The 57,671-nt window shown below is 54.1% G+C and carries 51 protein-coding genes (2 of these 51 cut by a window edge); 17 read left to right on the forward strand and 34 right to left on the reverse strand.

Annotated features, from left to right (window positions below; genetic code table 11):
- The 6 genes from LF95_RS04915 to LF95_RS23045 all read left to right on the forward strand — a co-directional run.
- Positions 1-417, forward strand: partial view of a histone deacetylase family protein gene (locus tag LF95_RS04915; protein ID WP_073953930.1) — the 3' portion only. It extends 513 nt beyond the left edge of the window; only the last 417 of its 930 coding nucleotides appear in the window; its start codon lies off the left edge, out of view; its stop codon occupies positions 415-417.
- Positions 418-540: 123 nt separating this feature from the next.
- Entirely contained in the window at positions 541-798 is a 258-nt protein-coding gene (locus LF95_RS04920; RefSeq protein WP_073953931.1) for an exodeoxyribonuclease VII small subunit, read from the forward strand.
- Between the two features lie 77 nt (positions 799-875).
- A complete protein-coding gene (locus tag LF95_RS04925) occupies positions 876-1,715 on the forward strand; it encodes a polyprenyl synthetase family protein (RefSeq protein ID WP_083607596.1) in 840 nt (279 codons plus the stop codon).
- A gap of 26 nt (positions 1,716-1,741) precedes the next feature.
- Positions 1,742-2,704 carry an alpha/beta hydrolase family protein gene (locus tag LF95_RS04930; protein ID WP_252509660.1) on the forward strand — a complete coding sequence of 321 codons (963 nt, stop codon included), beginning with the start codon at positions 1,742-1,744 and terminating at the stop codon, positions 2,702-2,704.
- Between the two features lie 131 nt (positions 2,705-2,835).
- The gene (gene dxs / locus LF95_RS04935) at positions 2,836-4,752 is read left to right on the forward strand and encodes a 1-deoxy-D-xylulose-5-phosphate synthase (protein ID WP_073953932.1); all 1,917 of its coding nucleotides are present in this window, start codon (positions 2,836-2,838) and stop codon (positions 4,750-4,752) included.
- A gap of 550 nt (positions 4,753-5,302) precedes the next feature.
- The gene (locus tag LF95_RS23045; RefSeq protein WP_073953933.1) at positions 5,303-5,647 is read left to right on the forward strand and encodes a hypothetical protein; all 345 of its coding nucleotides are present in this window, start codon (positions 5,303-5,305) and stop codon (positions 5,645-5,647) included.
- Positions 5,648-5,859: 212 nt separating this feature from the next.
- On the opposite strand, the gene LF95_RS04945 is transcribed toward LF95_RS23045, so the two are convergent.
- From LF95_RS04945 to dctP, 9 genes are all read right to left on the reverse strand, one after another.
- Positions 5,860-8,064, reverse strand: a complete 2,205-nt coding sequence (locus LF95_RS04945; RefSeq protein ID WP_073953934.1) for a TonB-dependent receptor — start codon at positions 8,062-8,064, stop codon at positions 5,860-5,862.
- A 320-nt stretch (positions 8,065-8,384) separates the two neighbouring features.
- A complete protein-coding gene (locus LF95_RS04950) occupies positions 8,385-9,167 on the reverse strand; it encodes a glucose 1-dehydrogenase (protein ID WP_143181941.1) in 783 nt (260 codons plus the stop codon).
- A gap of 41 nt (positions 9,168-9,208) precedes the next feature.
- On the reverse strand, positions 9,209-10,159 hold the full coding sequence (locus tag LF95_RS04955; protein ID WP_073953935.1) for a zinc-dependent alcohol dehydrogenase family protein: 951 nt from the start codon (positions 10,157-10,159) through the stop codon (positions 9,209-9,211).
- A gap of 127 nt (positions 10,160-10,286) precedes the next feature.
- Positions 10,287-11,273, reverse strand: coding sequence for a quinone oxidoreductase family protein (locus LF95_RS04960; RefSeq protein WP_073953936.1), 987 nt, complete (start codon positions 11,271-11,273; stop codon positions 10,287-10,289).
- Between the two features lie 164 nt (positions 11,274-11,437).
- Positions 11,438-12,964, reverse strand: coding sequence for a malonate--CoA ligase (locus LF95_RS04965; protein WP_073953937.1), 1,527 nt, complete (start codon positions 12,962-12,964; stop codon positions 11,438-11,440).
- A gap of 6 nt (positions 12,965-12,970) precedes the next feature.
- The gene (locus tag LF95_RS04970) at positions 12,971-14,293 is read right to left on the reverse strand and encodes a malonyl-CoA decarboxylase (protein ID WP_073953938.1); all 1,323 of its coding nucleotides are present in this window, start codon (positions 14,291-14,293) and stop codon (positions 12,971-12,973) included.
- Positions 14,293-15,612 (reverse strand): TRAP transporter large permease, encoded by a 1,320-nt coding sequence (locus LF95_RS04975; RefSeq protein WP_073953939.1) that lies wholly within the window; start codon positions 15,610-15,612, stop codon positions 14,293-14,295. The genes LF95_RS04970 and LF95_RS04975 overlap by 1 nt, the downstream gene beginning before the upstream one ends.
- Before the next feature lie 12 nt (positions 15,613-15,624).
- Complete coding sequence (locus LF95_RS04980) at positions 15,625-16,323, reverse strand: TRAP transporter small permease (protein WP_143181942.1); 699 nt, start codon at positions 16,321-16,323, stop codon at positions 15,625-15,627.
- 70 nt (positions 16,324-16,393) lie between these two features.
- Positions 16,394-17,404, reverse strand: a complete 1,011-nt coding sequence (gene dctP, locus LF95_RS04985; protein WP_252509661.1) for a TRAP transporter substrate-binding protein DctP — start codon at positions 17,402-17,404, stop codon at positions 16,394-16,396.
- A 312-nt stretch (positions 17,405-17,716) separates the two neighbouring features.
- Between dctP and LF95_RS04990 the strand changes: the two genes are divergently transcribed.
- From LF95_RS04990 to LF95_RS05005, 4 genes are read left to right on the forward strand one after another with little or no spacing between them, the layout of a single operon-like run.
- Positions 17,717-18,394: a GntR family transcriptional regulator gene (locus LF95_RS04990; RefSeq protein ID WP_073953940.1), complete on the forward strand. Its 678-nt coding sequence runs from the start codon at positions 17,717-17,719 to the stop codon at positions 18,392-18,394.
- A gap of 58 nt (positions 18,395-18,452) precedes the next feature.
- Positions 18,453-19,205, forward strand: coding sequence for a TlyA family RNA methyltransferase (locus LF95_RS04995; RefSeq protein WP_073953941.1), 753 nt, complete (start codon positions 18,453-18,455; stop codon positions 19,203-19,205).
- Between the two features lie 57 nt (positions 19,206-19,262).
- Positions 19,263-19,727 carry a thiol-disulfide oxidoreductase DCC family protein gene (locus LF95_RS05000; protein WP_073953942.1) on the forward strand — a complete coding sequence of 155 codons (465 nt, stop codon included), beginning with the start codon at positions 19,263-19,265 and terminating at the stop codon, positions 19,725-19,727.
- Complete coding sequence (locus LF95_RS05005) at positions 19,724-21,382, forward strand: SDR family oxidoreductase (protein WP_073953943.1); 1,659 nt, start codon at positions 19,724-19,726, stop codon at positions 21,380-21,382. Before LF95_RS05000 ends, LF95_RS05005 begins: the two co-directional genes overlap by 4 nt.
- A 106-nt stretch (positions 21,383-21,488) precedes the next feature.
- Here the strand turns inward: LF95_RS05005 and LF95_RS05010 are convergent, their stop codons facing one another.
- The 5 genes from LF95_RS05010 to LF95_RS05030 all read right to left on the reverse strand — a co-directional run bounded on the left by LF95_RS05010 (position 21,489) and on the right by LF95_RS05030 (position 31,812).
- Positions 21,489-26,201 carry an autotransporter domain-containing protein gene (locus tag LF95_RS05010; protein ID WP_073953944.1) on the reverse strand — a complete coding sequence of 1,571 codons (4,713 nt, stop codon included), beginning with the start codon at positions 26,199-26,201 and terminating at the stop codon, positions 21,489-21,491.
- A gap of 865 nt (positions 26,202-27,066) precedes the next feature.
- A complete protein-coding gene (locus tag LF95_RS05015) occupies positions 27,067-27,879 on the reverse strand; it encodes a hypothetical protein (RefSeq protein WP_143181943.1) in 813 nt (270 codons plus the stop codon).
- A gap of 1 nt (position 27,880) precedes the next feature.
- Positions 27,881-28,978, reverse strand: coding sequence for a hypothetical protein (locus LF95_RS05020; RefSeq protein ID WP_073953946.1), 1,098 nt, complete (start codon positions 28,976-28,978; stop codon positions 27,881-27,883).
- A complete protein-coding gene (locus LF95_RS05025) occupies positions 28,969-30,657 on the reverse strand; it encodes a DUF4123 domain-containing protein (RefSeq protein ID WP_073953947.1) in 1,689 nt (562 codons plus the stop codon). The genes LF95_RS05020 and LF95_RS05025 overlap by 10 nt, the downstream gene beginning before the upstream one ends.
- A 294-nt stretch (positions 30,658-30,951) precedes the next feature.
- Complete coding sequence (locus tag LF95_RS05030) at positions 30,952-31,812, reverse strand: LysR family transcriptional regulator (protein ID WP_073953948.1); 861 nt, start codon at positions 31,810-31,812, stop codon at positions 30,952-30,954.
- Positions 31,813-31,955: 143 nt separating this feature from the next.
- Here LF95_RS05030 and LF95_RS05035 point away from each other — a divergent pair, with 143 nt between their 5' ends.
- Positions 31,956-33,005, forward strand: coding sequence for a DMT family transporter (locus LF95_RS05035; protein ID WP_168173659.1), 1,050 nt, complete (start codon positions 31,956-31,958; stop codon positions 33,003-33,005).
- Between the two features lie 18 nt (positions 33,006-33,023).
- On the opposite strand, the gene LF95_RS05040 is transcribed toward LF95_RS05035, so the two are convergent.
- From LF95_RS05040 to fabI, 4 genes are all read right to left on the reverse strand, one after another.
- Complete coding sequence (locus tag LF95_RS05040; protein WP_073953950.1) at positions 33,024-33,491, reverse strand: DUF2269 family protein; 468 nt, start codon at positions 33,489-33,491, stop codon at positions 33,024-33,026.
- Between the two features lie 107 nt (positions 33,492-33,598).
- Positions 33,599-34,219, reverse strand: coding sequence for a TetR/AcrR family transcriptional regulator (locus LF95_RS05045; RefSeq protein WP_073953951.1), 621 nt, complete (start codon positions 34,217-34,219; stop codon positions 33,599-33,601).
- 260 nt (positions 34,220-34,479) lie between these two features.
- Positions 34,480-35,568, reverse strand: coding sequence for a chorismate synthase (aroC, locus tag LF95_RS05050; RefSeq protein WP_073953952.1), 1,089 nt, complete (start codon positions 35,566-35,568; stop codon positions 34,480-34,482).
- Between the two features lie 87 nt (positions 35,569-35,655).
- Positions 35,656-36,486 carry an enoyl-ACP reductase FabI gene (gene fabI / locus LF95_RS05055; RefSeq protein WP_073953953.1) on the reverse strand — a complete coding sequence of 277 codons (831 nt, stop codon included), beginning with the start codon at positions 36,484-36,486 and terminating at the stop codon, positions 35,656-35,658.
- A gap of 204 nt (positions 36,487-36,690) precedes the next feature.
- Here fabI and LF95_RS05060 point away from each other — a divergent pair, with 204 nt between their 5' ends.
- Positions 36,691-38,055, forward strand: coding sequence for a YihY family inner membrane protein (locus tag LF95_RS05060; protein ID WP_073953954.1), 1,365 nt, complete (start codon positions 36,691-36,693; stop codon positions 38,053-38,055).
- 33 nt (positions 38,056-38,088) lie between these two features.
- Here the strand turns inward: LF95_RS05060 and LF95_RS05065 are convergent, their stop codons facing one another.
- The 6 genes from LF95_RS05065 to LF95_RS05090 all read right to left on the reverse strand — a co-directional run bounded on the left by LF95_RS05065 (position 38,089) and on the right by LF95_RS05090 (position 44,176).
- Positions 38,089-38,526, reverse strand: a complete 438-nt coding sequence (locus tag LF95_RS05065) for a universal stress protein (RefSeq protein ID WP_073953955.1) — start codon at positions 38,524-38,526, stop codon at positions 38,089-38,091.
- 96 nt (positions 38,527-38,622) lie between these two features.
- Entirely contained in the window at positions 38,623-39,999 is a 1,377-nt protein-coding gene (locus LF95_RS05070) for a mechanosensitive ion channel family protein (protein WP_073953956.1), read from the reverse strand.
- A 207-nt stretch (positions 40,000-40,206) separates the two neighbouring features.
- Positions 40,207-41,697, reverse strand: a complete 1,491-nt coding sequence (locus LF95_RS05075) for an acetyl-CoA hydrolase/transferase family protein (RefSeq protein WP_073953957.1) — start codon at positions 41,695-41,697, stop codon at positions 40,207-40,209.
- Positions 41,698-41,865: 168 nt separating this feature from the next.
- On the reverse strand, positions 41,866-42,492 hold the full coding sequence (locus LF95_RS05080; protein WP_073953958.1) for an alpha/beta family hydrolase: 627 nt from the start codon (positions 42,490-42,492) through the stop codon (positions 41,866-41,868).
- A 114-nt stretch (positions 42,493-42,606) separates the two neighbouring features.
- Positions 42,607-43,524: a DnaJ C-terminal domain-containing protein gene (locus LF95_RS05085; RefSeq protein WP_073953959.1), complete on the reverse strand. Its 918-nt coding sequence runs from the start codon at positions 43,522-43,524 to the stop codon at positions 42,607-42,609.
- Positions 43,525-43,696: 172 nt separating this feature from the next.
- Complete coding sequence (locus tag LF95_RS05090; protein WP_073953960.1) at positions 43,697-44,176, reverse strand: RT0821/Lpp0805 family surface protein; 480 nt, start codon at positions 44,174-44,176, stop codon at positions 43,697-43,699.
- Positions 44,177-44,313: 137 nt separating this feature from the next.
- On the opposite strand from LF95_RS05090, the gene pdxH reads away from it, so the two are divergent.
- Positions 44,314-44,934 (forward strand): pyridoxamine 5'-phosphate oxidase, encoded by a 621-nt coding sequence (gene pdxH / locus LF95_RS05095; RefSeq protein ID WP_073953961.1) that lies wholly within the window; start codon positions 44,314-44,316, stop codon positions 44,932-44,934.
- A 62-nt stretch (positions 44,935-44,996) separates the two neighbouring features.
- Here the strand turns inward: pdxH and LF95_RS05100 are convergent, their stop codons facing one another.
- Positions 44,997-45,302, reverse strand: coding sequence for an ArsR/SmtB family transcription factor (locus LF95_RS05100; protein WP_073953962.1), 306 nt, complete (start codon positions 45,300-45,302; stop codon positions 44,997-44,999).
- A 440-nt stretch (positions 45,303-45,742) separates the two neighbouring features.
- Between LF95_RS05100 and LF95_RS05105 the strand changes: the two genes are divergently transcribed.
- The 3 genes from LF95_RS05105 to LF95_RS05110 all read left to right on the forward strand — a co-directional run bounded on the left by LF95_RS05105 (position 45,743) and on the right by LF95_RS05110 (position 48,162).
- Positions 45,743-46,600 (forward strand): universal stress protein, encoded by an 858-nt coding sequence (locus tag LF95_RS05105; protein ID WP_073954857.1) that lies wholly within the window; start codon positions 45,743-45,745, stop codon positions 46,598-46,600.
- 206 nt (positions 46,601-46,806) lie between these two features.
- The gene (locus tag LF95_RS22925) at positions 46,807-46,974 is read left to right on the forward strand and encodes a hypothetical protein (RefSeq protein WP_168173660.1); all 168 of its coding nucleotides are present in this window, start codon (positions 46,807-46,809) and stop codon (positions 46,972-46,974) included.
- A 441-nt stretch (positions 46,975-47,415) separates the two neighbouring features.
- Positions 47,416-48,162, forward strand: a complete 747-nt coding sequence (locus LF95_RS05110) for an SDR family NAD(P)-dependent oxidoreductase (RefSeq protein ID WP_073953963.1) — start codon at positions 47,416-47,418, stop codon at positions 48,160-48,162.
- A gap of 92 nt (positions 48,163-48,254) precedes the next feature.
- Here the strand turns inward: LF95_RS05110 and LF95_RS05115 are convergent, their stop codons facing one another.
- From LF95_RS05115 to hemA, 4 genes are all read right to left on the reverse strand, one after another.
- Positions 48,255-49,091 (reverse strand): ornithine lipid ester-linked acyl 2-hydroxylase OlsC, encoded by an 837-nt coding sequence (locus LF95_RS05115; protein ID WP_073953964.1) that lies wholly within the window; start codon positions 49,089-49,091, stop codon positions 48,255-48,257.
- Between the two features lie 275 nt (positions 49,092-49,366).
- Complete coding sequence (locus LF95_RS05120; protein ID WP_073953965.1) at positions 49,367-49,888, reverse strand: GNAT family N-acetyltransferase; 522 nt, start codon at positions 49,886-49,888, stop codon at positions 49,367-49,369.
- Positions 49,875-50,417 carry a hypothetical protein gene (locus LF95_RS05125; protein ID WP_073953966.1) on the reverse strand — a complete coding sequence of 181 codons (543 nt, stop codon included), beginning with the start codon at positions 50,415-50,417 and terminating at the stop codon, positions 49,875-49,877. Before LF95_RS05125 ends, LF95_RS05120 begins: the two co-directional genes overlap by 14 nt.
- Before the next feature lie 245 nt (positions 50,418-50,662).
- Positions 50,663-51,880, reverse strand: coding sequence for a 5-aminolevulinate synthase (gene hemA / locus LF95_RS05130; protein ID WP_073953967.1), 1,218 nt, complete (start codon positions 51,878-51,880; stop codon positions 50,663-50,665).
- Positions 51,881-51,882: 2 nt separating this feature from the next.
- Here hemA and LF95_RS05135 point away from each other — a divergent pair, with 2 nt between their 5' ends.
- Complete coding sequence (locus LF95_RS05135) at positions 51,883-52,263, forward strand: hypothetical protein (protein ID WP_073953968.1); 381 nt, start codon at positions 51,883-51,885, stop codon at positions 52,261-52,263.
- A 220-nt stretch (positions 52,264-52,483) separates the two neighbouring features.
- On the opposite strand, the gene LF95_RS05140 is transcribed toward LF95_RS05135, so the two are convergent.
- From LF95_RS05140 to LF95_RS05160, 5 genes are all read right to left on the reverse strand, one after another.
- Positions 52,484-53,875, reverse strand: coding sequence for an aspartate aminotransferase family protein (locus LF95_RS05140; RefSeq protein ID WP_073953969.1), 1,392 nt, complete (start codon positions 53,873-53,875; stop codon positions 52,484-52,486).
- Between the two features lie 206 nt (positions 53,876-54,081).
- Positions 54,082-54,924 (reverse strand): universal stress protein, encoded by an 843-nt coding sequence (locus tag LF95_RS05145; RefSeq protein WP_073953970.1) that lies wholly within the window; start codon positions 54,922-54,924, stop codon positions 54,082-54,084.
- A 210-nt stretch (positions 54,925-55,134) separates the two neighbouring features.
- Positions 55,135-55,761, reverse strand: coding sequence for a hypothetical protein (locus tag LF95_RS05150; protein WP_073953971.1), 627 nt, complete (start codon positions 55,759-55,761; stop codon positions 55,135-55,137).
- Positions 55,762-55,851: 90 nt separating this feature from the next.
- Positions 55,852-56,838 carry an ABC transporter permease gene (locus LF95_RS05155; RefSeq protein ID WP_073953972.1) on the reverse strand — a complete coding sequence of 329 codons (987 nt, stop codon included), beginning with the start codon at positions 56,836-56,838 and terminating at the stop codon, positions 55,852-55,854.
- A protein-coding gene (locus tag LF95_RS05160; RefSeq protein WP_073953973.1) for an ABC transporter permease crosses the window boundary here: on the reverse strand, positions 56,835-57,671 show its 3' portion. Its footprint extends 117 nt past the window's final position; only the last 837 of its 954 coding nucleotides appear in the window; its start codon lies beyond the right edge, outside the window — the gene reads right to left on this strand; the stop codon is at positions 56,835-56,837. Before LF95_RS05160 ends, LF95_RS05155 begins: the two co-directional genes overlap by 4 nt.

Below are 57,671 nucleotides of genomic sequence, written 5' to 3' on the forward strand. Positions count from 1 at the left end.
CTTTTTTATCATGATCCTGATCTGTTTTATTGCTCTACCCATCAATGGCCGCTTTATCCCGGCACAGGCGACCCGATGGATCGGGGATGTGCCAATAATATCCTGAATGTTGGGCTGACGGCAGGTGCGGGCACGGCAGAAATCCAAAAGGCGTTTCATGACTATGTGGTTCCCGGTCTGATCGATTTTGCCCCGGAATTGTTGATTGTTTCTGCCGGGTTTGATGCGCATCGTAATGACCCGCTGGCAGGCCTGGCCCTGGTGGAAAGTGATTTTACCTGGATGACCGAGCAGCTTTTGGCCGTCGCCGGGCAATGTTGCGAGAACCGTTTGGTATCGATTCTGGAAGGCGGATATGATCTGCCGTCGCTGGCATCCTCGGTATTGGCGCATGTGCGGGCCTTGATGACGGGGTGATCCAACCGTCAATCGCAATCTGACGGAGAAATTGCGTGATATGGGCAAAGTCGGGCCGGGCTTTGTATTGCCCTGCTGGGGCCTTGCGCGTAAACTCCGCCCAGCCAATAAAAAGGAGCAAACATGTCGGACGCAAATCCTGTAATTCCCGAAGATATCGCCAAACTGAGCTTCGAGGAGGCTTTGGGCCAGCTTGAAAATCTGGTGCGGCAGCTTGAACAGGGGCAGGTGGGCCTTGATGACGCGATTGCATCCTATGAACGCGGGGCCGCATTGAAACGCCATTGCGCAGACAAATTGCGGGCGGCCGAAGAACGCATCGAAAAAATTACGCTGGGGGCGGATGGCAAACCCGGCGCAACAGCCACCGAAATCGAATAACCACATTCAAGGCGGAGTCCCGGGTGAGCTATGACCTGATTTCTGCGCTGGGAGAGGCATCGGCCGATCTTGGCGACATGCTTGACAAAATTCTGCCGCGTCCTGACGGGCAGATTGAAGAACGCCTGTTTGAGGCGATGCGGTATTCGACAATGGGCGAAGGCAAACGCCTGCGACCGTTTTTGGTCATGGCGTCTTCCGCGCTTTTCAAGGTATCACGGACATCGGCGCTTCGTGTGGCCGCCGCGATTGAAATGGTGCATACCTATTCGCTGATCCATGACGATTTGCCCGCCATGGATAACGATGATCTGCGGCGCGGCAAACCGAGCTGCCATAAGCAGTTTGACGAGGCAACCGCCATTCTGGCGGGTGATGCCCTGTTGACCCAGGCCTTTGAAGTGCTGGCCGATGAAGAAACCCACCCCGACCCCCGTGTCTGCACCCAGCTTGTGCGCGCGATGGCGCGGGCGGCAGGCCCCTATGGCATGGTCGGTGGGCAAATGATTGATCTGACCGGCGAGGGCAAAAGCCTGAGCGAAACGCAGGTGACGCAATTGCACTTGCTTAAAACCGGGCGGATATTCGCCTTTGCCTGTGAAGCCGGGGCAATTTTGGGCAAGGCCCCCAATACAATGCGTGTGGGACTGCGGGCCTATGCCCATGACATGGGGCTGGCCTTCCAGATCAAGGATGACCTTCTGGATGTAGAAGCCAGCAGTAATGATCTGGGCAAAACGGCAGGCAAGGACCAGGAGCAGGAAAAATCCACTTATGTGAAGCTGCTGGGCCTGGAGCGGGCCCGCGAGCAGGCACAGATGCTGTGTGATCAGGCCATTCATCATCTTGACGCGTTTGATGACGAGGCAGAGCCCTTGCGGGCGGTTGCGCGATTTGTGATTGATCGCAAACGCTGACCCATAGGGCAAAACAGAGCTGCCTTATGCCGGAGATGCAGGAAAAACCCGCCTATCATGCAGGCTTTCGGGACCGGGTGTTTGACAAGGACCCGTTCCCGTTGGCCCTGTGGTACCCGTCAGAGGGCACAGAAACGCCAGTACGCCATATGGGCGTTGCCAGCATGGCGGTCCGCAATGGTGATTTCGCGCCGGGCGGGCCGTTTCCACTGGTACTGATTTCGCATGGCTCGGAAGGGCACCGTTTTGTGCATTTCTGGCTGGCGGAATATCTGGCCCGGCGCGGCTATATTGTCGCGGCGTTGCAGCATAATGGCGATAATTACCTTGATGCCGCGGATGCGCGGTCATTGGCGATTATTGAACGGCGCCCGCTGGAAATGAAACAGGCGCTGGACCTTCTGTTGGCGCAGGATGATATTGCCCCGCATATTGATGCCACCCGCATTTGCGCCCTGGGGCATTCGGCGGGCGGGGCAACGGTTTTCAAACTGGCGGGCTGGCAGTTCGATGCCGGGGAATGGCAGCGTTATTGCGCCATCAATCGCGACTCAGACCGGGTGATTTGCGAATTTGTGCCTGATCAGAGGGCGTTAAACCGTTTGCACGATCGCTATGGTGCGCCAATTGTGCCTGCCGGCGATGACCGCATTTCGGCCATCATTGCCATTGCGCCGGCCTTTGGCGTGGCGGCAACATCCGCCGGGTTTGAAAATGTTGATGTTCCGATGCTGGTGATCGAGGCGGAAACCGATGAAGTTTTGCCCCATGATGTCAATGCTGCGCGTTTTCGCCAGTTGTTGCAGGGTAGGGCCGGTTTTGTGCGCATCAAGGGGGCGGGGCATTATTCGTTTTTGCCACCCTGTACCGATTTTATTGCGCAAAATTTCCCCCATTTGTGCCGGGATTTTGGCCGCGAAAGACAGCATATTCATAACAGTGTGCAGCAGCTTGTCGGGCATTTTCTGGATCGTGTTTTAACGCGCTGAATTTGGCGTAATTTCGGGGTCGCTAATTTTGTTTAACCCCGCTATTTTACGGCCCTTGCAATGGGATTGCCAAAGCGTCACCCTGTTGTCATGAAATCAAACGCTGAGAGAACACAAAAATCGAGTTCGGCATGACCACCTCCAAGACCCCGCTGCTTGACACTGTTACGATCCCGTCAGACCTGCGCAAGTTGCAGCCAGCGCAACTGCGACAGCTTGCCGATGAATTGCGACAGGAAACCATTGATGCCGTCTCGGTCACGGGCGGGCATTTGGGGGCCGGGCTGGGTGTGGTCGAACTGACCGTTGCCATCCATTACCTGTTTGATACCCCGCATGACCGTTTGATCTGGGATGTGGGGCATCAGTGCTATCCGCATAAAATTCTGACCGGGCGGCGTGACCGTATTCGTACCCTGCGCCAGGGCGGCGGGCTGTCGGGCTTTACCAAACGCGCGGAATCCGAATATGACCCGTTTGGGGCGGGCCATAGCTCTACCTCGATTTCGGCGGGTTTGGGCATGGCGGTGGCCAATCAGCTATCGGATGACAAACGCAAAAACGTGATTGCCGTGATTGGCGATGGCGCGATGAGTGCGGGCATGGCCTATGAAGCCATGAACAATGCGGCTGCGACCGACCAGCGCCTGATTGTGATTTTGAACGACAATGACATGTCGATTGCCCCGCCGGTGGGCTCCATGTCGGGCTATCTGTCCCGGTTGATTTCGGGCAAAAGCTATCAGGGGTTGCGCAATGCGGCCAAGGGGCTGACCAAACATTTGCCCCGCCAGATCGAGGAAGCCGCCCGCAAAATAGAGGAATATACCCGTGGTATGGTAACGGGGGGCACCCTGTTTGAAGAAATGGGGTTCTTCTATGTCGGACCGATTGACGGGCATAACCTGGACCATTTATTGCCGGTTCTGAAAAATGTGCGCGATGCCGACCTTGATGGCCCGGTATTGATCCATGCCGTGACGCAGAAGGGCAAGGGTTATGCCCCGGCGGAACATGCGGCGGATAAATATCACGGCGTTGCCAAGTTTGACGTGGTAACGGGCAAGCAGGCCAAGCCAACCCCCAATGCACCGTCCTACACCAAGGTTTATGGTGAAACGCTGGTCAAGCTGGGGCAGAAGGACGAAAAGGTAACGGCGATTACCGCCGCCATGCCATCGGGCACGGGGGTTAACCTGTTTGCCGATGCCTTCCCGGAACGGTCCTTTGATGTTGGCATTGCCGAACAGCATGCCGTGACCTTTGCTGCCGGTATGGCGTGTGAAGGGTACAAACCGTTTTGCACCATTTATTCCACTTTCCTGCAACGCGGCTATGACCAGTTGGTGCATGATGTGGTGGTGCAAAACCTGCCGGTGCGTTTTGCGCTTGATCGTGCTGGTCTTGTGGGGGCCGATGGCGCGACCCATGCCGGGGCGTATGATCTGGCCTATCTGGGATGTTTGCCCAATATCGTGCTGATGGCCCCGGCCGACGAAGCCGAACTGGTCCATATGACCACCACGGCCTGGGCCATTGATGACCGCCCCAGCGCGTTTCGATATCCGCGCGGCGAGGGTGTTGGTGTTGAACTGCCTGCTGAAGGTCAGGTTCTGGAAATTGGCAAGGGGCGTGTTTTGCGTGAAGGCAGCAAAGTTGCCATTCTTTCCTATGGTACCCGCCTTGCGGAATCCCTTTCTGCAGCCGAGGATCTGGCAGCACGGGGCCTTTCCACCACGGTGGCCGATGCCCGCTTTGCCAAGCCGCTGGACGGTGAATTGATCGAGAAACTGGCGCGTAATCATGAAGTGCTGATTACGATCGAAGAAGGATCAATTTGCGGGTTTGGTGCGCTGGTCTTGCAGCATATGGCAGGGCAGGGTTTGCTGGATATGGGCCTGAAGGTAAGGACCATGACCTTGCCCGATACGCTGCTGGACCATGACAAACCCGAAAAACAATATGCCGAAGCCGGCCTTGATGCCAGCGCGATTGTCAGCACCGCATTGTCGGCACTGGGCCTGGATGAAAGCAAGGCGCGGGCCTGAAACACGGTGGTTTCAGGTTCTGATCCTGAGGCGCTGAAACCCGGCAACGGTCTGATCTGGCTTGTGAAACGAGCCTGCCATGACATTGTTTGACTTGAGATGTGAAACGTCGCCAAATTGTATTTGGCGGCGTTTTTTTGTTTTGTGTGGGTTTTGAATTTTACTTGATATTTATTTGTGTTTTCTGTGAATATTCACAAGTATTTATTCGATTATCGGCTTTTGTATTTTGCATTTATTTGTAAATAAATTGACTTTTATATTTATAGGGTGCAATGTTCATTTCTTAAGTCAGACCCCTGACTTTCAAAATGGAGGAAGCATGATGAGTTTCCAGAAATTCTCTGCCTCTCAGAACAAGCCTTCCACTTCTGCCGATGCGAAAACGCAAAACGTCTCCCATCCGGTTGACGCGGCAGTGCCGAAGGCAAAACCCGAAGCAAAATCCTCGAAAAAAGTTTAGTTCGCGCATTTGTGCGAATCTAAGCGGTGATCGGGGGCGAAAACCCCCGTTTTACTGTTACTTTTTCGTAATTCCAAGGTGACGAAAATGCCAATCACGCGCGTAACACACAAGCCGGTTGCGTTTTCCGGGCCCTTTTATTTGAACGGTTACGATGAAACCTTTCCTGCGGGCGAGTATGACGTTGAAACCGATGAAGAACTGATTGAAGGGGTTTCCTTCCTGGCCTACCGCCGGATTGCAACATTGCTGCATGTGCGTAGCAAAACCGGCGCACGCACATTGACTATTGACCCCCGGGAACTGGATCTTGCGATTTTGGTTGATCGCGGTGGATGCGGTGCAATGGCCCAGGATGCCGAACCAAAGCGGGATGCACAGTTAAAAGAGGCCATTTCCCGGGCCGAAAACGAAGGCATGACGGATATATGATGGTTTTAATCGCGCATGAACAGCGCCCCGTCGATGCGGCCTGGATGCCGTTGCACTCCCTGTTTGCAAGGGCGATGCTGATGTTGATCGTGACGATATTTACGACATTGTTTGTTTTCGGTGTGTAAACCTGCCTTTGGGCGGGATGCAAATTGAAAAAGGCCACCTGTGCAAAACAGGCGGCCTTTTGTGTGTTTGAACTGTTGAAGCGATTAAAAATCAACCGTCAATGACAGTTTCGCCGTCAGCGGTGCGCCCATCGTAAGGTACCCGCCATTGGCCGATGCCCAATAATCGTTATTGGTGACATTTTCGACATTGGCGCGCAGCGTGACCGGATAGGTGCGAATGTCGGTTTCATAGCGTGCACCAAGATCAAGGCGGGTCCAGGACGGAATTTCCAGACTGTTGGCGGTATTGGCATATTGGCTGCCGGTATGAACCACACGGGCGTTGATCGTTGCGCCCTTAACAAAAGGCAGATCGTATTCAACGCCCAGCTTGGCGATATAATCGGGCACGCCAATCGGGGTGTTGCCTTCGTCGGCGGCATTGTTCAAATCGGTCAGTTTGGCATCATAAAGGGTGACGCCACCCAAAATGCGCGTTCCGGTCACAGGTTCGCCAAAGACCTGAAATTCAAGCCCGCGATTGCGTTGTGTGCCATCGGCAACATAGGTGCCATTGCGGACAAAGGCCGAGGGTTCCTCGATCTGGAACAGGGCGATAGAGCCGCCAAAGGTGCCAAAATCGGCCTTGGTGCCCACTTCGTATTGTTTCGACACATAGGGATCAAGCTGTTCGCCGGGGTTGCTGACACCCGAAAACGGTGCCGTCTGCCCGACAGAAAGCGCCTCGGTATAGTTGGCATAAACAGAAACCTGCTCGGTCACATTGGCGACGATGCCGACCATCGGTGAATCTTCATCGACTTTTTGATTGGCACTTTGGCTGCCATCAGCAAGCGAGAAGGTTGTTGTTTGCACCGTCTGGTGACGAATGCCGGCTGTGATATGCAGGCGATCATCCAGAAAACTGGCGGTATCGGCGATGAACAGGCTGGAAACGGTGGTGGTATTGCGCAAGGTCGGATCACCAAGATTGCCCGACGGCGTGCCTAGCGGCGGAAAGGATGATGGAGTTTCGCCATAAATATTGCCGGTAGCGCGGGGGGCGGTACCAAAGGCCCAGGCCTGGTGGCTTTTATTCCACATGCCTGATGCACCGACATTCAGTTCATGTGATACGTCCAGCGTATCGAACTTGATGCGCGCCCCGCCCATTGCCGTGTTGGTGGTATCGTTGCGCACAATATAGGAGCTGCTATAGCTCATGGTGCCATCGGTACCATCAATCCGCGAGGTGGAATAGATACCGGATTCCTCCATATGCCGGGTGCCGAGCGCGATGTAGCCCATGACATTTTCATTGAAGTCATGTTCGACACGGCCCTGAATGAAATCATCCTGCAAATCGGCCCAGGTGCCATCGGCGTTGAAATTGTGCGATGCAGACGGCGCATCGGGAATACTGGTAAGGGCGCTGTTAAGCGTGATGGAGGTGCGGCTATGATCGATGTTTTTTTCGTTATGGCCGCTATCGATGGTGATGCGGGTGTCGTCGCCGCGATAATCAAATGACAACGCCCCGGCAACGGTTTCGCGCTGCTCGTCGTCGATTGCGGTATTGCCATTGGCGTATTTCAGGTTCGCGCGAATGCCAAACTGCTTGTCCTTGCCAAAACGGCGACCGACATCAAGATGGGTACCTACTTCGCTGTCCATGCCGTAGGTGGTGGTCAGGCTGGTGATGGGGGTATCTGTTGCACGCTTGGGCACCAGGTTGATGGACCCGCCAATGCCGCTGCCGCCCGGTGACATGCCGTTCAAAAAGCCCGATGCCCCCTTGGTGACTTCAACACGGTCATACATCGAAACATCGACCAATTGACGCGGGGCCGTGCCATACAGGCCGTCCAGCGACACATCATCGCCATCCAGCACAAATCCCCGGATCATGTAACGGTCGCCCGACCCGCCATAGCTGTAGGATGTGATCACGCCGGGGTCATTATCGACCACATCGGCAATGGTATCGGCCTGCTGGTCCTTGATCAGTTTTTCCGTATAGGCCGAACTGTTGATGGCGGTGTCGAGCACATCCTTGTTGCCCAGAACACCGGCACGTCCGCCCGAGGCAACCTGACCGCCCGCATAGACGGACGGGGTGGGATCGCCAGCCTCGTTTTGGGCCTGGCCTTCGATGGTGATGGGGGCAAGCTTCACGGCCTGTTCATCCGGCTTTTGGGACTTGGTGGTTTCCTGTGCGGAAACAGGCGCGGAAGAAAGGGCAAGAAGGCTTGCCGACGCCAGCAGTGCCAACCCAAATGGGCGGCGGCATTTTGCAGAAAATGACATATCGGTTTCCCAAGACTATTGCGCAGGTCCGCTGACCTGCAAAACTGCTCCCGGTTATCACTATTGATAATTAATCTCAACGATAATGATCATCACTATCATTTGCGATATAATTGTTCAGTTTTGCAATTTGCCGTTTCAAGGATTTGAAATCTGTGCGTGTAAATTTTGGGGAAACTTAAGGTGGGTTCTCTTTTTGCGTGTATTTTGGCGTGTACAACGCAATTTGGCTGGTGAAAGTACTTTCTTACCAGCCCCTCAGCAGCCCTATAGGAAAACCAAAATTCGTGATATTGCGAGCGAGTCGCAGAAGAAACGGGTTAGTCCTTATAGATCATTTTATGAGTCATGCCGCCATCAATGCGCAGGGTTTCCCCGGTGATAAAGCCGGACTTTTCTCCATCGAGTAAAAAGGCCACCGCATTGGCAATATCTGCCGGGATACCGACACGCCCGGCCGGATGCTGGCTTTTGTCGGTTTCGCTATGGACCGGCGTGCTGCGGTTGGCCGATTTTTGCCAGTCCGCAACCTCGATCCAGCCCGGTGCAATGGCATTCACGCGCACCGCCCCCGAAAGGCTGACGGCCATGGCATGGGTCAGCGCGACAAGCCCGCCTTTGGTGGCGGCATAGGCCTCGCTATTGGCTTCGGACTGAAAGGCGCGGGTGGAGGCGATGTTAACGATGGCACCCTTGCTTTTGCGCAAATGCTGGGTGGCGTGTTTGGCCGCCAGAAACGCCCCGCCCAGATTGACATTGATCACGCGACGCCAGTTTTCCCAATCCAGATGTTCAAACGGGCCATTATCGGGATTGGCGATGCTGGCATTGTTCACCAGCCCGTCAATGCGGCCAAAGCGGTCAATCGTGCGCTGGATGGCAAGGGCAACATCGTCCTCATTCGCGACGTCACCGGCAAAAAACAGGCAGCGTTCCCGCTTATCCGCGTTCAGGGCCTCCATTGCCTCGCGGCCTGCTTCTTCATCAAGATCAAACATCATGACTTTCCAACCGGCATCGAGCAAATGCAGGCTGATGCCCAAACCCAGCCCTTGGGCGCCACCGGTCACAAACGCGACTTTGGGATGTTGCATGTCGTTCATGGTGTTTACCGTCCTGTTTGATGGTGGGGGTGATCCCGGTATCAGAATTGCAAAACCGGTTTTTCCAACCGGCCGGGCTGATGAAAAAAGTTAATGGCGTTTTTCCAGTCTGCCAGGTCAAAAACCGCAATCGGCGGCAGGCTGGCATCGTGTAGCAGCGGCCAAAGCTGATCAAACCAGCCCTGCCATTTAGCGGGCGAAACGGTTTCCAGCCGGTCGCGCAGATGAAACCGCTTAATGCGCGCCACGGCATTTTCCGGCAGGGCGAAAAGCTGGCCTGACAACAGGCCATAGGACACCAGAACACTGCCGTCGGGCATATGTGCGAGTAACTGTCGGGCAAGGTCGCCGCCCACGGCATCAAATACAATGTCGGCGCTGTTGGCCGCGTCTGTCAGGGCGGCTTCGTTGGTCATATCAACGGGATGGGCCCCAAGCTCTTCAATGCCGGTTTTGCGCACGGCGCTGCGGTATATGCCGGTAACAGAGGCTGCGCCCTGTGCCAATGCCCATTGAGTTAACAGGCCCGCACAGGAAGACCCGGCAGCGGTCACAAGGATGTTTTTGTCCTTTACCGGCCAAAGATCAAGCATCAACCATGCCGCCAGCGGATTGATATAGCCACGTAGCGCAATGTCGTCCGGGATGTTGTCGGGCACAGCGACCATCAAGGCGGGATCGGCATCGACAAAGTTTTGCCAGGTGCCGGTTGTGCGCAGGGGCATGACCCGCTGCCCCACCGAAAACGGGCAGGTCGCGTCCGCGGCCTTTTCAACAAGGGTGCCCAGCCCTTCATACCCGGCAATTTGCGGCGTCGAAATGCGATGGTGATAGGCCCCCGTTACCGGAATCAGGTCGGACGGGTTTATGGGCGCGGCGATCATTTCCACCCGAACCAGCCCGCTTTCAAGCGGTTTCAGTGGGGTTGTTTCAAGGCCAAGAACGTCGAGCGGGTCGCCAAACTGCCGATACCAAAGGGCCGAATTCTTCATGTTTATCTGCCTGTTGCCAGAAGGTGCGTCCCTGAACCTAGTTCTTTTGGCAGATAACAGCCAGCCCGATCCGGTGGTTTTGGGGAAAACAGCAAATGGGCTGGCGATGGTGACACTTCAGGACTGATCAGGGTACCATCAGGATGGCCCCGCTTGATGCCCGGCTTTCGGCCAGTTCGTGGGCTGCGGGGGCGTCCTCAAGGGCAAAACGCGCCGCGATTTCCACTTTGACGAAACCCTTGGCAATGGCATCAAACACATCCGCCGCATTGGCACGGAAACGTTCCGGCGTTGCATTGTGCGGAAAAACCGATGGCCGGGTTAAAAACAGGCAGCCCTTTTTATTAAGGATTTCCGGCGAAATATCGGGTGCCGGGCCGGATGCCGCCCCAAACAGCACCACCATGCCAAAAGGCTGTGCCAGGTCCAGCGACTGCAGAAAGGTGTGTTTGCCAACCGAATCATACACCACGCGCGCCTTGCGGCCCTTGGTCGCGGCCAGCAGTTCTTCCACCCAGTTTTCGTTGCGGTAATTAATGGCAATATCGCAACCCGCTGCACGCGCAATGGCGCATTTTTCGTCCGAGCCAGCGGTTCCCACCACAAACGCCCCCAATGCCTTGGCCCAGCCCGACAGGATTTGACCAACACCACCCGCAGCGGCATGGATAATCACCATGTCGCCAGCCTGAACCGGGCAGGTATGTTTGAGCAGGTACTGCGCTGTCATACCCTTGAAAATGGTGGCGGCAGCTTGTTCATCCGACACAGTATCGGGCAGGGGCACCAGCTTTTCCGCGCTGACATTGCGCAAATCGGCATAGGCGCCAAGGCCTGCATTGATGTATGCCACGCGCATGCCGACTTTCAGATCGGTGACATCACTGCCAACGGCCTCGATCACCCCGGCGGCTTCATGGCCCAGCGGGCTTGGAAGCGAAAGCGGATAGGCACCGCTGCGCTGATAGACATCGATAAAGTTAAAACCAATCGCGGTTTGGCGGATGCGGACTTCACTGGGGCCGGGAACGCCCAGGGGAATGTTTTTGACGATCATGTTCCCGGCGGGGCCATGTGCGTCGATCATGATTTGACGGGCGGTAAAAGAGGACATGATGTGCTTCTTTCTCCATCAGGGGGACAGGAGTGATTTGACCGAATAAAAAAGCGCCAGACAACAGCAATTGTTGCCCGGCGCAGTTATGGTGAAACATTGGCTGACGGCAGGGCGCGCACAAAGGGGGCGCTGCTGCCTGCCGTCGCCCGTCCACCGGGAGATCAGTTTTTGCCCCCTTTAAAGGTATCGGCATATTCGTTACGCAACTGGGCCTTTTGCACCTTGCCCATCGTGTTACGCGGCAGTTCGTCAATTTTCCAGATGCGTTTGGGTACCTTGAATTTTGCCAGTTTGTCCTGGGTACGGGCGATCAGTTCCTGTTCATCAAACCCATTTGCATTGGCTGGCACGATCACGGCGGCAACCGCCTCGCCAAAATCGGGGTGGGGCAGGCCAAAGACGGCAACTTCACCCACCTCGTCATACTCGCCAATCACTTCTTCGACTTCCTTGGGATAGACGTTAAAGCCGCCGGAAATGATCAAATCCTTGTCGCGGCCAACAATAGTGACGTATCCGTCCTCGCCCAGGGTGGCGAGGTCGCCGGTAATAAAAAAACCGTCTTTGCGAAATTCGGATGCGGTTTTTTCCGGCATTTGCCAGTATCCCTTGAACACATTGGGGCCGCGAACTTCCAGCACGCCAATTTCGCCATGCGGCAGGATATTGCCATCCTTGTCGCACACCCGGGCTTCAATGCCGGGCAGGGCCGGGCCAACTGCACCGGGGCGGCGTTCGCCATCCAGCGGGTTGGATGTGTTCATGCAGGTTTCTGTCATGCCATAGCGTTCCAGGATTTTATGGCCCGTGCGTTCAAAAAACTGGTCGTGGGTTTCGGCCAGCAGCGGGGCGGAGCCTGAAACAAACAGCCGCATGTTTGAAGTGACATCACGGGTGAAGCCGGGATGCGCCAGAAGGCGGGTATAGAATGTGGGAACGCCCATTAAAACAGTGGATTTCGGCAGGCGTTCGATCACGTCATCGGCATCAAATTTGGACAGCAGAATGATCTTGCCACCATTAAGCAGCATGATATTGACCGCAACAAACAGCCCGTGGGTGTGAAACAGCGGAAGGGCATGGAGTAATACATCGTCCGGCTGGAAGCCCCAGGCTTTATGAAGGGTCAGGGCGTTTGACGTCAGGTTGCCATGACTAAGCATCGCGCCCTTTGAACGCCCCGTGGTGCCCGAGGTGTACAGGATGGCAGCAATGTCGTCGCTGGTCACATCGGCAATATCGGTGCTGGCGTGCGCACTGGCGGCTTGGTCATTCAGGGTGCCATCGCCCTTGGTGCCCAGGGTTAGAACGGCGGCAACATTGTTTTTGCTGGCAAGGTTCTGCGATGTTTCAAGCCGGTTCGGGATGCAAACAAAAACGCGCGGGGCAGCATCGCCCAGAAAATAGGCGATTTCATCGCCGGTATAGGCAGTGTTGAGCGGCAGGTGAATGGCCCCCAGCTGTAAACAGGCCAGATAAAGCGCGATCACATCGGACGATTTATCGACCTGAACGGCAACGCGATCGCCTTTGACCACACCATGAGACGCCAGAACGCTGGCATAGCGCCCCGTAAGGTCCAGAAGTTTGTCAAAGCTGACTTCGGACCCGTCATATTCCACCAGAAACGGGCGCGAACGATCGGCCGGGAACCGTTTGATGAATTCTAAAAGCAGGTTTTGTGACATGGCAGGCTATCCTTGATTTCCGGCAAGCTGTGAAACGGCACGCGAGAGCGCGATTTTGCCGTCATTAACCAGTGATTCGTGGTTTCGTTCAATATCATTCAGATGGTAGGCGTAATTCACCATGATCCCGCCCGACTGGCGCAATCCCTTGGTTGAAATGTCACCCATCCAGTTCAGGCGTTCCAGACGCGCGCCATTGCCAAGATGAAAGCGCGCGGTTGGGTCCAGCGGCGCTTTGCCACGCTTGGCATGGGCAAGGTATCGTGCACAAAGTTGTAGGGTTGGTTTTTTAAGCGCCTCGGCACGGGCGGCATCATTTACCCAACTGTCATCTTCCATTGCGGTCAGGATTTCTGCGGCCTGCTTGGCATCGTCATTGTCGGATTTTTGCCGCGTGCGCAGCCAGCCCATAAAACCGGGAATCGGCGACAGGGTGGCAAATTGTTCGAGTTTGGGAAACTCGCGCTTCAGTTCCTCGACCACCTGTTTGATCAGGAAATTGCCAAAGGAAATGCCGCGCAGGCCGGTCTGGCAGTTGCTGATCGAATAGAAAATGGCGGTATTGGCTTTGGATTGCGCGGTTTCATCAATTTCAGGGGCCAGCAGGGCCTGCACACTATCGGCCAGGCCATGCACCAGGGCCACCTCGACAAAAATCAGCGGGTCATCGGGCATGGCGGGGTGGAAAAAGGCAAAACATTTGCGGTCATCGGCCAGGCGGCGGCGCAAATCATCCCAGCCCTGAATTTCATGTACCGCTTCATAGCGGATCAGTTTTTCCAGGATCGATGCCGATGTTTCCCAGTCAATATGGCGCAGTTCCAGAAAACCCCGGTTAAACCAGCTTGTCAGCAGGTGCTGCATATCGGCATTAAGGGGTTCAAGATGGCGGTTTTCCTTAAGCGCATTGAGGAGGGAATTACGCATATCGACAATGGCGCGGGTGCCGCCCGGTGCCATATTAATGCGGCGCAGCAGCTCCTGGCGGGCAGGTTCCGATGCCTGGGTCAATGCTGCAAGGTTGCTTTCATTGGGATCGGCTTTATAGGCCTCTGCGGCTTCAATCACGGCAATGCGGTCGGCGGAAAATTCGTTCTGCATCATGGTGAAAAAACGCAGATGCTCGCTTTCCGCCAGATTTTCCCAGCCCCGCACCACTTCGCGGGCCAGGGCCGTACCACGGGCTTCGCCCTTTTGCGACACTAGATCATGGCATAGCGTTGCCAGGCGCATGAACGGGTCCTGCGGGGCGCTCAGCGGCAGGTCAAGCAGCTCGCGCCCGCGATCGGCGATGGATGAAATCCAGTTACGAACGGACATTCGCGACATTAGCGGCCTCCTCCGATCATGGCGTTGGGCAGCCAGGTGGCAATTTCAGGGAAAATGCACAGGATGATGATGGCAACAAACATGCAGCCAACATAGGGCATCGCACCCTTCAGGATGGTTTGCAGGCGGATATCCGGCGCAATGCCGTTAATCACATACAGGTTCAGGCCAACCGGCGGGGTGATCAGGCCGATTTCCATATTGATCGTCAGGATCACGGCAAACCAGTACGGGTCAAACCCGGCATTGATGATCACCGGCAGCAGGATGGGTGCCGACATCAGGATGACAGCGACGGGGGGCAGGAAAAACCCGCTGATCAGCAAAAACACATTGATAAATGCCATCAAAACCCAGCGATTAACATCAAGGTCCGAAATCCAGTGGGCGATGGACTGGGTGATGAACAGGCTCGACAGCATATAGCTAAACAATCCTGCCGCGCCGATGATCAGCAGAATCATCACGGATTCACGCGTCGTATCGCGCAGGATGTGCCAGATTTTGCCAGGCTGCCACATCCGGTAAACCACAACGGCCGTGAGCAGGCAGAACAGTGCACCAACCCCCGCCGTTTCCGATGGCGTCGCCACCCCGCCATAAAGCGCGAACAATACCGCTGCAATAATGACCAGAAAGGGCAGAATGCGCGGCAGGATTTCGAATTTTTCTTTCCAGCTATAGGAAACCGATGCTAGCGCGGTGCCCGCATGGCCCTGTTGCCATGTGGAATAAAGCGACCATGCCATAAACAGGGCCGTCACCATCAGGCCTGGCAGCAAACCTGCCAGAAACAGGCGGCCAATCGAAGTTTCGGTGGAAATGCCATAAATGATCATGGTGACGCTGGGCGGGATCAGAATGCCAAGCGTACCGCCTGCCGCAATCGACCCCGATGCCACGGTGTCGGGAAAGCCGCGTTCGCGCATGGCGGGAATGCCCATTTTGCCAATTGCGGCACAGGTCGCCGGGGATGACCCGGACAGGGCAGAAAAGATGGCACACGCCCCCAGATTGGAAATGACCAGGCCGCCAGGAACGCGGGTCAGCCAGCGGTCCAGCGCCGAATAAAGATCGCCGCCTGCGCGCGAGGAGGCCACAACCGCCCCCATTAGAATAAACATGGGAATGGCAAGAACTTCAAAACTTTCCAGTTTGCCAAACAGAATTTCGGGCAATAGCGGCAGCGAACCGACGCCATCAAAGATCATGATAAAGCCGACACTGATCACCAGCAGGCCAATGCCCACCGGAATGCCGGAGAAAAGAACAAGGGTGGTCGCGATGCCGACAAGGGCAGCAAGAAGCAGGGGATCCATCAGGTGCTCTCCTTATACGGCGTCTTCGGGGATGTCGAAGGGCGTAGTGCGGTTCGTGATCAGGCCCAAAAGATCGGCCAGGAATTGCAAAAACAGCAGGCAAAAACCAATGGGCAGGGCGCTATAGGGTTTCCACAGTGCAACGCCCCAGACTGTTTCGGACCGCCAGCCGCCTTCATAGGCGTCAATGACCAGTTCAATCCCATAGAAACCAAACAAGCCGCTAATCGCCAGACCGAACAATAAAATGATCACGGCAAGAATTTTACGATTGCCGCGTTTCAGATACATCGGCAGCAGGTCAACATTCACATGACCGCGGATCATTTGCACATAAGGCAGGCCGACCAGGGTTGCGCCGATCATCAGGAAAATCACCGCCTCTGTTTGCCAGACCGTGGAGGCATTGAGCACATAGCGCATATAAACCAGCTGACAAATGATCAGCATGGCGATGGTGAACATGGCCGCAGAGGCCGCACCGCATATCTTTGAGAGCAGATGCACACCATGAATGAAGGAGCCAACGGCCCCCGTTGGTGAAGGCGGAATCTGTGCCTTGCCCGCCTTTGGTTCAGTGGGGAGTGGTTCAATATCTGGCGGCGGCGGAAACGGCGAGTTTGACGATTTTGTCTGCACAATCCGGGTACTCCCGTAAGGTTCGGGCATGTCAATCGGAAGTGACGGGGAATGGGGGGCGGCGTTGCTCACGCGTGGCCTCCTTATGCAAGGTTTTTTGTCGGAAGACCGGCGCCGCAGGACGTGCGACGCCGGGAAAACGTCATTTTACCGACAGGGCGAGATCAAGAAGTTCCTGGCCGCCTGGGGTTTCCTTGACGAATTCGGCATAGGAGGTTTCCTTCGCCAGATCCTGCCATTTCTGGAAGTCTTCATCGGTCAGGTCTGCAATTTCTACACCGTTTTCCTTGAAGACCTTGACGCTTGTTTCGTCTTCGTTGCGGCCTTCGGCATCATAGTAGGCTTCGGCCTTTTCTGCCGCTGCGGCCAAGGCATCTTTTTGGGCGTCGTTCAGGGCGTCATAGCTTTTCTTTGACATCAGAACCGGCTGATACATGAACCACAGGGCATTAGCACCTGCCGGGGTGTAGCATTTAACCTGTTCATAGATACGATAGGAAACAAAGCTGGACGAACTTGTGTTGGTGGCATCAAGAACGCCAGTCTGCATTGCCGGATAGATTTCTGAACTGGGCATCGCGGCGATGGAGGCACCAGCCCCCTGCAGCATTTGTTCAAATGATTTACCCGCCGCACGGATTTGCAGGCCTTTAACGTCGTCCGGGGTGCGAATGCAGCCCTTGGTCGAGGCAAAGCCACCGGCCAGCCAGCCGTGCGCCACAGTGACAACACCGCTGTCATTCAGGATCTTTTCCAGGCGATCCATGAATTCGGATTTGTTCATCCGGTTGGCGTGATCATGGTTTTTGATCAGGGCGGGCATCAGGGTCAGGTTGAATTCGGGGTGGCGGCCACCGGCATAAGCCAGCGGATAAACAATCATGTCAAGCTGGCCGCGTTCCATTGGCGTCCACTGCTCTTTGGCCTTGAACAGCGAACCGGACGGGAAAATCTGGATATCCAGATCCACATTGGCAGCCTTGACCTCTTTGGCAATGATTTCCGCCACCTTGTGGCGGACATCGCTGGTGGACCATTGATGGGACAGTTTAAGGGTGGTGGCTGAGGCAATATTGGACATGCCAAAGGCGGTTGCCGCCATTGCAAGGGCTGCGACCGATGCCTTGAGAGACGAGCTAAAAATCTTCATCATTTCCTCCCGGATGAAGCTGCGTTTTAAATAATCGCATATGCGCGTTATGCGCTTTTTATTGTGGCTTTGTTCGCCATATGAGAAAGCGTTGCAGATTCCTGGCATGCTGTCTATTGATTTTTGTATACCAGATGGGCCTTTTGCAATGCCACATAGGAAAGAGGGGCTGAAACGCTGTTAATGGCGGTTTTATGCGCTTTTATATTTCGCAATGCAGCGCGGATAGGAGAATTTTTGGGATGGAATTTCTTTGAAACACACCGAAAGATGTGTTCTGGTATACCACGCTTGAGCTTTTATGGAGGGTGCCGTATGGCGCGGAATGGTAAACTGGCGGAAGAACTGGTTCAGGCGCTGGAACGCGATATTGTAACGGGTGTGCTTCAACCCGGTGACCGCCTTGATGAACGCAGCCTGAGCGAGAGGTTCAATGTTTCGCGAACCCCGGTGCGCGAGGCATTGCAGTCTTTGGCGCGCAGCGGGCTGGTTGCGACCCTGCCACGTCGCGGTACTGTGGTGGCCTCGATTACCATTGCCGAACTGATTGAAATGTTCGAGGTCATGGCCGAGCTTGAGGCCATGTGTGCCCGCCTGGCCGCACGGCGCATGGCAAAGGCTGATATTGACAGGCTTTATGAACTGTCGGCCGAATGTGATGCCCTGCGCGGGCAGGTGGATGCCGATGCCTATTATGCCGCCAATGTACGCTTTCACGAGGCGATTTATGCCGGCTGTCGTAATTCCTATCTGGAAAAACAGACAAAAACCGTGCGCAACCGGCTTTCGCCCTATCGCCGGTTGCAGCTTCATCGTCCGGGCCGGGTGGAAAAATCCAATAATGAACATGCCGAAATTCTTGATGCCATCGCCAGCGGCAAGGCGGATATCGCGGCCGATTTGATGCGCACCCATCTTGCCGTACAGGGTGAAGCCCTGAATGATTTGCTGGCGATGGTGCCGCGTGCCTTTTTAGAGCCGTTGGCAAGTTAACGCACGATCCCCCGAAAACCGGGCGTGATTTTTCTGCCGGGGTGGGGTACAAACCGGCATGGCAAAAAAACAACGTTTGGATCAGATGCTTGTCGACCGGGGCATGGTCGAAAGCCTTGCAAAAGCCCAGGCTCATATCATGGCCGGGGATGTGTTTACCCGCGAGCAGCGCCTCGACAAACCCGGCATGCAGGTGCGCGACGACATATCGCTCACCCTGCGCGGGCAGCCCCACCCTTGGGTCTCGCGCGGCGGGCTGAAGCTGGAAAAGGGACTGACGGAATTTGACATCGATGTCACCGGTTTTACCAGCATTGATGTTGGCTGCTCCACGGGTGGTTTTACCGATGTATTGCTGCAAAAGGGGGCAGCAAAGGTTTATGCCATTGATGTCGGGCAGGGCCAGCTTGACTGGAAGCTGCGCAATGATGAGCGTGTGGTGGTGATGGAAAAAACCAATGCCCGCCATGTCACGGCAGAAATGATTGCCGATCCTGTTGATATTGTTGTGTGTGATGCCAGCTTTATTGGTCTGCGCACGGTTTTGCCCGCCAGCATGGAACGGGTAAAGCCCGGCGGTTATCTGGTCGCGCTGATCAAACCGCAATTCGAGGTCGGCAAGGAACGGGTGGGCAAAAAGGGTGTCGTGCGTGAACCCGAACTGCACCAGGAAGTATGTGATACGATTTCCGACTGGCTGGCAAATTTGCCCGGTTGGCGCGTTCTGGGCCTTGCCACCAGCCCGATCACCGGCCCGGAAGGCAATGTCGAATTTCTGATTGGCGGGCGCAAGGATGGCACAGTTGCCTGACGGCTTTTGATCAGGCAGCCTGCCAGCGTCCCGGATGATGATGTGCAAGGATGTGTCATGCAGGCTGTCAGGTCACAGGCTCCATATGGGTATCGGTCGGACCCGTCTATTCCACCGTTTGATGATGCCGGGCCAATCACGGTGATGGATGGCGAATGTGCACTGTGCTCCGTTGGTGCACGGATGATTGCGCGTTTTGACAAAGCCGGTGAATTTCGCATTTGCCGCAGTCAAAGCCCCCTTGGCCGGGCACTTCTTTCCCATTACGGCATGTCTGCCGACGATCCTGAAAGCTGGCTTTTGATTATGGATGGCCAGGCCTATGGCTCCCTTGAGGCCATTATTCGGGCGGGTCGGCGCATTGGTGGCCCTGGCCTGTGTTTGCAGCCCCTGCGCCTGTTGCCGCGCCCGGTTCAGGACTGGCTTTATCGCATTATTGCCCGTAACCGTTATCGTTTGTTTGGCCGGAAGGATATGTGTGGCATTCCCGATCCGGAACTTCGGGCAAGGTTGATGGAATGAAAATCGTCATTCTTGGCGGCTATGGTGTTTTTGGCTCGCGTCTGGCCGAACTTTTGCTGCGCGATGGGCATGATGTGGTTGTTGCCGGGCGTCATCGGGCCAAAGCCAAGGCATGTGCGAATGATCTTGGTTGTGCTGCTTTGGAAGTCGATCTGCATGCTTGCCCGGAACGCATATTTTCCGTTGCGCCGGATATGGTGGTGGATGCTGCCGGACCCTTTCATACCTATCGCGATGATCCTTATAAAATCGCGCGGATGTGCCTTGATCATGGTGCGGATTATCTTGATCTGTCCGACGATGCGGCCTTTACCACTGGCATAACCGTGCTGAATGGTCCGGCACGCCAGAATAACAGATGCCTGCTCTCAGGGGTGTCTACCGTGCCGGGTATATCGTCCGCTATCGCATCTGATTTGTGTGACGGGCTTGATGCGGTTTTGTTGATTGAAAGCGCGATTTTACCGGGAAATCGCGCGCCGCGCGGCATGTCGGTGATCACTGGCATTGTTGGCCAATTGGGCACGGTTTCGCGTGTCTGGCGTGGCGGTGTCTGGTGCGATCAGGCGTGCTGGAGTGACGCCCGAAACTTGCGTCTTGCCCCGGACATAAAACGTACGGCGCGGTTTATCGAGGTGCCTGATATTCGCCTTTTCCCGGGCTTCTTTAACGCAAGGTCGGTGATGTTTCGTGCCGGGATGGAATTGGGCATTTTGAACGCGGCGATGTCTTGGGTTGGGAAACTGCGCCGTCGCTGGATGTTCGATGTAACGCCTTTTCGTGTCGGTATCATCCGCAAGATGGCGGATATGCTCCGGCCCTTTGGCACGGACCGTGGGGGCATGGAGGTTGTTGTTATTGGCACCAAGGACGGTGAAACGGTCCGGCGGTGCTGGCGTTTGATTGCAGAAGCTGGTGATGGCCCGTATATCCCGGCCATCGCCGCGCGTGCGGTGATTCGCAACCGTGTTTTGGGTCAGGTGGCGGCAGGTGCGCGCCCCTGTCTTGCGGAAACCAGCCGCCCTCAGACCGAACAGGCGATGACGGACCTGTCTGTATCCTTTCAGATGGACGAAAATCCCGTGCGCCCTCTTTTTCAATCTGTGCTGCGGGACCGATGGTTTCTTTTGCCGTCTGAAATTCGGGCGTTGCATTCGGTCCATGATGTGGAAAGTTTTTCGGGGCAGGCCGAAGTCATCCGGGGGCGTTCCCTGATTGCGCGCGCGATTGCCTGGTTTTTTGGTTTTCCACCGGCCAGTCAGAAATGTGCGGTGAGCGTCACAAAAACCCGTATCGAAACAGGCGAGATCTGGCAGCGCAATTTTGGCGGGAGAATTTTCCGGTCACGTTGCTGTAGCGCTGCGACACCCTATCGCTTTTGCGAGGGTTTTGGGGTGTTTAATTATGAAATGGATGTGGATGCGACTAATGCGGGTATTCAATTGCCGGTGCGTCGCGGATGGTTCATGGGGGTTCCGTTGCCACGTTTTTTGCTGCCCAAAAGCGACAGCCGTGAATATGTGCAAAATGGCATTTTCCATTTCGATGTAAAGTTAAGCGCGCCGTTGGGAATTGGTTTGATTGTGCGATATCGCGGGTCTTTGCATCCTGATGGCAAGGGGCATTCGCCTGGGCATGGCGGTGTCGAAAGTTGAATATTGTGTCGTTCTGGGGACAGACAAAAACAGGCCTTCAAGCTGATAGCGCGTGAAGGCCTGTTTCGGGTTTTGTGGGGGCGGGTTCGTTTATAGGTCTATTGCCTTACCATTCAAAACGGCCACCCAGAATAAAGCTGTGTTCGGTTTGTTTGGCCCCAAAAGACGGATTGTAGCTGGCAAAAGCCTGAAAGGAATCGCCAAATTTCAGGGCGGAGCCGATTTTGGCGGTTAACATGTTGCGGTCCTTTGGGGTGCCATTGACGACAAAATCACTGCCGCCTGCGGTGAAGTGCAGGGTGCTGCTGTTGTCGGTTGACCCGATATGATGTTTCAGGGCCAGCCCCAACTGGGGCAGCAGTTTTTTATTGTTACCCACATCATATTCGGTCGAAAAACGCACACCGATGCTTGATGTCCCGACAAGGTTGGTATCGTCGTCACGTGCCAGATTGGCCCCCGGAGCGCCGGTTTCGGCAAAGTCGCCCAAATATTGTTGCAGGACCGAGGCGGAGACATAGGGCTCGAACCACATGGTTTGTTCAACCTGAAAGGTTCGGGCCAGCTCTGCATCGGCCGACAGGCTTTGGTCGGTGTAGCTGGCTGTTGCGCTCTGGTCAAAGCCCCCAATTTTCAGGTCGCGTCGGCTGTCAGAGGCAACACGGCTCCAGGCAAGCTGGGCGCTGGCCCGCCAGTCATTTTTGCGGTATTCGCCATACATGCCAGCGGTAAAGGTATCGGTGTCAATCTTTGATCGGATTGCGCTCTGTTCGCTATTGCCATTGATATAACCAAAGAAGGCACCCAGTGTAATGTCGGGTGTTATGGCCCTGTCGTAACCCCCAATGATGCCCAGCCAGTCATAACCGGTTTTGACCGATTCCCCGTCGGCATCAATGATGCCCCGGCCGCCCACCGTTTGTGACCAAAGGCCGTTGGGGGCTTTGTCAGAGGATGACGTTGTGGATGTATTGGACCAGCCCAGCGATGCACTGAGCGGTTGGGTTACATCAATCATGCCCTGGGGCTGGGCAAAGCCGGCCATTTCGGCGGCCGAAAAGGCCAGCCCGGCCTGGCTGCCGGAATTTGTTGATGTGCGCAGGGTGGTCAAACGGGTCCCTACCTGCTGGCTGACCTGCTGGTTCAGATTGATGCTGGCCTGCTGGGTGATGGGGTAAATGTTGCCGGTGAGCTGGGTATAAGCCTCTTTCACCCCGGCTTCCGACAGAGAAAGAATGTTGTTCAGCAGGTTGTCTGCTCCCTCGAGACCGCTCAGAACCGACGCGACTGCTTTCTGGTTGGGGGTTGAAGCAACATCAGCATAACCGGTCGTATTGCGCTTGAGCTTCAGCGAGACATCGTTGCCGGTTCCCGCGGTGTAGGTGACGGTCGCATCGTAAAAAGCGAGATCGTCTGTTACCGAGGCAAAAGTACCGGTAATTGCGGATGCGCCCTGATTATCAATGATGATTTGGGAATAGTCGTTTTGCGCGAAGTTGCCCTGCAAGCCCACAATGGAAAGGGTTGCTCCACCGAGAGCGACGGTGCCGTTATTCTGAACCACCACCTTGTCCATGTTGCCAGTGTCATTCACCTCGATCTTGAGGGTTGAACCACTGTTCAGAGTGTAATTGCCATTTATCGTCTGGGTGCCGATACTATTGTTGCCCGGCGCATGAATAGCACCGGACAAGACCGAAAGGGCACCGAGCGTCCCGGTACCGCCGAATGAACCCTGGTTAACCGTGGTGTTGCCGGAATAGGTGTTGTTTCCGGTCAGGAACAACTGTCCGGTTCCTGTTTTGGTCAAAGAACCCGTGCCCGAAACAATGCCGGAAAGGGTTAGCGCGGTATCGCCAGCGGTGTTGATCGTGCTGTTTTTGTTCGCATTCAGAGTGACATCTTGCGCCCTTGTAAAGGAGCCGGTACTTGCAAGCGTGCCACCATCCAGAACAAGGCTTCCAGCGCCAAGGTTTGCCGCTGATGCCACCGAGAGCGTGCCACCCGAAAGGGTTGTCGAGCCGGTAAAATTGTTATTGTTTCCTGAGAGGGTTGTATCACCGGCAAGAATCTTGATGGCCCCGGCACCGGAAATGTTGGAGGTAAAGTCGTAATTTTCTGTCGTATGCTTGAATACAAGCGAGCCTGTACCATTGCCAAAGATGACATTGCTTGCATCAACAATACCTGCTGAGGCGGCTGGGTCGCTTCCCTCTGCGGCACCAATATTTAGAACTCCGGACGAGCCTGTATCATAACCGATATATACGCCGCGCGTTGAATCGCTGACAGTAAGCTTGCCGCCGTTCGACAGTGTGGCTTGGCCCGATCCTTTGTAGCCGATCATGGTATAGATAGTTGACGTTGCACTTGAGTCTGCCCCGTCAATAATAAGGGTACCAGCGGAGCCTTCGACGAAGCCGGCAATGATTTTTTGTGCGTCCGCTATTTTGCCGCCATTGGTTACAGAAGTGATGCCATCGCTACCGTAGGTGCCGATACTCAGATAATAGTCAGTGCCGAATGCGGTGCCGTCATTGGTCATTTTTAATGTCGAGCCGGAACCGGAAATGTTTAGTCTCCCGCTTGATCCGACAGCAGAGCCAACCTCAACTCGAAGGCCTGCTTCAAAGACGGCACCGTCTGAAATATCAAGCGTGCCGTCACCCTTCGAGCCAACATATAGGGCTCCATCCGCCAAATCGACAAGTGTTCCGCTACCCGAGACGCTGATTTTCCCTGTTGTATTTTTATCTTGGGCAATGGTGATGCCTGTGGTGATGTTTGCTGTTGCCGCTTCCTTGATATACAGCTCACCATTTCCACCTTGCACGCCGATTGTAATGCCACCATCAGTCGTTATTTGGCTACCCGATCCTGATGCCGTTACCACGCCGGTTTTCCCCGGTGTCGGCATACCGATAGCTAAAGTGTTCTTGCTGTGAAAATGAGCGCCGTCGAGAACCTCCAGCGAGCCGTTGTCAATCCGTGCCGTCAGGCTGGTATTGAGCTTGGTTCCTTGACCCTTCAAGATGAGGTTGCCTTTAATTGATGTTGGGGCATCAACGCTCGGGTCAAAGGTACCGATAACCATGCTGGTGATATTTAAAATGCTTCCGTTCTGAGCAGTGAGCGAAGGGCTTTCCTGTCCTTCGCCGCCAACGAAAAGTCCGGCGGCGGTTGTGGTGTTGTTATCGAAGGTCAGGCCGCCATTGCCCACCTTGATATAGTTATATGTCTGATCCTGACTCAGCGTCAGGTTTCCCGCCCCTGTTTTTTCCAAATTAACAGGGTCTACCGTATTGGTGATAGTGCCCGAAAGGGCTGCGTTCCCGCTTAGGACTTCGACGGACAAGGTTGCATTTGCGAGGTCAATTGCATTGCTGATATTTGCGCCATCCGCCAGGCCCAGTGTGCCGCCGCTGACCGTCAGTTTCGATGTGCCAATGGCGCTGCTTGTGCCCAGTGTCAGGGTGCCGCCCTCAAGTGAGACATTGCCACTAAATCCGCTGCTGTTGGCGGTCAGTCGGGTTTTGCCCGCAATATTGCGAACTGTGCCTTTGCCATCTTCTTTCGACACCATTGCGTTTGCAAATTCATAATCCGTTTCGGTGTGATTGAAGATGATGGTGCTGGTGCCGCCATAAAATTCGACGCCGTTGGTGGCCGTAACCGTGCCTGCAGCAACGGCGGTACTGGCGGCATCGGCACCAATATTCAGGGTGCCGTTTGCATCTGCGGTAAAGCCCATCCGCAAGACATCGGCCATAGAGAATGTTGCACCGTTTTGAACCGTGATGGTGCCGGTACCGTCTACGCCGATATAGCCCTTGCCAGAAAAGGTGTCCGATATGGACGACAGTTTAGTGTCGCTTCCGGTCACAAGAATGCTGCCGGTAGAACCAAGATCATTGCCGACCCCGACGGTGGATGCCCAAACCTGCGCACCGCCCGAAATGGTCAGTTCGCCGGTGTTATTGCTGGGACCATTACCGCTGCCGCCAACATACAGGGCCAAATGGGCGTTCCAGGTGGTGTTTTCCCCGGTAACGGTCATGGACGCCTTGTTTTCATCTCCAACGCCATGACCATTGACATAACCGGCATCTGATTCCAGCGTGACACCATCCGAGATTGTGGCTGTCCCGGATTCAACGCTGAAATAGCCGTCCGCACTTTCAAAGCTTGCCGGTGTACCGCTATGTGCTGTGCCGATTTTGATATTGGTGCCATTGCCCGAGGCGGTAAAGGTGGCACTGTTCAGGTAAATACCGCCAGATACTGTTTCAAGTTCAGCACCATTTTTGACCTCGAAGGTGCCTTTTTTGAAGCCGATGTGTGATTCTGATTTCAGTTTTGAGCCGCTATCGGTGATGGAAATCGACCCTGTTCCCGCATCTGGAGAGGTTTTGACATGATAGGCCGAAACCTTACCGCCACTGGAAATATTCACCTTTCCCTCGCCCAGATAGCCGATGAGAAGGGCTGTGCCATTGTCATTCCAGACGGCATTGGGGCCAGTCACATTGACAATCGAGTTGGCCCCCGTATCGATGCCGACAAATGTTTCTTTTGCCGTCGACCCTTCACGTGTGCCGCTGTTCAGAATGGCGCCCGTGCCGATATTCAGAACAGTGTTGCCAGAGGTTGGTGCAACGCCAAGCCTGAGCTGTTCATAGGTTTCCGTGCCTGAAACAGTATGGCTGCCGGTGCTTAAGAACAAATTTTCGGCCAGGGCCGGTCCGTGCAGACACAGGATATCTGTTGCCACAGTGGCCAGTAAAATGAGTGTCGTTTTCCTGCTTGATGAACTGAGCATGCTTTCCCCCCTTTAAGTCATGATCATCGCTTTGTCATAGGGTCTATCTGTATTTTAAGAGTTCCCTGAATGGAGCCCGATCTGACAACGCTGATATTTGGCGTGATTTCATGGTCGAATTAACAAATATGAAATGTATAATTTTGTGCTGTTACAAAGGATGCACACAACCAAACCGCCAAATTTGAAGCCATGAGAGCATGGTCAGGATTTGGCAGGCAAAAGCGATGTGGCAGGAGCAAGGCACGTCTATTCCATATTGAGTATGTAAAAACGGGACCCTATCCATTTATTACATGTTTCTACTATAGTGGTATTTGCCTGAGGGGAAAAGTGACATTTAAATTCACTTAAGGGTAGGTTTTCAACTAAAGGTATTGAAGTTTTTGGTCTTATTTGATTGCTGTGGAAAAGTGAGTGCCTCTACTTTTAAATAATTTTAAGGCTCAATATTTGCATGATTAAGCGCAGATATGGCGCTTAGGGCCAGTTCGCGCAGGGCCGGTGTTGCCTGGTCGCGGATTTTAAGCGCGATGTTAATGGGGGGAAGCTCGGGCAGGTCGGGACCGGTGATGACATGCAGCCTTTCATGCCGGGGCGGTGCAGGCGGGCATCACGCCCACGGCATGGCCGCCGCGCACGGCAGTTACGAGCATGGAATTGGCGTTGCTGTTCTATGTCCTGCAGCTTTGGCTAATATCATTGACCATCACTTTCACGTACTGGTGTTGTGACGCTGCTTTTGATGTCGTCAAGGCAACGTGATGTGGCGAGGTATTTTTCCTGCATACAGCAAAAACAGAACAGCCTCAGATAATCATTTTTGAGGCCGTTGAGCTTTTTCCGGCTGGTAGTTTCATTTCCATCACTTTGTATTTTTGCAAGTTTCGGTTACATATCGATGCGTCAAAGCGACACGTTCTTTCCAGGGGATATCAGTATATACGCGATTGGAGAAATATTCTCTCAGCGATGCAATCTTCTGGTATTGATCTTGGTCTAATTCTCCTCGTTTTGATGCACCCTCGTAATTTGCAATGTCTAGAAGACAATCGCTGTCAAAAGATGTTTTAAGTTCATATCGCAATCGGTCATCTCCATCTCTCCAATGAACGACCGCGCTTAATTCTGCATAGCCATCTGCTGTTCCTGAAGTCCATGAGAGTAAGGGAACACGCTCTACACCGAAATTTTGGTTCGATTGGGTCGCCAAGTAATTAAATGCAGAAAAAACACTTTCCCCAAAAATATTTTCTTTGCTCCTTTCTAGCATTAAGTTTTTCCGTAGATCCCATTCGGGCGATTCTGTGAACCTTTTAATTAATTTTTGCGTTTGGGAGGCCGCTAAATCAAAATCAGAATGATCAGCAACAGGACATACGATATCAATAGATGTCGCCAAGCCTCTGTTGGCAATAACTTTCAGGATCGCATCTTGACATTCAATACGTACGTCCAGAGCCGCCAAAACAACATCAGTGTGACTGTTTCGTCCCCCAAAACCAGGGAACTTTTTATCTTCATTAAAGCCAAAATCGATACCTGTTTGTTGCTGTATTTCATAGGTATCAGCAAACGGTGAGATGTTTATATGTGGTCGTTTTCCGGCAGCGTTTCGCACCAAAAATACGGATGCCAGCGTCAAGGCAATGGTGCTGGCGATTACAAGCTTACGCACGTTAATATCCTCGCGCATCTACTGTCATCATTTGAAGTTCTTGACGAAGAAAACTCCTATTTTCTTTGTTTTCGTACCACATCTCATCGAACCGAGAAACGACCTGAATTGTATAAGGGTATCTATCCGCAGCCTCGGATATCCAACCGCTTCGATCATAATAAATAATGAAGCTATCATCGACTTCCGTGTTTTGGTTATAGGTGAACTTGGCTGCTGCCCTATAACCGCGAAGAACAAGCCCAATCTCCAAAGGGTCATAAGGACCCCAATCTATCTTGTCATACATGTACTGCTGGAGAGTAAAATTTTGCTCATTAAATAAAATTTTACGAGTAGATGCTTCGCGCCTTTCGTCGCGTGTCTGGGCACGTAAAGAATCTAAAATACCCGCTCTAATTAACCCTTTTCTATCAACCTCAATGTTTTCCAGATCGGGAAACATACGATTACCAGGCTGCACGCGATCCCACCAAGCGATAAATGCTTTAAGACATTGCTCGAAATCGTTAATTGCCGTCTCATCCAGAGGTTTTCCGAATTCCTGGAAATGTCGAATGCAGAAATCGAAAATCGCAAAAACTTCAACGAAAACGACTGCGTTTCCAACAATGACCTTATTGAGTGTATCCAACATTAAAGATGTTGGCAGAAAAGCGTCACTTCGGCCACGTTGATATTCGATATTATAGACGAATGAGCAATAGAGGCGAATGAGATCGGTAACTTCCCAGCGTACGACGTTGGATGCAAACGCCGCAGAACCAACAAACGGTATTTGGACCAATTGCTGATCAAGAGTTTGAAAAGATTCTGCGTATAATCCGGAAATGCGTTTGATCCTGTCGAGTTGCGCGTAAAGTCTACCAAACCGTTGCTGAACCGTTAAAAAATCCATGAAACGCAGTCTAGGCCAGTCTTTATGCAGTCGTTCCTGGCTTGACTGACTTAGCGGCAACTGCAAAGCTCTGATGACCCTCGCAGCTACTTCTTCATAAAGCGGTATACAGTTGTGGCACTGGCTGGAAATTTCATCGGGAGGTGTGTTGGGTAATTCGTTAATCCATTTCCATGCGCTGCCGTAGTCAATCACGCCCATAGTACGTTTTCCCGTTCAGTTTGTTTGGTTTCAATAATGCGTCTTAGAGACCTTGCAACATCTACACGCCAATTGTTCGATAAAATTGCTAGCTTTAGTTCGTGATAAATAGGGTTTTCTCCCCAATACATGCCAAGTAAAAGAGAAATTTTAATAACTGTGTTTATCTTTTTTGGGGTTGTTTGATTTTTGAAATCGAAGCAGCTTAAAGATTTTTTCTTGAATGATTCAATATCTTCAATTTTTCTCATGTATGATGCGGTTTTGTCTGCAGGAGAAATATCGTTTTCGGTCTCAATGAATGAAAGAATTTCTTTTATTTTTTTTTCTATCGAATTATCAGAAAAGAAGTTCTCCTTTTTTTTCCGGTCAAGAAGTTCGATGATTTTCTCTTTTTTTTCTGATTCAGAATATTTTTCTTTCATTAGGATCTCTCTTGTTTTTTTATTAAATCTATGATCCTCTTCAAAATGTATTCCAAGATATAATGACGCATAACATAGAGTTGCTATGCCTCGTTCAGTAGTGTAGCCTTCTTTTTGGGCTTGATATCTGACTTTTGCGACGAACGAAATAATTGCGTCTTTTGTTGCGTTGAAGCGAGATAGCCATATCGGATCTTGTTTTAATAGTTGAAGGGCAATTTTTTCGTCGAACTTGACAGTTTGATTGTTTTCAAATGCCTCAATTTCGCGCATAGAAAGAATTTGATTGGGAAAAATAGAAATTTTGGATGAAATTGGGATGTCGGGAACGATATTATACGCCGTTGATCCATCTCTAGCCTCAACAATCAAGCCTTTGATACCAGGCGCATTGCGGGGATGGAACCAAGCCGTACAACGCTCGCACCAGTCAGCGATATGAGAGAAATAAGAAATTGCAACGCGAGGGTCCCAGAACCTCAAAAAGATCCATGCCTTGGTATCCTCGCGCTGTAATCTGATAAATTTTCTGAAATGTCCCCAGACATGGTCCATGGACGCTGTAGTTCGGATGAATATTCCTGTATTTTGGCCCCAGTGTTTGCGGAAAAAATCACGATGGAATGTCGGTACGTCTTCATTGTTCGTCCATGCAGTATCTGGAAGTGTCATATCGATGAGGTAAGGCGCGCTCTCTTTCAATTCCTGTGCTGCCTTGCCTTTGAACAGGGATCGTATCGGCACATCGATGCTGTCGAGATCAAATACGCCAGTGATGTTTTTGCGCAGTGTGGCGTCCACGACCAGATACGTATATATTTTTGATCCGTTCTTTGGCTGGTTAAACAGCAACTCTTTTAACTTTGGTGCGATCCATTCCTGATCTCGGAACGGCATATCTGTTTGATGGAGGGGATGCTCAAATGTGTGGTTCTCAACAGTTAGGTAACTTTTTGTAGTTTCTGTGATCGTGCCTTCTATCGGGCCGAGTTCCACGGTATGTCCAGCATGCACGGCTTGAGCGAGAGCGCCGACCTGGCGTTGCTGCGCGCTGTGTCGGGAAAGGTATTCCGGAGCGGAAAGAACCTCTTCCAGCCAGAGAATTGAGTAGTCAAGATACGCGATATGGGTCTCAAGTGCCGAACGGAAACTGCTATAATCTCGCGCCCAGACTGCTGCCTGACAGCGATATTCGCCATCACCCTCGGTTGCGCGCAAATGACAGTTACCAATCCATGCTTGAAAGTCGCTCATACCAAAATATCCGTTAATACCAACTTGCAAAATTGTGTTTCGTTGAGGGGCTCAATAGTGTCTGATCAAAAATCAAATTGATTGATTTCCATCCTTTTAAGTCTCTCCGGTTTGCAAAGGAGACAGCGCCTCACATGACACGGATCAAAACCTGCCGTGGCATTATTGCCTGTAAGAGTTGTGTTATGCAAGGGGGTGCCCGTTAGGGGATGTGATGGGGTATATCGGTATGATCGGTTGCCATTTGCGAGCGTGCCGTATCATCTCAAGCATCGGCTTTTGGAGAGATGCAGGTTAAATAGGCTGTGTTTCGCGGCCTAGGGCGGAAATGGCGCTTAGGGCCAGTTCGCGCAGGGCCGGTGTTGCCTGGTCACGGATTTTAAGCGCGATGTTAATGGGGGGAAGCTCGGGCATGTCGGGCCCGGTGATGACATGCAGCCTTTCATGCCGGGCGGTGCAGGCGGGCATCACGCCCACGGCGTGGCCGCCGCGCACCGCCGTAACCAGCATGGAATTGGCGTTGCTGCTGTGGCTGATACAATGCGGGATATCTTGGGCGCGCAGGGCGGCAAGGCCACTTTGTCGGACAGAACAGGCATCGTGATAGACCGCGACGGGCAGCGGGCGCTGGTGGATGTCAAAGTCCGGCAGGCCAACCCAAACCAGGGGTTCGGAGATGACATGCAGGCTGTCGCCCTCGGCCTCGGCGGTCATGATGGCAAGGTCGAGTTCGCCCTGGGCGACCCGTTTGCCGAGGTCCACGCTGTAACCGGCATGGCAGCTTATTTCGGTATGGGGCAGGCGCTTGGTGGCAGAGCGCAGAATTTCCGGTAAAAATATGGTGGCATAATCATCGGGCAGGCCGATGCGCAAAATGGGTGGCGCGGCTTCCAGCAGGTCGGCCAACATGCGGTCATTCAGCCCGATAATATCCTCGGCATAGGATTTGACGACAAGGCCGGTTGCGGTTGGCGTGATCTGATTGCGGTGTCGGGAAATCAGCGGGGTGCCAACGGTTTCTTCCAGGCGTTTGATTTGCTGGCTGATCGCGGGCTGGGTGCGCAACAAAATCTCGGCTGTGCGGGTGAAACTTTGAGTTTCCAGCACGGTCAAAAAGGTTCTGAGCCAATCAATATCAACGTTTAACAGCGCCATAAGGTTTTGTTATTTCCGTTATAAGCCGAAGCAATTTCCCTTTTGACAGCTTCACGGGCATTGTGCCGGGGCAAACAGTCAACGACCTAATCTGGCGGCTGTTAATGCGCAAAACAATGATTTTGTTATTAAAGGCGACGGCAATGCAGAATACCGCCTGTTTGAACGAGACATCGGGATGTCAGAACATTAACGACCCGCACGGGAGTGCCTGCGATTCCGTTGATATGGCGGAGCGGCAGTCTGCAACCGCATCCTTGTCAACAGGTGCGGGGGCCGCGCGCAGTATGATTTGGCCGGTGCTGGGATTGTTGCTGGCCGCGAGCCTGATGGGAATTGGCCCGATTTTTGTCCGTCTTTCCGGTGTTTCGGCGGAGGCATCGGCCTTTTGGCGCGCCATGCTGGCCGCCCCGGTTTTTTTGTTTGCCAGTCAGGGACTTGCCATTGCCGGTGGGAAAAAACGCGCATCAAATATGGACGTCCCTAACAGCACAGCCCGCCCCGCACGTAAAACCGGGTTGCTGGTGCTCGCCGGTGTGCTGTTTGCTGCCGATTTGATGTTTGCCCATTTGGCGATAGGTATGACAACGGTTGCCAATGCGATTTTGCTCAATAATCTGGCGCCGCTTTTTGTCGGCTGCTTTGGCCTGCTGGGCTGGGCACGGCGGCCCAGCCGCCGGTTCTGGCAGGGCCTGCCCATTGCCATGCTGGGCGCGTTTTGCCTGTTTTTGGCCAGTTCACATGGCAGTGGCTCGATGCTGGGTGATGCGACGGCGATTGTCGCTGCAGGGTTTTATGGCACCTATTTTGTCGTCATTGCAAAGCTGCGACAGGACCATTCCGCTTTGCAGATCATGCTCTGGAGCACGATTGTCACCGCGATTATTCTGGCCCTTTATATGCTGGTTTTTGATGGCGGCATTGGCATGCCCGCGGTTATCGGGGGCTGGCTGGCCCTGTGTGGTCTGGCCTTTTTAACCCATATTGGCGGGCAGGGGATGGTTTCGGTCTGTTTCAAACGGGTTGATGAAGCCACCGGGTCGATCATTTTGTTGTGGCAGCCCTTTATGTCGGCAATTTTGGGGGCACTGGTGCTGGGCGAGGTTTTAAACCCCTGGCATGCCGTTGGGGCTGCGCTGGTGATGGTGGCGGTGGCCTATATCACGGTGCGTCGCCGCCGCAGGGCTGGATGATGGGCGTTAACGTTCTGATCAGGGATTCAGCATCAGCCACAGGGTGATAAACGGGAAAATGACCGCCAGCATGCCAAGAAAGTTCCACAACCGGGCGGCACGATAATAGGTTTCGGGCAGGTCGGCCTGGTGATGGTCGCATGCGGTTTGCGCCAGCTTTGCCATGCGGCGTTGCAGCGGGATTAATCCCAACAGCCAGATCACCGCTACCATGATAAACAGGAAAATGCCGCTTTGCAGGTTAAAACGCGCGGCAAGGTCAATGCGGCCGATGTGATACATGCCAATGCCGCCAAGGGCGATCAGCACAACCCCGCTGGCGGTAAAGGCCAGATCGGTGATTTTAACCAGGCGGCAGGCAAAGGCGATGATCGCCGGATTACGGGTTTTGTCGGCCAGGTTTTTCCAGACGGCACTGACAACGATATTGCCAAGAAACAACACCACACCCAAAAGATGGATGAACTTGATAAAGGCGTAATCCATGCTGATATCCCCGGATTGCAACGATAAAGCCGCTGGTCTGTGTTGGTGTCCAAAGCAGGAATGACCTGTTCGGGGCAGCAATGCAAGCCGCGATCCATGCGACGCGGCTATTCCTGTTTTGCCGCCAGATTAGCTGGCACGCCAAGCTCCTCGGCCAGCAGACCAAACACAAAATCCTGCAGGGGTTGGTCGGCGGGGGGCGAGATCATGCCGTCAATCACCAGGGTGGCAATGCCGTGTGCGCGGCTCCAGGCGGCAAGGGCGCGGTTATAGGCATTGGCGGCATCGGCCAGCGTCATATTGCCGCGCTGATCCAGATTGGTGACAGATCGTTGCAGAATATCAAATACCGCATCGGCGGCATCGCGCAGTTCGGGATATTGGTCTAGTGGGGGGCGTTCGCGGCCAAAGATCAGGCGGAAATGCTGCGGGTTTTCAATGGCAAACTCAACGTAGGATGCGCTAAGCGCCATGATGCGTTCTTCATGGGGCAGGTTGCGCTTTGCGGTTTCTTCCAGCCGGTCACCAAACCGTTTGAGGGCGGCAATCGCCACTGCCGCTAAAATGCCATCCTTACCGTCAAAATGCCGATAGGGGGCGGCTTCGGAAACGCCGGTCAGGCGGGCGAGGCGGCGCAGCGACAGGCCGCCGGGGCCCTCGGCACGCAAAATGGTTTCGGCCTCGCGCAGCAAAACATTGCGCACATCGCCATGATGATATTTGGACATTTGCTCGGTTCAGTCTTTTTATGTTAATATTGTTAACATAAACAATGGCTTTAAGATGGTCAAGCAAAAACTCGCAGAAATCAGCCGTTTTTCGGGTTGAATAATCATCGCCAGATTGTGTTGGTTCTGACAGGTGCTTGATGCCGATGCGCGTTTTCGGGCAGGCACATAAATGCCTGGCACATAAAGAAAAACGGCAGACCCGCAAGGACCTGCCGTTTTGAAAGTCTGCTTTGACATGCGAAATAGCGCGTGAAAGATCAGGCCTTGTTCCAGCCTTCGCATTGGGCACGATGGCGCAGTAAATGGTCGGCCAGGACGATGGCGGCCATTGCCTCGCCCACCGGAACGGCGCGAATGCCAACGCAGGGGTCGTGGCGGCCCTTGGTAACAACATCAACATCCTTGCCGCTGACATCCACACTGTGGCGCGGTGTGAGGATGGAACTGGTCGGTTTGACGGCAAAGCGAATGATCACATCCTCGCCCGAGGAAATGCCCCCCAGAATGCCCCCAGCATGGTTGGAGAGGAAAACCGGTTTGCCATCTTCGCCCATGCGCATTTCATCGGCATTTTCAATGCCGGTCAGTTCGGCGGCTTCAAAACCGTTACCAATTTCAACCCCCTTGACGGCGTTAATCGTCATCATGGCCTTGGCAAGGTCGGCATCGAGTTTGTCGTAAATCGGGTCGCCTAGGCCAACCGGCACGCCAGAGCACACGACCTCGATCACCGCGCCAACGGATGATCCGTCTTTGCGCAGGCCATCCAGGTATTCTTCAAAAACCGGCACGGCTTCGGCATCGGGGGTGAAGAACGGGTTGTTATCCACCTCGTCCCAGTTCCAGTTGGCGCGATTGATTTCTTTGGTGCCCATTTTAACCAGGGCCCCGCGAATTTTGATGTCATCGCCCAAAATTTTGCGGGCAACCGCACCGGCGGCAACCCGCATGGCGGTTTCGCGGGCCGAAGACCGCCCGCCACCGCGATAATCGCGAATGCCGTATTTTTCCCAATAGGTGTAATCGGCATGGCCGGGGCGGAACTGGTTTTTGATTTCGCCATAATCCTTGGAGCGCTGATCGACATTTTCAATCAGAAGCCCAATCGGGGTGCCGGTGGTTTTGCCTTCAAACACACCCGAGAGGATTTTAACTTCGTCCGGTTCGCGACGCTGGGTGGTAAAGCGCGACTGGCCGGGTTTGCGCTTTTCCAGATATTTCTGAATGTCGGCTTCACACAGATCAAGGCGCGGGGGAACCCCATCCACCACACAGCCAATTGCCGGACCGTGGCTTTCGCCAAAGGTGGTAAAACGAAACAGGGAGCCAAAACTGTTGCCAGCCATCAGAAATTCCAGACTTTATCGGTTAAACATATAAACAGACAAAACGGGCCGCCCGCAGGCGACCCGGTTTATCGGATTTTGGCGGGGTCAGGGTTTGCTGACCGTAATATCCGGGGCATCGACCTGTTTCATGCCCACGGTATGATAACCGCAATCGACATGGTGGGTTTCGCCCGTCACACCCGATGACAGGTCGGACAGGAAATAAAGCCCGGAGCGACCGACATCATCAATCGTGACATTGCGACGCATCGGCGAATTATATTCGTTCCATTTCAGGATATAGCGGAAATCGCCAATCCCGGAGGCTGCCAGGGTCTTGATCGGCCCGGCGGAAATGGCGTTAACACGAATATTATCCGGACCAAGGTCGTTGGCCATGTATTTGACGCTGGCCTCCAGGGCTGCCTTGGCAACCCCCATGACGTTATAATGCGGCATGACCTTTTCTGCCCCGTAATAGGACAGGGTCAGCATGGAACCGCCACTGGTCATCATTTTTTCAGCGCGTTGGGCAACGGCGGTAAAAGAATAGACCGAGATATTCATCGACATGGCGAAATTCTCAGGCGAGGTATCAAGATACCGGCCGCGGAGTTCGTTTTTGTCGGAATAGCCAATGGCATGGACGATGAAGTCAATTGTGTCCCATTTTTCCTTCAGGGCAGCAAAAGCTTCGTCAATGCTGGCAGGGTCACTGACATCGCAGGGCAGAACAATGTCGCTGCCAACGCTTTCTGCCAGTGGGCGCACGCGCTTGCCAAGAGCATCCCCCTGATAGGTGAATGCAACTTCGCCACCAGCAGCGGCAACAGCACGGGCAATGCCCCATGCAATGGATTTATCGTTCGCGACGCCCATGATCAGGCCCCGTTTACCGGCCATCAGGCCTGAAAGATTATCGGCGGACAGGCTCATTTTTCCTCTCGTTCAGGCGATCTCTCTCCGTATTTGGCAGCGTGCCCGGTCAGGACGGCCCCTTACACTGGAGACATTCAATATTATCCGCATCCTACACAAAGCCGGGCTAAAATCAATCTGGCCTGTTTTATCTTTGCGTGGCGCGTTACTCTATCTCGATTTTGTTACTATAGTCCGAATTTGCACAGGATTAAGCGTTTAATGGTGAATTTGCGAAAATTGCTCGACGACCGCACCGGATTCTGGCGTTATGCCGTGCTGCGGTTTCTGCATGACAAATCTCCACAACGTGCTAGTGCACTTTCATATACCACCCTGTTGGCAATGGTGCCGTTTTTGGCAATTGCGCTGACGGTACTGTCGGCCTTTCCGGTTTTTGATGCCTGGAAAGATCAGATTTCCAATCTGATTTTCAGCAATTTTTTGCCCCAAACAGGTTCGGAAGTAGCCGATTATCTGGCCGGATTTTTGAAAAATACCGGGCAGATGACGGCCATCGGAACCATTGTTCTGGGGTTTACGGCGGTGATGCTGCTGGGGTCCATAGAAACCGTGATGAATGATGTTTTCCGCGTCACAACGCCGCGCAAACTGCTGTCCCGGCTGGTGGTGTTCTGGGCGCTGATCACGGTGGGTCCGTTATTGCTGGGCTTAAGTTTATCGCTGGCGTCCTATATTTTTGCCATGCGCCATTTGGTGGGCGGCGAGGCGCTTGATGCGCAAATCGGCCAGCTTGGTTTTCTCGCGCCGTTCTTTTTGTCGGCGATTGCCTTTTCGCTGCTGTTTTTGGGCATGCCCAACCGTGCGGTGGTGGTGACGGATGGTATGATTGGCGGGGTGGTGGCCGCCGCCCTGTTCGAGCTTCTGAAAAAAGGGTTTGGACTTTATGTCAGCACCTTTCCGACATACCAGACGCTGTATGGTGCGGTTGCGGTGGTGCCGATTTTCCTGATCTGGATGTATTTGACCTGGCTGGTGATTTTGCTGGGTGCACAGGTGGCCGCTGCGCGTTCCGAATGGCGGGCCGCGCGCGCGGCTGGCCTGGTGCCGGACCCGCGTGGCGGTTTGCCTGGCCATACCGAACGCCTGATTTCGGTATTAAAACTGCTGGAATATTTACAGAACCGGTTTCAGAAGGCCGACAAGCCACCAACGTATCGCCATTTGTTGCACGAACTTAAAATGGGCGGGCGCGATTTGAACTGGGCGCTGGCCGCCCTGCGTCGCGAAAACCTGATTGATCGCAGCGAAAAGCATCGCTGGCTGTTATCGGGCGATTTGTCGCGCCTGAAACTGGGCGATTTGATGGAAAAGCTGGGCCTGTTTCTCGATCAGGACAGGCTGTTGCTGGTGGATGTCAAAAGTGGCTGGCCGATTGAGGTGCGCGACAGGCTGATTGAGCTTCAGGATTGCCGTAAGGATATTTTTGATGTCGCGCTGAGCGAACTGTTTCAGAGCCAGCGTCCGGAAGACGTCGTGCCCGCCCCGCTTGAGCAGAACAAAGATGATGCGAAAAGCAAGGCGGGCGACATTAATGCCGATGACATGAACAGTCAGGTGGACTAAAGGCAAAAGGCCCAAAACGCCCAACGCGGAATGTCAGGCGTCCTTGGCAATGGCGATCAGGATGCTGCAGGGCGCATGGGCCAGAAGCGACGCACCGGTGGAACCACCCCACCAGCGTGCCAACGCCCCCTGTTCACGGTGGCCAACCACAATCAGGTCCGCGTTTATTTCCTGGGCGACACGGCCAATTTCATTGGCGGGAATGCCATTTTCAAGGCGGGTTTCAACCGACAGTCCCCGATCCTGTAGCTTGGCCTTGCCCTCTTGCAGGCTGGCTTTAATTTCGGCCAGCATCCGGTCTGGCAGGTCGGAGGGAACGGCGGCCTCGGCATAGATAACACCAATATCGGGGGACATAACCGCCAGCAGGCAGACGTCGGCCTTGCACATGGTTGCCAGTTCCGCCCCCTGTTTCAGGGCTGCGCGGCCTTCTTGGCTGCCGTCATAGGCCAGCAGGATTTTTTGATACATGAGGTCGCCTTTTTGCATGAAAAAGCAGGGTAATAGGATGAAAATTATACATCCAACCCTGCCATCTTTAACAAGAAAATTCTAATTTATTTTGCTTCACGGGTCTGGTCGGTTGGCCGTGTCGGGGGAGGTTTTTATAATGTCTGCCCCCGGATGGCTGACTTCAAAGCGTAGCGGACGGCTGCCGGGATGCAAATGCAGGTCGCGCTGCGGGAAGGGGATTTCGATGTCGTTTTCCTTGAAGGCATCCCAAACATTGAGCAGCACTTCACTGATGATGTTGCCGCGCCCGTTTTGCGGATCGTTGATCCAGAAGCGGATTTCCAGATCGACCGAATTATCGCCAAAGCCGCGCAACAGCGTGTTGGGGCCGGGGGTATCGAGCACCCGTTTGCATTTGGCCGCTGCCGCGTTACACAGCGCAATGGCCTGGCGCGGGTCGTTGTTATAGGAAATGCCGACGGGGATTTTCAGGCGAAGCTGAACATCGGAATGGCTCCAGTTTTCAACCTGATTGGTAATCAAATCCTCGTTGGGGATCAGAAATTCGGTGCCATCGCGGGTGCGAACGGCGGTGTAACGTGCGCCTAGTGACTGGATCCAGCCAAAGGTATCGCCAATGGCAATCACATCGCCCGGCTTGATCGAACGATCCAATAGCAGGATCAACCCACTGATCAGGTTGGCGACGATGCGTTGCAAACCAAGGCCGATGCCCACACCAACCGCACCGCCAAAAACCGCAAGGGCGGTTAGATCGATGCCAATGGTGGACAGGGCAAAGAACACTGCAACGGATAGCAACACGATTTTCAGAAGCTTGACCAGTAACACCTGAACCGAAGGTGTTAAGCGGTGAACCCGGTTAATGCGCTGTTCAAACAGATGGGAGGCAAAGGACGCGACCCATAACAAAATCGCCAGCGACAGGACCGCCTTGATCAACCCGTAAAGAGAAATACGCACTTTGCCCAGCTCGAAGGCGACACTGTTGAGCATGTCGATGGCGGGGTTAAGCAGGCCGACAATATTAAGCGCGGCAATGCCCCAGGCAATGACGGCAATGGTGCGACCCCATACCGGGTCATTCAAAAAGGCGCTGGCAAGGCGAATGAAGATCCAGGCGATCAGCAGGCTTGTTACCAGACGCAAAACATTGTGCGGATAGTCAATCTGGGTGGCAATGCCGTCCAAGACCCACAGAATGATCATGAAAACCAGTGGAAAGGACAGACCCGGCAGAGTTTTGCAAAACCGTTTCAGGCCGGGAATGTGGCTGAGGGCGGCCTGCCAGTTTTGTAAACGCGACAGCAGGCGTGCAATCGGCTTTGCGAGTAAAATCGCGGGAACAGCGGCAAGGGCAATGGCCGTAAACTGCAACAGGATGGGAACCAGCAGCAGATTGGCTTGAACCCAGTCTACGGCCTTTTCAAACCAGGCCATTATGCGTTCGGATTGCCAGAAACCGTCCATTCATGCCCGCCTGCGTAAAATGGCCGCCCGGTCGAAAGGCTCCGGCTGTATTGCGGTTCAGCCGGGCGGCGATGTGGTTCTTTATGCCTATCCTAACATTCCTGACCGAAAATACAGCCAAAACAGTATGCTGACGGGAAAAAGACCTGAAATGCGGGGCCGTGCCTGGCATGAAGCAGCGTTGTTCATGCCAGGAACCTGGCTGGGTCAGGGTTTCATGGTGCCATGCAGGCGCAAATTATTGTGCCAGGAAAAGGCTTCCTCGATGAGATGCGGGGTATGGCCGCCACGGACCACGGCGCGATTGAAATAATCGCCCAGTTCATCGCGATAGGAAGGATGGACACAATTGGCCAGAATGGTTTGCGCACGTTCACGCGGGGCCAGACCGCGCAAATCGGCCAGGCCAGTTTCCGTAATCAGAATATCCACATCATGTTCGGTATGGTCGACATGGCTGACCATCGGCACAACGCTGGAAATTTTGCCGGCCTTGGCGATTGATTTGGTGACAAAAATCGACATGTGACCATTGCGGGCAAAATCACCCGACCCGCCAATGCCATTCATCATTTGTGTGCCACCAACATGGGTGGAATTGACATTGCCATACAGGTCAAATTCCAGCGCGGTATTAATGCAGATCAGCCCCAAACGGCGAATGACTTCGGGATGGTTGCTGATTTCCTGGGGGCGTAAAATGAGTTGGTGTTTGTAGCGTGCAAGATCGGCAATCACCTGTTCATAGCGCGACTGCGACAGGGTGATGGAGGAGCCAGAGGCAAAGTCCAGCTTTCCGGCATCAAACAGGTCGAATGTCGAATCCTGCAAGACTTCGGAATACATTTTCAGGCCATGAAACGGCGTATCGATAAAGCCGTGCATCACCGCATTGGCAATGGTGCCAATACCGGCCTGAAGCGGTTGCAATTCGTTGGTCAGGCGGCCGCTTTTGACTTCGTATTTCAAAAAGTCGGCCAAATGCCCGGCAATGGCACGGGTGTCTTCATCGGGCGGCAATACGGTCGAGGAACTATCGGCCTTGCGGGTGACAACAATGGCGACGATTTTGTCAGGATCGACCGGAATGAAGGGGAAACCCACCCGGCTTTCGGGGGAGACAACCGGCACCGGCTGGCGCGTCGGGCGACGCGAGGGAATATAAATATCGTGCAATCCCTCCAGCGTTTCGGATTGCGTCAGGTTAATCTCGACAATCACCTTTTTGGCAAGGATGGCGAAGCTGGCCGAATTGCCGACCGATGTGGTCGGAATGATGCCGCCCTGCTCGGTGATGGCGACGGCCTCGACCACGGCAATGTCGATGCCGGGGATTTGATCGGTGCGCAATTGTTCCACCGTTTCGGAAAGGTGCTGGTCAATAAACATCACCTCGCCGGAATTGATCGCCTTGCGCAGGCCCGGATCGGCCTGAAACGGGATGCGGCGCGACAGGACATGGGCCTCGGCCAGGGTGCGGTCCAGATCATTGCCCAGCGATGCCCCCGTCATCAGGGTGATTTTGAGCGGGTCTTTTTTGGCCCGCTCGGCCAGAGCCATCGGTACGGCCTTGGCTTCACCGGCACGGGTAAAGCCGCTCATGCCGACAACCATGCCATCCTTTATCAGACTGGCCGCTTCTTCGGCGCTGACAACACGTTCCTGAAATTTGGGATGACGAATGCGTTGGCGATACATGGGCTTTCCTTTGTGGCAGGTGGGACGGGAGAGGTACACATAACAGGTGTAAAGGACCATTCCGCGCAATTGGTGTGAGAAATTCGCGTATGCCTTTGTATTTTATGCAATGCTAATATTCTTATAATAATTCCAAAGTCGGGCGGGATGGATTGAACAGGGCGTGTTTCAGGCAGGCAGGGTTTGCAGGAACCGGTCAATGGCGGTTGCACAGTCATTCAGGTTCTGATCGACCGTGCGGCCCGATGCCTTGCGCGGTGCGAAATCATGATTGCCATCCTCAACCCAGTGCAGCGATATGGCAGACGAGAGAGGATAGCCTGCAATTTCATCGGGCTTGCCAAACGGGTCGCGGGTGCCGTGGCAAATCAGGGTGGGGGTGGTCAGGGTTGCCAAATGTTCGGTACGGGGTTTTTCGGGTTTGCCGGTGGGGTGAAACGGGTACCCAAGGCATAACAAGGCCCGGACTTGTGCCGTATCCGCGATCATGCTGGCGATGCGCCCACCCATTGATTTGCCAGCAATGACGATGCTCTCCGCCGGGCCTGCATCGGCAATGGCGGTGTTAAAGGCATCCATCAATGCAGGGGCACGGTCTGGCGGGCGTTTTTTGCCATCCTGTCGCCGTTTGACCATGTAGGGGAATTCAAACCGCCCCACGCGATAGCCTTTTTGCCCCAGTTTTTCGGCCATATCGGCCATAAAGGGGCTGTCCATTGGGGCACCAGCACCATGTGCAAACAAAATTTTCAGGGCCGCGTCTTTCGGCCCGGTCCAAATGAAGCTGGTGGTCATGGAGGATCCTGTTTGGCGGGGGATGTCAGGCAATTCAGGCAGTCAGGCAAAGAAAGGGGCGTTACAAAACGGGCTGTAACGCCCCGAATATCGGGTTAGTTTGGTTTCGGTGCTTCACCGGACCGATTGAGGATGGTCGCGCGACCATTTTTCAATGAAATCGATCAGGTCCTGGTCACGTTTTTCCGGCAGCTTGACGGTCAGATGCACATATTGATCGCCGCGTTTGTCGCCCCGGTTATAGGGCGCACCCTTGCCGCGCAGGCGCAGGGTGGTGCCGCTATTGGCATTGGCGGGCAGTTTCATTGAAACCTTGCCGTCAATGGTGGGTACCTGGATCGACCCGCCCAGGATGGCTTCGCTTAGGGATATGGCCATGTCGCAGTGCAAATCATTGCCTTCACGGCGAAATTGCTGGTCGGCATGTACATGCAGCTTGATGAGTGCATCGCCGGCTTCACCGCCATTCATGCCCGCCATGCCCTGATTTTTCAGGCGCAGGGTTTGGCCGTCCTCGCTGCCGGGCGGGATGCGAACTTCAAGCTGTTTGCCGCTGGCAAGATTGATGCGCTTGGTCGTGCCCAGCAGGGCTTCTTTCAGATCAAGGCTGAGTTCATAGCTGATATTGGGGCCTTTGACACGGGTGTCGCGCCGTCCCCCAAAACCACCGCGCGCGCCCGCACGGTTGCCAAAAATTTCGTCGAAAATATCTTCGGCACTGCCGCCACCAAAGCCGAACGGGTCACCGCCGCCCGCGGACGTGCGATACCCGCCCGCACCGGCACCCGCGCGGCCAAATGGTCCGGTTTCGCGGCCTTCAGCATCGATTTCGCCATTGTCGTATTTTTTGCGGCGCTCCGCATCGCCCAGCAGGTGATACGCGGATGAAACCTTTTTAAAGCGGTCTTCGATTTTGGCATCGTTTGGATGAAGGTCCGGATGCAATTCGCGCGCAAGTTTGCGATAGGCTTTTTTGATCTCGTCCTGCGAGGCCGTTTTGGATACGCCAAGGATCTTGTATGGGTCCTGCATTGCCAGCCTGGTTGGAAAAGGTGAAACATCATTGCCGGTTACGGAACCGGCATATGCGTTATTATTAGCGGGTCTTGCCCATAATCAGAAGTGTTTTTCGTGATGGGGCAAAACATAGAAAAAACGGCGCAGGGCTTGTGCGCTGCGCCGTCCTGACGGGGTGTGTCCGTGGTTAATTGACCACTTTCCAGGTGCCATCGGGCTGACGGCAGGCGGTGCCGTAGGCCGACTGTTCCTCGCCACCGATCACCACGGTTTGCTGATATTCGCGGCAATATTGGTCGGTGTCGGGTTTCTGATAGGTGCGGGTCGGCGTAATGGTGCCGGAATGGCCGCTATCGGGGTTGGTCCAGGTGCTGGTCTGGCCGACGGGCGCGGTTTCCAGCGTGTGCTGGGTGGTGTTGCGCATCATCGCGCGGTCGGCATTATCCAGCGACTTGCCGATTTCGCTGCCGATCATGGCACCCGCAAGTGTGCCCAGGGCCACGCCAACAAGCTGGCCTTTGCCTTTACCAAATTGTGCACCGGCAACGGCACCGCCAACAGCACCCAAAAGGCCACCTGCAGTCTGCTTCGTTCCCTGGTTTTCCGCACAACCGGCCAGCACGAATGTGCCCAGCATCACGGGGATGATAAAAATGCGTGCTTTCATTATATTCATGCCTACCTTGTCTTTACTGTCCCAACCGATATGTATGTCTGGCGGACTGGTCTTGCCGTGTGAGACAGTCTGTCGCAAGATGCCAACCAGTTGAGCCAAAACACGTTATAAAAGGACGGTTTAGGGTAATGGACGAAAAAATTACGACAAAAATTGGGCAGGTGCCCCACAATGATCCGTTCGATCTTTTTGATGTATGGTTCCGTGAGGCAAAAAACAAGGAAGATGCCTATCCCGATGCCATGACACTGGCAACGGCGGATGCACAGGGGCGGCCGTCTGCACGCGTTGTGCTGCTTAAGGATTTTGATCCTGAAGGATTTGTTTTTTATACCAATTACGAAAGCCGCAAGGGAACGCAGCTTGGTGAAAATCCCTATGCAGCCTTGTGCTTTCACTGGAAAAAACTGGAACGCTGCGTGCGTATCGAAGGCCCGACCCGCAAGGTAAGTGCTGCCGAGTCGGATGAATATTTTCAGTCGCGTGCGCGTGGCAGCCAGATTGGTGCCTGGGCATCGGTGCAATCACGCCCCATGTCGGGGCGGTTTGATCTGGAAAAACGGGTAGCGGAATTTACGGCCAAATTTGGTTTTGGCAAGGTTGCGCGTCCGGAACATTGGGGCGGGTATCGCCTGGTTCCCGACCGGATCGAGTTTTGGTCGGAAGGTACGTTCCGCCTGCATGATCGCCAGCTTTATACCCGCAATGTCGAGGGTAATGGCTGGCTGGTTGAAAAGCTGTTTCCCTAAGGGGCGAAGATGGCGACGTTTTTTGTTGGCTGTGCCCGCTTGCAGAAAACGTTGCCGCCTGGTTATGCCTTGTCGGGCGGGCAGAAAACCTCTTGCAGGGTCAGGATCACCTTCGTGACATTGGGGTCTTTGATCGAATAATAGATCGTTTGGGCATCGCGCCGCGTTTTGACAAGGCCATCACGCCGAAGCCGGGCAAGATGTTGTGAGAGTGCGGATTGTTTGAGCTGCAATTCGTTTTCAAGCGTTCCGACCGACTTTTCCGTTCCGCCAAGTGAACACAAAATCATCAAACGCCACTGGTTTCCCAGGGATTTGAGAAATTCGGAAGCCTCAAGCGCGTTTTCATACAGTTCGCTATAATTCATTGGTTTCGGTCTTTGTCCGTCGGCTTGCGGGTTCAGATATATGCCGGGTTGGCGCGTGCCTAGCGGCTTTTCCATTCACGGTTTTTAACATTCGATGGTGTTAATGTTACATTTTGGAACGCCGCGTCAAAAACAAAATGGAAATTGGTAGAATTGTTTTTGGGTTTTATCCTGTTTCGACGCATTAATTTTGCCCCACGCTTTCAACATTGATACGAACAGGGTGAAAGACAATATCGTCGCGAAAATTTGCAGCTGTCGTTATCGCGAGGTAACGTAACGGAACTTTGAGAAATTACAGTTTCTTGATTTCTGACAAAGACGACATAATGAATTAGCGTGAAACTGCCTTTTTACAGATCACTGCGATCCTGTTGCGATTATCCCGCCCGTCAGGATGGCAGAACGATCAGGCTCAACCGAATATGGGGTATGAAACCATGGCTGTACGCACAATTTTGGCTCCGGTTGCTGGATCGGAAATGGACCGGCGGGTTCTTGCACTGGCGTTTAGTGCTGCCCGGCGCTTTGACGCGCATCTGGAAGTGATATTTGTTGCCCCCGAACCACAGGATGTTATTCCGATTGTGGGGGAGGGCATGTCGGGCCTGATCATTGAAGAAATGATGGGGGCCGCCGAAAAGGAAACCAAAAAACGCCTGGCAAATGCCGAGGCCGCCTATCGCACCGCGCGCGAGGCCGCCGGTATTGACGAGGCTGATGCACCGCGACCCACCCTGCAGCCGACTTGTGCGTGGCGTCGGGATGACGGGCGCGAGGATGAAACCGTTGCAAGGCGCGGGCGATTGTTTGACCTGGTGGTGATTGGCCGGGACCCGCGCGAAGCCGCCGCATCGCTGACATTTGATGCCTGTTTGATGGAAACCGGGCGACCCTTGCTGGTGGCACCGGAAACCGTGCCGGGCGATGTGGGCTCGAAGGTAATGATTGCCTGGAATGGCGGGGTCGAGTCTGCCCGGGCGGTGACATCCTCGATGCCGCTTTTGCGCCAGGCCAGCGAAATTACCATTGTCAGTGTGGGTGAAGTCCCGCATGGCCGCGCCACCGCACAGGCGCTCGCGGAACAGTTTGTCTGGCATGGGGTGAAGGCCAAAGTTGATCTGCGCCCGGACCAGTCAAACGTGGCGGCGGCCCTGATGGATGCGGCAAAAAATTGCGAGGCAGATAGCATCGTTTTGGGGGCTTATAGCCATTCGCGCTTCAAGGAAATGATTTTGGGCGGTGTGACCCAGGATATGTTGGCAAAATGTGCATTGCCGTTGTGGATAATGCATTGACGCAAACGTCACCCATCTTGTTGAAACTCCACTAGAAAGTCCTGATCAGGGATTTTCGGTGGCAAAAAGGCGCGGTTTTCTGCGCCTTTTTTTGTTGCGCCTGCGAAAAAAAAGGATCAGGCTCTGGGTAATTATTACAAAAAAATGTCTTAGGGTCTGTGGGCGGCTTTCGTCCTGGAGAAATGTCTGGCAAAGGGTGATCCCAAATGTTGTCTTTGCGCGATGTAATAGATTTCGCCGCAATGTCCGAAGAACTTGCTTCTGAAATTGCTGAAACGGCACAGCTTCCCGATCTTGGGGCTATGTTCCATCGGCATTATCAGGCAGTTGATAGTGTTCCTCCTTGTGGCGCGAACGACACCGAGACGGATTGATATCCGTCATCCCGGTTTAACCTTTTATCTTTAACCAGGCTTGTGCCTGTCGTTCTCTTTCGCAGTGGCGATAGACCATGACGTTGCCGTGGTTGGTAAAATGCGGGTTTGATCCCATATCCCCTGGGGCACGGCACGACGTGTTTCAAAGAAGACCGGGCTGTTTATTTTAAACAGATCCCGTCTTGGTCTATCCTTGCGTTTTTGCTTGCGGCCGGACAGGTGGCAGGCAGATATATTTCCCGATTTTGATTGCAGGTGGTGGCGGTTAGGCCAAATTTGGCCTATATCGACGGGATACATCAATGTGCATTCTGACCGGCAAAGTTATTGTTTCATCAGGATGTTCAAGGATTGCCGCGCCGGGGCAGATGACGGTCCCGCGTGACGGGTTCGGGATATAAACGGCGTTTTGTGCGCCATCAGCAGGGATAGCATTTAATGAGCAACGCCGCCGCACCCAAAACCGTTGTTCTGACCGGTGCCAGCCGCGGGATCGGACATGTTACGGTTGGTTATTTTGCCAAACGGGGCTGGCGGGTTATTTGCTGTTCCCGCGAGGCGCCGCCCCCCAGTTGCCCGCGTGACCCGGCACAGGGCATTCACATCCGTGCCGATCTTTCCAAACCCGAAGATGTGGAAAGTTTCATTGCCCAGGCCAATGAATTGCTGGGCGATGACCCGCTTCATGCCCTGGTCAATAATGCCGGGGTCTCGCCCAAAACACCTTACAAGGAACGTTTGGGGTGCCTGAATGGCGATTTGTCGGGCTGGCGCGATGTGTTTGAAATCAATTTCTTCACGCCGTTAACATTGTCGCGCGGTTTTGCCGCGGCTCTGCATCGCGGCAAGGGTGCGATTTGCAATATCACCTCGATTGCCGGGCATTATGTGCATCCGTTTGCCGGGTCGGCCTATTCCACGTCAAAGGCGGCCCTTTCGGGGCTGACGCGCGAAATGGCGGTGGAATTTGCCGAGCTGGGTGTGCGAGTGAATGCCGTGGCACCGGGTGAAATCAAAACAGCCATGATCTCGCCGGAATACGAGGCCCTTGTTCCCCGCATCCCCATGAACCGCATGGGCACGCCAGAAGATGTCGCCGCAGCGGTACATTATCTGGTGGGCGATGAATCGAGCTATGTGACCGGGACGGAAATTTTTGTTACCGGCGGCCAGCATCTTTATTAGGTCATTCAATAGAGCGTGTCCTGCCAAAACAAAACCCCGAACCGGCAACAGTTCGGGGTTTTTCGTGTAGGAAGGACGCGATAAAGCAGCGCTCAGGGTTTGGGCTGATTGCGCAATTTTTCGGCTTCAGCGTAAAATTTCTTTTCCCATTCCTTATGATTATCCAGGCCTTCGCGCAGGAACGGGGTAAAGATGGCAAGGTTCATCAGGATTTTATGAACCAGGACTGCGGGGAATTTCAGCGGCTTTTCAAAATCGACAAACAGGACCACCCGGGTTTTGTCGGTATGGTTCCAGGCCTCATGTTCATAGGCATCGTCAAAAATCAGAACCTTGCCTTCTTCCCAGTGGCAAACCTGTTTATCGACCCGAATGGCAAGTTTATCGGCCGGTTCCGGCACGATCAGGCCCAAGTGCATGCGCAGAACCCCGTTATAGGGGCCGCGATGGGCCGGAAGATGCTTGCCCGGTTCAAAGATCGAGAACATCGCTGTTTTAAGGCCGGGGATTTTATTGACGATACGCCAGGTTTCCGGACAGCTTTGAATGGCTTTTTCCGATTTGACGCCAAAACCCAATAGGAAAAAGGTTTTCCAGTGATTATCGGTCGAGATGGTTTTGACGTCGGTTGAAATATCCTGAAACGAGGGCAGGTCCGCCTGGCGCTGTAAAACCTGGTCGAGTTCCTTGCGGATGGCAGGCCATTCCTTTTCGATCTCGGCCGCCCAGGGGAATGTCGCATTATCGTAAACGGGCGGATTGCCAAGTTTGGCATATTTGTAATTCAGCCGTTCGGCCCAGGAAACGATGCCCATAAAAAAGCGGGTAATGCGGCTGGGCCTGTCCATCGGATCAATGCCGTCGGTGCCAAAAGTCTGCTTGGGTTCGCGCGACACTTCTTCTTCAATTGTAGCGTTAGACTGGGGCAACTTCACACTCTTTCAAAAACAGGCACATTCACGGTTTGATTGCCAATTATGCACAGAAACAAGGCAATATTTTGTAAAAACATAACACTAGCGCCTCTGCCAATCCTGGTCAAACAGGTCTGGGCATTTGTTGGCATATATATTCAAGTCATTAAGGGAGGGATTTGAAATACCACCCGACAGCGGAAAGGGAGCGGGGTCAGGTGCGTCGGTTTAAGGTAAGGGGCCCGGGCGTTGGCGGGAGCCGAGACACGGCGGGAGATGGGACAGGTTGGTCAGACACCAAATGCAGCATCATAGTGAACAATACCGGTGGGTATATCACTTTCAAATGACTGGACCATGAAGTATTGCGCCGGCGCGTTGGGGAATGTCAGCTTGGGCGATGGCACAAACCCGAATTTTTGATAATAGGCGGGATCCCCGAGAACCACACAACCACCCGCCGTGCCGGTTTTTTCAAGGATGGCCAGCCCTTGTGTGATCAGGGCCTTGCCAATGCCCTGGCGTTGCTGGTCGGGGGCGACCGAAACCGGACCAAGCCCGTACCATTGAGCGGGAGCCCCTTGTGTGCCAGCGATGTAAATGGGAGAAAAGGCGACGTGGCCGACAATCTGGGCGCCCCGGCAGGCGGCCAGTGAACAGGCAAGCTTGCAGCTGTTGCGAAGACGGTCAATAATATCCTGTTCGGTGCCGTCGCTGTGTTTGGCCCCTGCAAAAGCCCGGCGGGTCAGCGCGTGAATACGGCCCTCATCCCCGTGCTGTTCGGGGCGGATGTTAATATCAGCCGGTAACAAGGGTCTCAAGCCAGGCCTGTTTTTGTTTCAGGCGGGCAATTTCCATGTCGATCCAGCTAATAAACGCACCTTCATCATTTTCGTGCTGGTCGCGCAGGGCCAATATGCGATCAAGGTCAAGTTCGCAAACATCCTTCAGGATTTCCACCTGGTCCTGGCGGGTTTCAGCATCGAGCAAATGCAGGAACCGCATTTTAAGCGCCATCACAAGACGGGAAAGCTCGCCCGAGGTATCGCGCAATGTGCCTTGCATTAATTCGTTGAATTTGCTGCGGCCTGCATCGGTCAGCGAAAGTTCGCCTTCCCCTTTGCCGCCAGCACTGCAGGTTTCACGCACTAAGCCTTCCAGTTTTAAAAGCTGGAGGGATGAGCCCATCATATCAAGCGATGGCCCCATGATATGGGCGGTGAAATGGCGAACCTGATTGGCCAGATCGGCATAGCTGATCGGCTTGTCCGAGAGGGCCAAAGTTCCAAGTGCGCACAGGCGAAGGCATTCTTTGGGCAGCAAGGTTCTATCCGTATACATGGCGGTTCCCGATCCGTTACGGGCCCGACGTTATCGCGAACGGTTCTTAATTGCAAGAGCTTTGATGATCCCGCAACTTTATCCCGTATGGTGAATATAGAACCAACCCCGTTAAATGCAAACAGGGCATAAAGGATCTTTTCCGGGAATAAAGCAATGTAGAAGGGGGAATGGCCCGGAATCAAAAAGGCCGCCCCGAAGGAGCGACCTTTTTGTGACAGGATGTCTCGATCAGAAGCTGATGATCAGGCAGCCTTTTGAATGCCAAGCTGGCCCCAAACCGTCAGCAGGGAACTGATCAGATGGTCGATCAATTCGTCATTATGCAGCGGGCCGGGGGTAAAGCGCAGGCGCTCGGTTCCGCGCGGCACGGTCGGATAGTTGATCGGCTGGACGTAAATGTCGTGATCATACAGCAGGCGGTCGCTGGCTTCCTTGCACATGGCGGCATCCCCCACCATCAGCGGGACGATATGGCTGGGCGCGTCCATAACCGGCAGGCCAGCCGCACGCATGCGTTTGCGCAGTGTTTCGGCGCGTTCCTTCTGGGCTTCGCGTTCAACATTGCTTTCTTTAAGGTGGCGAATGCTGGCAAGCGCACCGGCAGCAATGCTGGACGGATGGGAACTGGTGAAAATAAAGCCATTGCCAAAGCTGCGGACAAAATCGATAACTTCGCTGTTGCCCGCAATGTAACCGCCCACAACACCAAATGCCTTGGCAAGGGTGCCCTGGATAATGTCAACGCGATCCATCACACCATCACGTTCGGCAACACCCCCACCATGCGGGCCATACATGCCAACCGCATGGACTTCGTCCAGATAGGAAAGGGCATTGTATTTTTCGCACAGATCAAGAATTTTGCTGATCGGCGCAATGTCGCCATCCATCGAATAAACCGATTCAAAGGCGACAATCTTGGCGCGGTTGGGGCCAAGGTCAGCCAGAATCTGTTCAAGATGTTCAAGGTCGTTATGTTTCCAGATGCGGCGTTCGGCCTTGGAATGGCGCATGCCCTCGATCATGGAATTGTGGTTGAAGGCATCGGAAATGATCACGCAGTCAGGCAGTTTCGAGCCAAGGGTGGACAGAGTCGTCCAGTTGGCGACGTAACCTGACGTCATCAGCAGGGCAGCTTCCTTGCCATGCAGGCTGGCAAGTTCTTCTTCCAGTGCGACATGGACATGGTTGGAGCCGGAAATATTGCGTGTTCCCCCAACGCCGCCACCCTGGCCGGTAATGTCGGCCTTCATGGCTTCAATGACCTTCGGGTGCTGGCCCATGCCAAGATAGTCATTCGAGCACCAAACTGTGATTTTGCGCGGTTTTTCACCGTTGCCAGTATGGAGCCAGGCGCGCGGAAATTCACCGACGATGCGCTCAAGATTTGCGAACACACGATAACGGCCTTCAGCCTTCAGGCCACCAATCGCGTCTTTAAAGAAATTATTATAATTCATCTTTGCATCTTTCGCCTGTCACTTCGCGGTTCTATGCGGAATATCCCGCGAAGTTTTTTTTCTTTCCCGCTGGCTTTGCAACTGGCGGGACCAGCATTTCCGGGCGCATCCTGTCCGGGGGTGTGGTGCGCTTATCGTCTTTTTCAGACCTGGGCGCATTGACCCGCATCAAATTTTTAAGCGATTCCAGTCTCACCAGGAAGCTTGCTGGCAAAAAGGCGGTCCATCCTGTTTCTATGTCGATCTCGCCCCTGACCCACAATTTGGCGGTAATAAACGTGTTTGGCAAGACCAACTGCCGTAATTTCGCCAAAACTGGCGATGCGATACGATTAAACGGCGCAAAACCTGTCTCTTTCGACGGCGCAAACACGGATGTGTGATGGAAATCAGATTGCTGCCGATGAAATTTTTAATGTGTTTAAAATGGTTTGCGGCGTTGAAACGGCAAAATATTTCGTCAGAGTCGTGTCCGATGACAGACAGATATAATCGCCATGCGCAAAAGACAGTGCTGTCATGCCCCTAAGGGTTCGTCAGGCCCGTTTCCATAAAACGGGCCTGACGTCGCAATTTATGGCCTTTTTACACGGTAAAGCAAAATCAAATCGATTGATGCCACTTGGTTAGGGCGATTTCAATTTTGTCGAACATGTCGTCGATTTGCTCATCGGTAATGATCAGCGGCGGGCACAGGGCAACGCTATCGCCCATTGCCCGGAGAATAACGCCTTCCTGCAGGCACAGTTCGGCAACCGCCTTGCCCGCCCAGCCGGTGGGGGCAAAGGGTGTTTTGGCGCATTTGTCGGCCACCAGTTCAAAGGCCCCAATCAGGCCGCGTCCCCGAGTTTCGCCCACATTGTCAAATTTGTTAAGATCGCGCAGGCGTTTCTGGAAATGGCCCATCACATCGCGCACATGATCAACGATGCCGTCTTCCTCGTAAATTTTAAGGGTTTCAAGGGCAACGGCAGCCGCCACCGGATGGCCCGAATAGGTAAAGCCGTGACCAAATACGCCCACCTCATCGGCCCCTTTTTTCAGGGCGGCATAAATCTTTTCGTTGATGAACAATGCCGAGATCGGCTGATAGGCCGATGAAAGCTGCTTTGCCACCGTGATCATATCGGGTTTGAGGCGAAAGGTTTCGCTGGCAAACATGCGACCCGTCCGGCCAAAGCCACAAATCACTTCATCGGCAATGAACAGAATGTCATAGCGCGCCAGGACTTCCTGAATTTTATCAAAATAGGTGCGCGGCGGGACAACCACGCCGCCCGCGCCCATGATCGGCTCGGCAATGAAGGCGCCAATGGTTTCCGGGCCTTCCGCCTGGATCAGATCCTCAAGGGTTTCGGCCATGCGGGTGGCAAAGTCTTCTTCGGTTTCATAGGGCTGGGCTTCGCGCCAGAAATGCGGTGTTTCGGTGTGCAAAATGCGGTCAATCGGCAAGTCAAACAGCTTGTGATTGCCCGGAAGCCCGGTGAGCGAGGCCGAGGCAACGGTGACTCCGTGATAGCCGCGTTTGCGCGAAATGATTTTCTTCTTTTCCGGGCGGCCAATGGCATTGTGATAATACCACACCATCTTGATCGCGCTGTCGGTGGCTTCGGACCCCGAATTGGCGAAAAAGATTTTTGACATCGGCACCGGTGCCATTTCCAGAAGCTTGCTTGCCAAATCAATGGTCGGGTTGGTGCTGCGCGAGGCGAAATTGTGGTAAAAGGGCAGGGTTTCAAGCTGCTTTGTCGCGGCGGCAACCAGGCGTTTTTCACTAAAACCCAGCGACGCACACCATAATCCGGCCATGCCTTCAATATAGTTTTTGCCACTATCATCGCTGACATAAATGCCGTTGCCCTTGGTAATGACCAGCGGGCCGGTTTTTTCATGCGCGGTGAAATTGGTGTAGGGGTGCAATACGCTGGCAACGTCGCGGCTGGCAGCCGAATTGCCCAAACCTGCGTTTAATGTGCCGGAATCGGATGTGGTCATGGCAAACCTCAAAAGCGGATAAATTGATCTGTTGGGCAGACTTTATCGACTTGATGGAACGGGGGGAATCATTTCTTGCAGGCAGCGGCAAACCACCCTGTGCAAGGTGGTTGCGCGGTGGTGTGTCGGTGGTGTCTTGATGATATTCAAAACAACAAAACGGCCAATCATAAGACTGGCCGTTTTGCGAAGGCAGATGAAAAAGATTAGTGCGAGAACAGAACCGGCACGGTCATATGCTTGAGCAGATGTTGCGTTACACCGCCCAGCATCAATTCGCGCAGGCGCGGGCGGCCATAGGCCCCGCACAGCATAAGGTCGATGCTTTCATCGGCAGCACGCGACAGCAGGAGGTCGCCAACGCTAATACCTTCGGCATTCATGGTTTCCTTGCGCACATTGACACCATGACGTGCCAGGCGGTCGGCAATATCCACACCGGGAACCGGGATGGAATCGCGCGCGGCCTTGTTGGGGTCCGCACACAGCACCAGGGCGGACTTGGCATTTTCCAAAAAGGACATGCCATCATTTACGGCGCGAACGGCTTCGCGATAAGGTTTCCAGGCCACCATGATCCGGGTGCCGATGGTTTCATATTTTCCATAACGCGGCACAACCAGAATGGGGGCACCTGCGGTCAGAATAACCTTGTCAGGCATTTCCGAGGTCGAGGACGGGTCGGAGCTTTCCGGGTCGTACTGGCCCAGAACCGTCAGGTCATGATGGCGGGCATACATGGCAACGGTATCGGCAATTTCGGTGGCAAGGCAATTTACTTCCTGCCAGTTAAACGGAACACCCGCCTGTTCGCAGGCTTCGGTGAAGGCGACCTTGGCCGATGCTGCGCCCTCGCGGATGGTGCGACGCTGGGCTTCCATGATGTCGGCGGAAATTTGCACTTCCATGAAACGCGGGATTTCTGCACGGGGCAGAACATACAGGCCGGTCAGATGGGCCTTGTGTGCCTTTGCAACATTCAGCGCCACCGAAAGCCGTTCGGCGCAGGGTTTGGTATTGTCAATGTGGACAAGCATATCGCGAAACATCTGCCAGAAGCTCCTTCTTCTGCGGCCCGGGACATCTGGAACGACCGGGCGATAATGATGAAGGCAGGATAAACCAGCGATTTGACGTTCACTTTGTTCTATCTCAAAACAGTTTGCAAAAACCTGCCTTTAGCATCGTTTTTATAGTGGTGACGATGCAACTTTAAGGTGACGTCGCTGTAAATTCAATGTTTTCGCTGGCGGTGCTGTCTAGTTGCCGGGGATCAAGGGAATTTCTTTTTCCATCGACGGTTCGGTTGAAGACGCCCGGCGCGGGACATTTCCGACGGGCGAGGAGTATTGCGAAAAATCGTTTGCTGTTTGTGGCACGATCGGGTCGGTGAAATCCGTACCCGAAATCACGCCGAGGCTTTGGCGAAGCTGGCGTGACAGATTGGGCCAGTTGACCTGAAATGTCGTGCAGGCGGCGGCATCGGCCTCGGTCAGGCAACGATTTGCCATGCGGTCCAGAATGCCCAGGGCAATGCGGGCTTCGTCCAGTTCGGTTTGTTGCGTGGGGCTTAGGGCGGTGGCGGCCCCCTGATAGGGGATTGCCGTGCCGTTCGGGTTTGGCATCATCGTGCCCGGTTCGGGGCGCATTGGCTGTTGGGGCGATGCCATGTTCCGGGCGGCAGAGGAGGATGGTTGCTCATCCTGCCGGGCGGGCGGTGTTGCATTGGCGGCTTCGGGCGCGGGGGCATTCCAGCTCCAGGGGGTGACAATCCCCGAAGCATTGGTGGCAGAAGGCTGTGCCGGTGGGGTCATTGGGGCGCAGGCAAAAAGGGCCAGCAAACCTGCCAGCGGAACAGCGCATCGCAAAATACCACGATATGTCATGCAGGGTTCCTTTGCCCGTCGATTGCACAGCCCCAAGCAGGGGCGTTGCCGCCATGATATTGTTTCTATTACGAAGTGTAGACCGTTAATTTATTGTGCCGTTTGTGGATCATTCTGTCCAGTTGCAGGGGCAACGTCGTTACTGGCGCGCGGGTCCAGGGCATCCTGAAGGCCATCGCCCAGGAAATTGACCGCAATCACCGTGATAAAAATCAGCAAGCCCGGCCACAATGCCAGCAACGGCGCATCCCAGATAAATTCCTGTGCATGGGTCAGCATATTGCCCCAACTGGGCACGGGCGGCTGAATGCCCAGCCCCAGAAAACTCAGCACGCTTTCCATTAAAATGACGTTCCCCACCGCAAGGGTGGTGGCGATGATGATGGGGGTCACAACATTGGGCAGGATATGCCGCCAGATAATGCGCCCCGGCCCGGCCCCCAAAGCACGGGCGGACAGGACAAATTCGCGTTCGCGCAGCGCAAGGGTCGCCGCCCGTACCAGGCGGGCCACGGTCGTCCAGCCAAACAGGGCGATGATCAGAATAATGCGATAGAGGCTGAAACTTTCACCATTGATCACATCGCGCGGAATGCCGAGCTTACCTGGATCAATGGCGGCAAGCACAATGAGCAGCGGCAAAAGCGGCAGGGAAATGACGCCATCGGTAAAGCGCATCAAAAAGCCATCCAGCCACCCGCCGCGAAATCCGGCAATAACACCAATGAAGGTGCCAATCACGGCGGCACACAGGGCAGAACTGACCCCGACCATAAGCGATACCTGCCCGCCATATAGCAGGCGCAGCAACACATCGCGGCCCAATTCGTCCGTACCGAGCGGATGTTCCCAACTGGGCGGGCCATAACGCGAAAACAGGTCCACCGCCTGGGCATCGGTACCCAGCCAATGGGCAATCAGCGGGGCCGCCGCCGATGCCACGGCAAATAGCAGCAAAATAACCAGGCTGATCCAGGCCAGTTTGTGCCGGGAAAAACGGCGGACGGCCAGCCGCCACGGGCTGGCGGATTTTGCGCGGAGCTTTGCCGTTTTTGGCGCAGGGTTTTGTCGGGTCATGACAGCTTCACCCTTGGGTCCAGCAGCTTGTAGCCAATATCGGCCAGAAGATTGCCAATCAGTGTTACCAGCGTTGCCAGCATCAAACCCGCCATCGCCAGATTATAATCTGACCCGATCACGGCATTATAAATCAGCCGTCCCATGCCGGGCCAGGAAAACAGGGTTTCGGTAATCAGCGCGCCGGAAAAAAGACTGCCAAATTCCAGCCCCAGCAGGGTGACAACCGGCATCATGCCATTACGCAGGGCATGGCGCACCACAACACCGCGTTCCGACAGACCCTTGGCCCGTGCGGTGCGGATAAAATCCTGGCGCATCACCTCGATCATGGAACCGCGTACAAAGCGGATGTGCGATCCGACACTGGCAATGGTCAGGGTGGCAACGGGCAATATCAGGTAACGCAAACCTTCCCACCCCTGGGCATCATCCAACTGCCCTGTACCCCCTGCCGGAAGCCAGTGTAGCGATACGGCAAAAACCAGAATCGCGACCAGACCCAGCCAAAAGGGCGGAATGGAAACACCGGCAAAGGCCGCAAGGTTAATGCCGTAATCACGGAAGGAATGGGGTTTTAAGGCGGCGTAAATCCCGGCGGGAAGGGCGATGGCTAGGGATAGCGCCCAGCTTGCCAGCATCAATTCCAGGCTGTTGATCAATGCCGGACCAATAAGGGCCGTTACGGGCTGGGTAAACAGGCGCGAATAACCAAAATCACCGTTCAGGGCGGACCATAACCAGTGAAACCAGCGCAGGATCAAAGGTTGATCCAGCCCGTAAAGCGCCTTGAGCCGCGCCACATCGGCCGAAGTAATGGCCGGGTTTGCCGT

The sequence above is a fragment of the Thalassospira sp. TSL5-1 genome, assembly GCF_001907695.1.
Lineage (GTDB): Bacteria > Pseudomonadota > Alphaproteobacteria > Rhodospirillales > Thalassospiraceae > Thalassospira.

What these genes read in the sequence shown, in the direction of transcription:
- LF95_RS04930 (WP_252509660.1), top strand. Translation starts at nt 1,742, where the DNA reads ATGCCGGAGATGCAGGAAAAACCCGCCTATCATGCAGGCTTTCGGGAC.
- LF95_RS05145 (WP_073953970.1), bottom strand. Translation starts at nt 54,924, where the DNA reads ATGTTTCGCGATATGCTTGTCCACATTGACAATACCAAACCCTGCGCC.
- LF95_RS05075 (WP_073953957.1), bottom strand. Translation starts at nt 41,697, where the DNA reads ATGTATCGCCAACGCATTCGTCATCCCAAATTTCAGGAACGTGTTGTC.
- LF95_RS05125 (WP_073953966.1), bottom strand. Translation starts at nt 50,417, where the DNA reads ATGTATACGGATAGAACCTTGCTGCCCAAAGAATGCCTTCGCCTGTGC.
- LF95_RS05005 (WP_073953943.1), top strand. Translation starts at nt 19,724, where the DNA reads ATGAAAATCGTCATTCTTGGCGGCTATGGTGTTTTTGGCTCGCGTCTG.
- fabI (WP_073953953.1), bottom strand. Translation starts at nt 36,486, where the DNA reads ATGAGCCTGTCCGCCGATAATCTTTCAGGCCTGATGGCCGGTAAACGG.
- LF95_RS05155 (WP_073953972.1), bottom strand. Translation starts at nt 56,838, where the DNA reads ATGACCCGACAAAACCCTGCGCCAAAAACGGCAAAGCTCCGCGCAAAA.
- LF95_RS05150 (WP_073953971.1), bottom strand. Translation starts at nt 55,761, where the DNA reads ATGACATATCGTGGTATTTTGCGATGCGCTGTTCCGCTGGCAGGTTTG.
- LF95_RS05105 (WP_073954857.1), top strand. Translation starts at nt 45,743, where the DNA reads ATGGCTGTACGCACAATTTTGGCTCCGGTTGCTGGATCGGAAATGGAC.
- LF95_RS22925 (WP_168173660.1), top strand. Translation starts at nt 46,807, where the DNA reads ATGTTGTCTTTGCGCGATGTAATAGATTTCGCCGCAATGTCCGAAGAA.
- LF95_RS04965 (WP_073953937.1), bottom strand. Translation starts at nt 12,964, where the DNA reads ATGTCACAAAACCTGCTTTTAGAATTCATCAAACGGTTCCCGGCCGAT.
- LF95_RS04920 (WP_073953931.1), top strand. Translation starts at nt 541, where the DNA reads ATGTCGGACGCAAATCCTGTAATTCCCGAAGATATCGCCAAACTGAGC.
- LF95_RS05110 (WP_073953963.1), top strand. Translation starts at nt 47,416, where the DNA reads ATGAGCAACGCCGCCGCACCCAAAACCGTTGTTCTGACCGGTGCCAGC.
- LF95_RS04970 (WP_073953938.1), bottom strand. Translation starts at nt 14,293, where the DNA reads ATGTCGCGAATGTCCGTTCGTAACTGGATTTCATCCATCGCCGATCGC.
- LF95_RS05085 (WP_073953959.1), bottom strand. Translation starts at nt 43,524, where the DNA reads ATGCAGGACCCATACAAGATCCTTGGCGTATCCAAAACGGCCTCGCAG.
- dxs (WP_073953932.1), top strand. Translation starts at nt 2,836, where the DNA reads ATGACCACCTCCAAGACCCCGCTGCTTGACACTGTTACGATCCCGTCA.
- LF95_RS04995 (WP_073953941.1), top strand. Translation starts at nt 18,453, where the DNA reads ATGGCAAAAAAACAACGTTTGGATCAGATGCTTGTCGACCGGGGCATG.
- LF95_RS05090 (WP_073953960.1), bottom strand. Translation starts at nt 44,176, where the DNA reads ATGAAAGCACGCATTTTTATCATCCCCGTGATGCTGGGCACATTCGTG.
- LF95_RS04990 (WP_073953940.1), top strand. Translation starts at nt 17,717, where the DNA reads ATGGCGCGGAATGGTAAACTGGCGGAAGAACTGGTTCAGGCGCTGGAA.
- LF95_RS05040 (WP_073953950.1), bottom strand. Translation starts at nt 33,491, where the DNA reads ATGGATTACGCCTTTATCAAGTTCATCCATCTTTTGGGTGTGGTGTTG.
- LF95_RS05080 (WP_073953958.1), bottom strand. Translation starts at nt 42,492, where the DNA reads ATGACCACCAGCTTCATTTGGACCGGGCCGAAAGACGCGGCCCTGAAA.
- LF95_RS04955 (WP_073953935.1), bottom strand. Translation starts at nt 10,159, where the DNA reads ATGAAGAATTCGGCCCTTTGGTATCGGCAGTTTGGCGACCCGCTCGAC.
- LF95_RS04975 (WP_073953939.1), bottom strand. Translation starts at nt 15,612, where the DNA reads ATGGATCCCCTGCTTCTTGCTGCCCTTGTCGGCATCGCGACCACCCTT.
- LF95_RS05065 (WP_073953955.1), bottom strand. Translation starts at nt 38,526, where the DNA reads ATGTATCAAAAAATCCTGCTGGCCTATGACGGCAGCCAAGAAGGCCGC.
- LF95_RS04950 (WP_143181941.1), bottom strand. Translation starts at nt 9,167, where the DNA reads ATGAACGACATGCAACATCCCAAAGTCGCGTTTGTGACCGGTGGCGCC.
- LF95_RS05030 (WP_073953948.1), bottom strand. Translation starts at nt 31,812, where the DNA reads ATGGCGCTGTTAAACGTTGATATTGATTGGCTCAGAACCTTTTTGACC.
- LF95_RS04960 (WP_073953936.1), bottom strand. Translation starts at nt 11,273, where the DNA reads ATGTCCTCTTTTACCGCCCGTCAAATCATGATCGACGCACATGGCCCC.
- LF95_RS05100 (WP_073953962.1), bottom strand. Translation starts at nt 45,302, where the DNA reads ATGAATTATAGCGAACTGTATGAAAACGCGCTTGAGGCTTCCGAATTT.
- LF95_RS05025 (WP_073953947.1), bottom strand. Translation starts at nt 30,657, where the DNA reads ATGAGCGACTTTCAAGCATGGATTGGTAACTGTCATTTGCGCGCAACC.
- LF95_RS05070 (WP_073953956.1), bottom strand. Translation starts at nt 39,999, where the DNA reads ATGGACGGTTTCTGGCAATCCGAACGCATAATGGCCTGGTTTGAAAAG.
- LF95_RS05020 (WP_073953946.1), bottom strand. Translation starts at nt 28,978, where the DNA reads ATGGGCGTGATTGACTACGGCAGCGCATGGAAATGGATTAACGAATTA.
- LF95_RS05000 (WP_073953942.1), top strand. Translation starts at nt 19,263, where the DNA reads ATGCAGGCTGTCAGGTCACAGGCTCCATATGGGTATCGGTCGGACCCG.
- hemA (WP_073953967.1), bottom strand. Translation starts at nt 51,880, where the DNA reads ATGAATTATAATAATTTCTTTAAAGACGCGATTGGTGGCCTGAAGGCT.
- LF95_RS05060 (WP_073953954.1), top strand. Translation starts at nt 36,691, where the DNA reads ATGGTGAATTTGCGAAAATTGCTCGACGACCGCACCGGATTCTGGCGT.
- LF95_RS05045 (WP_073953951.1), bottom strand. Translation starts at nt 34,219, where the DNA reads ATGTCCAAATATCATCATGGCGATGTGCGCAATGTTTTGCTGCGCGAG.
- LF95_RS05140 (WP_073953969.1), bottom strand. Translation starts at nt 53,875, where the DNA reads ATGACCACATCCGATTCCGGCACATTAAACGCAGGTTTGGGCAATTCG.
- dctP (WP_252509661.1), bottom strand. Translation starts at nt 17,404, where the DNA reads ATGATGAAGATTTTTAGCTCGTCTCTCAAGGCATCGGTCGCAGCCCTT.
- aroC (WP_073953952.1), bottom strand. Translation starts at nt 35,568, where the DNA reads ATGGCTGGCAACAGTTTTGGCTCCCTGTTTCGTTTTACCACCTTTGGC.
- LF95_RS23045 (WP_073953933.1), top strand. Translation starts at nt 5,303, where the DNA reads ATGCCAATCACGCGCGTAACACACAAGCCGGTTGCGTTTTCCGGGCCC.
- LF95_RS04945 (WP_073953934.1), bottom strand. Translation starts at nt 8,064, where the DNA reads ATGTCATTTTCTGCAAAATGCCGCCGCCCATTTGGGTTGGCACTGCTG.
- pdxH (WP_073953961.1), top strand. Translation starts at nt 44,314, where the DNA reads ATGGACGAAAAAATTACGACAAAAATTGGGCAGGTGCCCCACAATGAT.
- LF95_RS05035 (WP_168173659.1), top strand. Translation starts at nt 31,956, where the DNA reads ATGCAGAATACCGCCTGTTTGAACGAGACATCGGGATGTCAGAACATT.
- LF95_RS04925 (WP_083607596.1), top strand. Translation starts at nt 876, where the DNA reads ATGCTTGACAAAATTCTGCCGCGTCCTGACGGGCAGATTGAAGAACGC.
- LF95_RS05010 (WP_073953944.1), bottom strand. Translation starts at nt 26,201, where the DNA reads ATGCTCAGTTCATCAAGCAGGAAAACGACACTCATTTTACTGGCCACT.